Here is a 55788-nt window from a genome sequence, read left to right on the forward strand (position 1 = left end):
GGTGTTATTTATTTATCAAGAAAGCAAAAAAGGCGGGAAGCTGAGGCGTAATGCACAGTTTCCGCCTTTTTCTTGATACCTTTATTATGCAAATTCATGCGAGGATACAGCCCCTTGCCGGTGAAGGTAATGGTAGATTTTTCGATAAGCGAGGATGTCAATCTCGCCTGCAATGTATTTTTGCTGGTAAAAATCGAGTAAAGCATCAATCGATTCCGGCGGCCGTTCCCGGTCAGTTTCAAAGATCGTGATAAGTTCAAATATACTCACGTGACTCCCCCTTTAATATTCCCGTTATAGGCTGTCCTACCGAAAATATATGCTGAACACGCGAGCAACATGAACGCTGAGATTATTTTTTGATCAATTGTCGGTGCAGAAAAATTTATTGCAAGGCGATTATTCAACTGTCTATCAGAAAAAGATAATCATCGGACCGGTTTAAAGAAAGGCTGCGGTATGTAAGGTGTTCAGTTTCCCGGTGACAAGGTATAGATATCGTCAGAAGAGCGTGGATATCAGCAGAGAGCGTGGGTATCAACAGAAGAGCGTGGATATCAGCAGAAGATCGTGGATATCAGCAGAAGAGCGTGGATATCGTCAGAAGAGCGTGGATATCAACAGAAGAGCGTGGATATCGTCAGAAGAGCGTGGGTATCTGCAGAAGATCATGGATATCGTCAGAAGAGCGTGGATATCAGCAGAAGATCGTGGATATCAACAGAAGAGCGTGGATATCAGCAGAAGATCTGAAATATCAATAGAAGTTCAAGAGTATTGACGTTGGCAGTACAGGTCACGGTCAGGTTACAAACGAAACGGGATTTAACTTACACAGAAAAGGGTATCCAGCAAAAGAGGACACCCTTTTCATGTCATTTTCTTGAATTACTTGTAATCGTTATTTAAAAAGAATATGGCGATTGTGCCCGGGCCAGCGTGAGCACCGATTGTAGCGCCGACCATTTCGATCAGGATGTCATCTGGATTGAATTTCGCTTCGATGGCATCTGCTAATTTTTTTGCTGTGTCATAGTCATCGCCATGGCTGATGCCAATCGTCTGGTTAGAAAAATCCTTACCGCGTTCTTCCATAATTTCAAGCATACGGCTGTGTAATTTTTTTGTACCGCGGATTTTTTCGAGCGGTATAAGTTTGCCGTCTTCCACATGCAAAATCGGTTTAATTTTAAGAAATGATCCGACAAACGCGGCTGTTTTACTGACACGCCCGCCGCGGTACAGATATTCAAGGTCGTCGACGGTGAAAATATGTTCCATATGTTTGGCATGATAGGTTGCTGTTTCAATAATTTTTTCTACCCCGGCACCGTCGTTAGCGAGCTGCGCTGCACGAAGAACTGTAAGCCCGTAACCGATTGAAGCACATTTTGTGTCGATCACATGCAATTCAGCATCAGGGTAGGTTTCCTTGATTTCCTGTTCCATCATCTTGGCCGTTTGATATGTACCTGAAAGTTCTGATGAAAAGGCAAGGTATACTAATGGTTGCTTTGATTCAGCATAGGATGTAAAAATGGTTTTAAAGGACTCTGGGGATGCTTGAGATGTTTTAGGGCTTTTGCCTTCCCGCATGGCGTCATAAACTGTTTTCGGCTTAATATCGATAGCATCCTTGTATTCCTCATCGTCCATATGAACTGTTAAAGGTACCATTTCAATGTCATATGATTTATAATGGTTCTCTGACAGATCAGAAGCGGAGTCTGCGAGGATTTTTATGTTCATGTTTTCACCCTCATTCACTTGAATTAGTTATTGATTTTAGTTTAAAGCTATATTGAAGAATAGTCAAAAAATAGTAATATACGTAATGGAGATAAGGAGGGCACCGTTTGTTTTTAGTCGAAGCAAGACGAATTATCATTGTGTTTTTCGGAGCTGTGCTGAACGCCCTGTCACTGAACTTTTTCCTGATTTCCGCTAATGTGTATGCCAGCGGTTTTACAGGGGCTGCACAGTTGTTCTCAAGTATCTTTAATGATTTTCTAGGAATTGGTTTATCAACCGGTATCATTTTGTTCGTATTGAATATCCCGGTTGCCATTCTGGGGTGGTACAAAGTTGGAAAAGGGTTTACGATCTACAGTATCATATCCGTCATCGTGACAACTTTTTTCCTTGAAGCATTGCCTGTTATCGAGCTGTCTGAAGATATCATACTAAACGCGGTGTTTGGTGGTGTGCTCGGTGGTGCCGGTGTCGGTCTGACATTGCGTCACGGTGCTTCGACAGGTGGCATGGATATTGTGGCAATGGTGTTGTCCCGTATGAAAGACAGACCAATCGGTATTTATTTTTTAACGCTGAATTCAATTATTATCGCTATGGCTGGTCTCCTTTATGAACCGGAAAACGCATTATATACATTGTTGACACTTTATGTAACAACGCGCGTGATTGACGCGCTGCACACACGTCATGCAAAAGTAACAGCTATGATAATTACACATAAACCTGAAGAGCTGCAGAAAGCCATTCATGAAACAATGGTGCGCGGTATAACGATTATCCCGGCAAAAGGGGCTTATACGCGCGATGATAAAAGTATGATGTATCTCGTAGTGACGCGTTATGAATTGTACGACCTTGAGCGGATTATCGGGGAAGTTGACCCGAATGCGTTTACCAATATTGTGCAGACAACGAATGTCTTCGGATCATTCAGAAGGGATTAGTATAGTATTTGTAGAAGTTCAATTATGGTGTCGCGGACCATAATTGAACTGTTTTTTTATGGGGAGGAGAGTTCAAGTGGATAAAAAAAGATTAAGAAAAATGAGGATAAAGCAGGTATCTGTCATAAATACTTTAATTATAGTATTCATCATCATTTTCTTTACGTTTGTGGGTGGCCTTGAAATAACCCAATCACAATTTTTCTTAATATTAGGGATTATTATTTTAGCACAAACGCTGGTAAGATGGTTCAAACGAAAGTCAACGAAATCGATTATTCCTGTTTTTGAACAAGTCGCAACTTATGAAAAGCAAAAGATGGGGAAGGAGTGGAAAAAGCAGTATAACACAGGTACAATTTCGAACTTATTCCTGAGTGGAATCTTTTTGTTGCAGGCATATTTGTTCACCGGCGTAAATGATAGGGGTATTCATATAGATAAGGGTTTCATGCTCGTTACATTTCTGATTTCTGCGGTTATAATTAATGTGGCATTATATTTCCATATACGGAAAGTCGATCAATCACATACTGCATCGGAATTTAAAGGTTATACGCTGAAATCCTACCTTATAGGAGCGGCAGGGGGGGTGGCATTAACTTTCATATTTTTTACCGGGCTGATTTTTTACGTCCTGACTTTTCGTTAAACTGTTACTTTTAACATTTTTATGGCGAAATAATGCGCTTGAAACCATAAAAAACCATCAAAGCGCCTTGGCGATTTGATGGTTTTATTACCAATATGTATTTTTTAGTAGCCGTATGCTTCAATAACGTCGATGACTTTTGGCTGTAATTCGTCCCATTCGACATCAAATGCTTTGTTGACGGTAATAAAGTTCTGATAGCCAAAGACGTTGTCAACGCCGTTAACTTTCATTAAGTCATTCATAATGTCATGCTCACTGGTGTCGCCAGGCATAACAGAGATACTGCTTTCCCCTTCAAAAATCAGGCTGTCAGTCGTGAACTTCAGTGCATTTGGGTTTGGTGTCGCTTCAGCTCTTACGCCCATAGTTTATACCTCCACTTTTAAACATACTTTATTTAATTCTAACAGAAAAAAGGATAAAAGGGAAACACCCTTGCTTGTGTTCAGCAAGGGTGTTTTAAGCATGTTAGAATCCCGAGCTTCATCAACTCCGATGAATGGCAGATCGTTAACATGCCTTTGCTGAAGAACATCTTCAGCCTAACGGACTAACGGAGGTTACTGCAATTGATTTTTTTGTTTCAATTGCTGCTCAAGTTGTTGGAGCTGCTGCTGTTCTTCGGGTGAAGCCTGGTTTTTAGCGGCCTGGATTGCATTTTGTGCAGCCTGCTGCTCCTGCTGATTAGCATTGCCTTGAGCATTCGTCAATTGATTGACGGCATTTCTGGCGCGCTGCATAAAGTTGTTATTTTGCTGCTGTGCCATTTCTAAACCCCTCCTATCGTGTGAAGGTCAGCCTGGTCGTGTGTGTCTTTCGCATCAGCGTAACGCGTTCTATACGGAAAAACTTCATCGTGCTTTTTGACAGCATCAGCACTATGCTGACTGAAGCGTCGTGATTTACTTTGTTTTCCCATCGGCAATCCCCCCTGGAATACACCATGTTCCAGACACATGCTCAACATTCACCAAAATAAATAAGAAGTGAACGCTAACTTAGCGCTCACTCCTAGTTTGGTCGCGTAGGCCGTATTTATAACAGGAAAATATTAGAGGTTTTTAATCCCGGGTGAAGACTTAATGACATTGGATGAAAGGTTTAAATAATCATCCAGAAATGTGCCGATTCCATCGTTTTCGTTTTCCTCAGTCACGTGCTTTGCCACCGATTTAAGCTCACTAATAGCATTCCCCATGGCGACGCCGACACCGGCGTAATCAATCATTTCCAAATCATTGTCCTCATCACCGAATGCAATAATTCGTTCTTTTGGTATATGATAATAATGGGCAATTTTTTTCAATCCGACAGCTTTATTCAGCCCTTTTTTGACAATTTCAATGATGTTCCAAGGCGCGCCCCATTTCCGATGTTCAATCAGCTCTGCATGATAATCATTAAGATGACTTCTTATTTTGCTGATATTTTCTTCTTTTGGGTGGATCAGAATTGAAGTAGGATCTTCCTGGAGTTTATTCTTCAGGCTGCCGACTGTAAAAGGTGAGTCCTTACGGGAGGACTGAAAAATATCAATAATGTCTTCATCATATTGGTCGAGGTAAACGTTGTCCATTACTTCAGCCACGATATTATTAACGTCAAGGTCGTGGCATGCATCAACAATTCCATGGGCCGTTCTGACCGGCATCGGGTTATGAAGCACATCCCATTTTTTATCTGTCGGATGATGGACCAGTGCCCCGTTAAAGTTGACCATAGGGGTTTTCAGCCCAAGTGTATGATAATAATCGATGCTCGCACGATGCGGCCTTCCTGTTGCAATGACGACAATATGCCCTTCATCAAGCGCTCGTTTTATCGATTCTTGGTTACGCAGACTTATTTCTTTATTATCAGTCAGCAGTGTTCCATCAAGGTCCAAAGCGATTAAATGCTGTTTTTTCATATTATTTCACCTCATATGCTAATTAGTTTATAAGTGATCAATGGATATGTAAAGGCATTCGTTTGCATTTTACAAAAACTTCATATTATGATAAATGGTACAATTCATTTTTCAGGAGAGGAACCAATTTTATGATAGGCGTATATCGCGAAACAATTGCAGCGATTCCGTGTTTAATTGTTATAGATCATTCAAATGAAAACAAAACATTGCCGACGATTACATATTTTCACGGCTTTACCAGTGCGAAAGAACATAACCTGCCACTGGCTTATTTATTGGCGGAAGAAGGTTTTCGGGTTATATTGCCTGACAGTATGTTCCACGGAGAAAGGGAGCAGGAGGTGTCCAGCAAAAAGAAACAACTATCATTTTGGGATATTGTTATGCAGAATGTAGAGGAACTGGCTGCTATAAAAAATGATTTAGAGTCGAAAGAACTTATACTCGACGGCCGTTTTGGAACTGCTGGAACAAGTATGGGAGGCATTACAACTGCAGCAGCACTTTCCCGGTATTCATGGGTCACAACAGCAGGCATTCTAATGGGGTCACCAAAAATGACAACATATGCTAAAACACTGGTTGACAGCTTCAAAAAGATGGGGGCACTGCCGGTTACGGACGAGGTTATTGAGCAATTATATGTGCGGCTTGAGCAATATGATTTATCCCGGCATATCGACAAACTGAATGAACGTCCGATACTGTTCTGGCATGGTGAAAGCGATCCCGTCGTACCGTTTGATCATTCATATACATTCTATGAAGAAGCAAAAAACTATTATTCAACTCAGGAAAACATTCGTTTCATCAAGGAAGAAAACCACGGGCATAAAGTGAGCAGATATGCTATATTGGAAACAGTCAAATGGTTTAAACAGCATTTGTAACGACTTGTCTAAAGTGTGATTAAAATCATTTAAATACAATGCTGAATATGTTTAAATATAACTATGATGAGTGAAGGAGGGATTGGCATGGAAACAGCTCTCGAAGAAAATATTATGGGAGCACTTGAGAATGTTATCGACCCTGAACTGGGTATTGACATTGTCAACCTTGGGCTTGTGTATGGCGCTGATCTAAATGATGATGGCGTCTGCATCGTTACCATGACGCTGACAGCAATGGGCTGCCCGCTGGCAGGTCACATTGAACAGGATGTCAAGCGTGCGCTCTCAGATATTCCTGAAGTACAGGAAACAGAAGTGAATATCGTATGGGACCCACCGTGGGATAAGGATAAGATGTCGCGTTATGCCAAGATTGCGCTTGGTATACCGGACTAAGTTTAGGGCACGAACTTTAATAAGGTTGATTCATGACAGTGAATCGGCCTTTTTTTAATAGTGAGGCAGGCGCTCTAAAACGTCATTCGTGAAATTGGGGTTGAATGCATGCAAATTTGCCAGATTTCCGGTTATAAGGGGTCGGGGAAAACGGCCCTTATGACTCATTTGGTCCGGCATTTTTCTGAAGCAGGATTAAAAGTAGGGTCATTAAAACATCATGGACATGGCGGAGAGCCGGCTATGCAAACGGGAACAGACAGTCAGAAACATTTGGCGGCAGGATCAGTTATCAGCGGGGTACAAGGCGAAACCGTCTCACAGTTGACGTTCAATACGCCATTTGAACTGGATGATTTAATCCGCATGTATGCCAGTCTACCACTCGATTTAGTATTGCTTGAGGGTTATAAGCAATATCATTATCCTAAAATCGTGCTGATTCGAAATGCAATGGATCTGTCGCTATTGGATGAGCTTTCGAATATAATAGCCGCAGGTTCATGGGATATGACGTTGCTGGAAGAACGACAGTACCCTGTTTTTGAAATGAAAAATATGCAAAACAACATATCAGTTATTGCTGAATATATAAGAAGGGATGCTAATGGATAAAAAAGTCTGGTTGACAAAAGAACCGATTGATCCCAATGACTGTATCGAAAAAGTGGTCCGAAATGAGGCGGGGGCAGTCAACACGTTTATTGGTACGGTTCGGGAATTTACTAAAGGCAAGCGGACGTTATTTCTGGAGTATCAGTCATACGTTCCGATGGCTGAAAAGAAATTGGCGCAAATAGCCGATGAGATCAAAACGAAATGGGGTAATACCGACACTGCGATTGCTCATCGTATCGGCAGACTTGAGATTACAGACATAGCGGTCGTTATCGCCGTGTCGACCCCTCACCGGGCTGATGCGTTTGAGGCAAGCCGTTATGCGATAGAACGTATTAAAGAAATCGTGCCAATTTGGAAAAAAGAACATTGGGAAGATGGAACGAAATGGTTAGGCGATCAGAAGGAAAATAAGTCCTATGCGAAGAATATGCCATCAGAGGAGGATATGGACCATGATTAACGTTTTGTTGTTTGCTGACCTTCAGGAAGCTGTCGGGAGCGAAGAGGTTAATGTGGAAGCAGAGGGGTTATCTGTGAGTGAGCTAAGAACAAAGCTGAAGGCATCATACGATCTTACTAATTTGGATAATGCTATGACAGCGGTTAACGAAGAGTACTCGGATGAAGATACGATGTTAAAAAGTGGTGATACTGTCGCATTTATACCGCCGGTCAGTGGCGGATAAGGCTTCAATCGCACAAGGTATTGGTGTTCCGCAATACGCGGGTTTTTTAACAATTTTTTATGCCGCGGTTCTCGTTATGTTATGCTAAGAGAACAGCGGCATGCTTCAATGCAATAATTTTTTCAAAAGTATCATTTTCTTGTGAAATCACGCAATTGCTTATTGACGCGAAAGACTAAATTAGTGTAGGATATATCATAATCTTATAATACTTTAGTCATATTGTCATATATTGAACGTTAAGAAAGACTGGGAGGTGGATCAGCTAAGACGGTCATAACCACATCTGTTGAAATGTGATGGTGACAAACGTTATTGCCCACCGAATACAAGACAAGGGTGAGGCATTTGTTTAATTTCTGCACTTTAAGCATTTAAAGTGCAAAAGCAATTGTAATCATTTTTATTATAGAGGTATAGGGGGAATTGAGATGAAAAAATTAATTCAGGTTCTGATAGCTGGCATGGTTATCAGTTTATTAGCTGCTTGCGGATCCGATGATGCTTCATCGGAAGAAGGTTCATCAGAGGAAGGTTCTGAAACATATCAGGTAGGTGCCACACAAATTGTCGAACACCCTTCACTGGACCAGGCTTATAAAGGGTTCCAGGATGCATTGGAAGATGAAGGGTTAGATGTGGAATACGATTTCCAAAGTGCCCAAAACGATCAGAATAACGTACAGCCGATCTCCAATAACTTTGTTGCAGATGGCGTTGATTTGATATTTGCCAATTCTACTCCGAGCGCTCTTGGAGCACTTCAAGCGACAGAAGATATTCCGATTCTTTTCACATCTGTAACAGATGCAGCCGGGGCAGGATTAGTCGAGTCTATGGATGAGCCCGGGGAAAATATTACGGGTGTCCTCGACCTGCATCCGGATGCTATTAATCAAACGGTTGAATTTATTGCTGAGAATTTCCCTGAAGCGACAGTGGGTACCGTTTATAATGCAGGCGAACAAAACTCCGTTGCACAAATCGATGCTGCTAAGAAAGCGATGGAGGGGACTGATTTAAGTCTTGAAGAAAGAACCGTTGCCAACGCATCAGAAGTTAAAGATGCAGCAACAACATTGGTAGAGGATGTTGATGTTTTTTACATTATTACGGATAACACCGTTGTTTCCGCATTGGACAGTGTCGTAGGAGTTGCCAATGAACAGGATATTCCGCTAATGGTTGGCGAACCCGATTCATTGAAAGGTGGCGGATTTGCCACTTACGGCATCGACTATCATACAATCGGCTATCGAACCGGTGAAATGGCAGCCCAGATTTTAACAGGTGAGAAAACGCCAAAAGATATCCCTGTAGAGTATCCACCTGAACTTCAGCTCTTTATCAATGAACAAGCTGCTGAGGAGCAGGGTGTAGAATGGAATGACAGCTGGGACGAAGAAGCTGAGCTAGTTGAAGCTGAATAAGATAAATAATGCACAATCGATGTAAACTTCGAACCAGTGAAAATTCTTCCAACTGATTTCAGTAAGTGCTATGCCACCGCTCCGGCAATATACTTCGCTTTCCATGGGCACGGCCTCGGGCCAACACGATGTTGGTCACAAAGGCGTTGCCAAAGGACAAGGAAAGCTGCGGCAGCGATACATCGCACGAAGAAAAAGTGGTTTTCTTTTTCGAGGACGTGGCGTTCTTAGCCTTTGAACCTTACTGCTTTTCAAGGTGGCTTCGGACACGTGCGGATCCCTTGTAGTCTTCGTATATTGCCTGCGCTAAAAAGTGCTTACTGTAGTTTTATCTGTTTTACGAGTAACGCAACGTTATTTAAACACTTACGTAAGCAGCTGGAATATGCGAGACTCCTGTGGGACAGCGAGCCTAAGAGACCCCGCAGTGAGCGGTTTTTGCTCACGAGGAGGCTCGTGGGGAGCCCACGGAAAGCGAGTATATTCCAGCTGCGTCTCAAGAAAGTTATCCCAAACTATCCAACGAAACTTTTCGTCGCAGTTTATGGGTTTTGTGTCATTAACAACAATTATTTTGAAACAGTCAACTTAAGAGATTTTTTTGGCCGGGCAAGGCGGCGTTGATTGTTGTCTTGCCGTAAGGAGGCAACTATGATTATATCATTATTTGGTGCAATTGAATCAGGACTTATTTATGCCATTATGGCTCTCGGCGTCTATTTGTCTTTTCGCATCCTCGACTTTCCGGATTTAACGGTGGACGGCAGCTTTGTTACCGGTGCTGCAGTAGCAGCTATGCTGATCGTCAATGGCACATCGCCTGTTATCGCATCGTTAATGGCGGCACTCGCTGGGTTTGTTGCGGGGTGTTTAACCGGCGTTTTGCATACGAAAGGTAAAATTAATCCCTTATTAGCCGGGATCATTATGATGACAGCTCTTTATTCGATTAATTTACGGATACTCGGGCAGCCTACGCTATCCATGTTAAACGAAACAACGTTGTTTCAACAGATAGAATCCCTCTGGGCGGCAACAGGTATCGACGCCTTTTTTAACGGGATATTAACATCGATGGGATTGGATCAGACCCCTTCGACATGGATTATTGTCTTCAGTATGATTCTTGTTACCCTCATCATTAAACTTTTAACCGATTACTTTTTAAAAACCGACGTTGGTCTTGCGCTTAGAGCAACAGGCAATAACCAAAAAATGATCCGCAGCTTTTCAGCAAACACTGACACATTGATCGTGGCCGGCATTGGCTTGTCAAACGCTCTTGTGGCTCTGTCAGGTGGTTTGGTCGCTCAGCTTGGCGGTTTTGCGGATGTAAATATGGGTATCGGTATGATTATTATTGGTCTGGCATCGGTTATTATCGGTGAGTCAATTTTTGGTGTAAAATCCATCGCCCGGGCGACATTGGCTGTTATAGGCGGTGCCATTATTTACCGGATTTTTGTAACGATGGCGCTGCGTGCTGACTTTTTGGAAACCGGCGATATGAAACTTATCACGGCAATCCTTGTTGTTGCGGCACTAATCACACCGAAAATAATTCAAGCGCGCAATGAGCAAAAAAGACGTGCGCAAAAAAAGGCTGAATTGCTGCAGCAAAAAGCCAGGGAGGTGTAACGATGCTTCAATTACAGGATATAGCGATTACGTTCAACGAAAATACTCCGGATGAAAAGCGGGCATTACGATCAATTGACCTTGAACTGCAAAAAGGTGAATTTGTGACGGTTATCGGAAGTAATGGCGCGGGCAAGTCCACAATGATGAATGTTATCTCGGGAAACATGGAACCGGATGTCGGCAGCATCATTGTTAATGACAAAGAAGTCGTTAATCTCCCTGAATACAAACGATCACATTTCATTGGACGCGTATTTCAGGATCCCATGGCTGGAACCGCTCCTGCTATGACCATTGAAGAAAATTTGGCGATGGCTTTTACGAGAAATAAAAAAAGAAAGCTCAAACCGGGTGTTACAAAAAAACGGCGGGAATTGTTCAAAGAGTACTTGGCTACTCTTAATTTAGGACTGGAAAACCGTTTGACCGCAAAGGTAGGTCTGCTTTCGGGCGGTGAACGCCAAGCCCTTTCACTCTTGATGGCGACGTTTACCGAACCGGATATTTTGCTTTTGGATGAGCATACAGCAGCATTGGACCCTTCAAGGGCTCAATTAATCATTGATATTACCCGGGATGTCGTCAGCAAGTTTGATCTTACGACACTTATGGTGACGCACAATATGCAGCAGGCGCTGGATTTAGGCGACAGATTGCTCATGATGGACAAAGGCGAAGTTATCCTCGATATACCAAAGGATGAAAAAGATAAGCTCACAATTGAGGACTTGATGCAGGAATTTCAAAAGAAACAAGGAAGCGATTTTGAAAGTGACCGGGCAATACTGGGCTAAAGGATCAATTAAAAGCGTGATACAGCATTTTCGCTGTATCACGCTTTTTTGAATTGGTAATTCACGCAAATCCGAGCTGCTCTTTACCGCGATCGCTTATTTGGTCCGGTGTCCAAGCCGGATTCCATACAAGGTCTACTTCAATCTCTCCGACACCTTCAACTTTTTCGACACGTCGTTTTACGCCATTCATAATGCTGTCGTGCATTGGACAACCTGGTGTCGTAAGGGTCATGATAATTTTTACATTATTTTCAGCATCACCAGTGATGTCATAAACAAGTCCCAAATCCATAATATTAATGCCGAGTTCCGGATCGATTACTTCAAATAAAGCCGCACCGACTTTTTTCTTCAGTGACATATTTGCCACGCTCCTTTCTGACTATTACTTAATCCCGCATCTAAGAGTCAGTAATCCGGCAGAAAACGGCGGCTATCTGACTCTAAATGCCCGATTCTGTTCGGGCCTGCAGGATGCAGGTCACAAAGGCGTTGCCACAGGACGTGGCGGTTCTAGCCTTTGTTCCCCTTTATTCAGCGGCAAAAAAAGCATTCCAGTGAATCAAGTTTCACTTTACCCCGCATCTAAGAGTCAGTAATCCGGGAGAAAACGGCGGCTAACTGACTCTAAATGCCCGATTCTGTTCAACTAACATTCAGTGAAGAAAACCCGCTTCACTGAATGAAGTTTCACTTTACCAAAACGCGGATAATTGATAAGACGTATAATAAAGACGTGAATGCAAGCAATCCCTGGAAAGTAAATACCATGATATTGATATAAAGCAAGCCGCTTATGCTTAACCCGGCTATACTGATAATGAACAGGGTGAAAAGCAGGACACTTAACTTCTCATTAATCATATCTCTTAAAGTCGGCACGTCTTCTTGACCGATCTTATTCGAATATTTATGCGTCCACCATAGAAATGGTACAATTTTATACAGGTAGCCAAGAATGCTGAAAATAATCCAGCCCATGACATATAAAAAGATCAGCCAGCCCCAAACGGCTACTTCCTCAATGCCATAAAAACTGAAAACCGCAGCAAGCATATGGACGCCAAGCCCGTTCATAATAGCGACCAGCGAGAATGTAAATGGTTTATCGAGGTTTTTCTTCAGCCGTTTAGCAAGTATTTCGCGAATATCCAGGACGAAAAAGAAGAAACCAGCGAGCATTATAAACCAGCCGATTGTTTCCACGAACGATGCTTTCAGCCAAAACGATCCAATTAATATAATTAGGCCAGCGGTATATGCGCCAAATGCCGGTTTTGCCCATTTCATCGAAAATCCATGGGAAAGACTAAACATCGGGACCAGTTTATAGGAAAAACCAAAAATCAGCAGCGTGAACCAGCCCGAAACACCTAGTGCTATATGTGATGACAAGATTGTACCATGATTAGCTATGCTGCCATCGGCGAGATTCCATGCGAGCAGGAACCCGGCAACAATCGTCAGAAACAAACTTATAATGGCACCGAGTATAAATGCTGTCATCATATTCTTGTTTTTTTGCCTCGAAATGGTTAAGACCATCTGTATAATGAACATAACAATGCCGGCAATTGCGATTATTCCACCGTACATAGCGTATTCAGGGGCGATTCCTAATAATATGGAAAGCGCTGTAACACCAACGGCGGTGACGATAAATTGAATAAAGCCAAATGTTTGGTTCCAGGTGGGCGCAAGAAGGGCGACCGGGACAAGCTGATACATGGCGCCCATTGCAATCATGGCGGCATAGCCCACTATAAGAAAGTGAGCGCCCATCCAGATGTCCGGTATCCGAAACTGTCCCATAGCCATCACATCATTATTTAAGAAAAGGATGATTTGTGATATGACGAAGGCCACCAGAGCATAAAGGATAAACGACAGCGGCAGCTTAATATTCGTGCTCGATTGCATGCTTCCGCCAGTTATCATGTTAATCACCAGATTTCGTTATTGTAATTTTGAAGCTGCTATCTTCTTGCGCTTCGGTTTCATGCGCATATCCAAGATCATCGAGTTCTTCATATAAAAACAACGGGCGGCGGTCATTAATAATTGACAGCGAGTCGCCGTCGTTTAGCTTATCCAACGCTTTTAAAGTGCGCATCATCGGCTGTGGCGGTTCAAGACCGCGATTATCAATTATCATTTTTCATCACCTTCTTCCTTCGTGTAGATAACTTTCCAATGTTTCTTCTCAATTTTCTCGGCTTCGTATGTAAAGCCGCGCCGTTTCAATATTTTATGCAATGGAAGCGGATTGAATGGTGCATGCAGGAGAAATGATTCCCCGTCTTTTAAACCCTTGACGGTCCCCATGATTTTATCGAAAGGTTCTTTTTTCATAGCCAAATCTTCACGAACGTCCAGCTCAACCAAATTTTCCGGCTGCTGCATGTCATCACCTCGTTTTAAATTGTGAATCTAACTTTATGATAATAATTTTCAATTTGGAAAGTAGTGACGTGTGTCACATTTTTCAACGCATCACGGTTTTTCGCGTTCAAAAAAATATTAAAAAAACCGTCGCGTTTTCTCATAGGAAAATGCGGCGGTTCAGGTTAAAGGTCTGGCTGAATCATTTTGTCAAAATAATTCCTCTTCCAGTGCATCAATATCCAACATAATGGCACCGGACTTATCAGTTGTAAGTAGATGCTGTTTTTTCAATTGTGTAAGCGTCCGGCTCACTGTTTCGCGGCTTGAGCCTATCATATTGGCAAGTTCACGGTTGGTGAAATTGGTGCTTAATTTCGTCATGCCATCGCTTGTTTCTTTGCCGTATCCTTTGGAAAGGCGGATCAGCAGCATAATAATTTGTTCATACGTGTTATGCAGCAGTTTTTCTTCGAGACGTGCCTGCAAATCAACAATGATATCACCGAGTACACGAAAGAGTTTTACACAAATTTCCGGATGGTTAACGAGGAAGCTTTCAAAAGATGAAATCGGGATATAAATTAACGTCGCATCTTCAATAACTTCAGCATGAGCCGGATAATCGTCCTGCCTGAAAAAACCCTGGTGCGGAAACATATCACCGGTCTGGAGGACGTTTACAATCTGTTCTTTTCCGTGAAAATCGGTTTTATATATTTTCACTTTTCCCTGGTGTATAAAGTAAACATTCGTTAATGGGTCGCCTTGCATAAATATATGAGTGCGATGTCGATACGTACGATTTTTGGCTAAATCGACAATCGGCTCTATTTCGGAGTCAGTCAATCCTTTAAATAAAGGAAACTTCTGGAGCAGGTCTTTCACTGCTTCTGATTTCATAAGGCCAGTCCCCCCCTTAAAATCTTGCATATCCAGAATGCCATAGTATACCTATTCTACCATACCATAAATTGCTATTCCTTCAATTTGTATAAACTCTGTAAGTGTGGGCGTGATGAATATCATACGCATATGGTGCGTCGGGTCACATCTGATGATGCGATCATCCACTATGATGAAGCTATGAACAAGAAAAAGACCAATATTTATGGAGGGATTTAATATGAATGATACACAGTTTACTGTACAAATACATGCACCTGCAATCGACCCGCGTCACAGACACCCGAAAATATTTGAAACGTTTGACGGCTTGAATTCCGGGGAGTTTATGGAGCTATCCAATGATCATGATCCTAAACCGCTTCATTATCAATTTATGATCGAAAGAGAAGGGACGTTTTTATGGGAGTACCTTGAAGAGGGCCCGGCAATGTGGCGGGTGGCGATTGGGAAAAAATGAAATGGCAGGCGGCATGCTGTTTTGTTGATTACAGAAGGTAGACCGCTATTCCATTAGCGGGGATCACGCGAAATTCAGCTGGACCAACCGAAATGAGGGTGGAACTAACCGAAATCGGGACGGGACTACTCGAAATTGGACGATGACCAACCGAATTCCGGCTGACATCACGCGAAATCCGGTCCGTGCCACGCGAATTGATAGAATATCACGCGAATTGGCGGTACTTTTGTCTATTTTATGACAGATCAACATTAAGTGAAAGAAATCACATCTCGTCCTGCCCCTGAACGGCTATAGTGAAGGCAGTACTTATTTCAGGAGGGGTAATATGTTTCCAAGGGACTACAATGAAAATCCGTTCATCGTTATTTGGGAGCTGACACGTGCATGTGAACTGAAGTGTCTGCATTGCCGGGCAGAAGCGCAGTATCACCGGCACCCATTGGAATTAAATTTTGAAGAAGGAAAAAAACTGATTGATGATATATATGAAATGGCTAATCCAATGCTTGTTTTTACAGGCGGCGACCCATTAATGCGTCCGGATGTGTTTGATATTGCCGAATATGCGGTGCAAAAAGGGGTGCGTGTCTCGATGACGCCATCTGCCACACCGAATGTTACGAAAGAAGCGATGGAAAAAGCGAAAGATGTCGGGCTTTCACGGTGGGCTTTTTCAATCGATGGACACTGTGCCGAAGTTCATGACCACTTTCGCGGGACGTCAGGGTCATTTAATTTAACGATGAACGCGATCAACTATCTGCATGAATTGGAAATGCCCCTGCAAATTAACACCGTTATATCCCGGTATAACGTGGATTATCTTGAGGAAATGGCTCAAATGGTGGAGGATTTAGAGTGTGTTCTTTGGAGTGTCTTCTTCCTGGTGCCGACAGGGCGGGGGAAAGAAAGTGACATGATTTCACCTGCAGAACACGAACGGGTCCTGCGCTGGCTGTATAAGCTTTCAAAACGTGTGCCATTTGATATAAAAACAACAGCTGCACAGCACTACCGGCGTGTGGTCATCCAAGGCAAAATCCGTGAAAATAAAAGCGCCGATGACACGATTCGTTATGAAGATGCCTTGATGAACGGCAAAACAGGCCAGATCGACGGTCTTGGGCGGGCACCGAAAGGCGTGAATGACGGCAATGGGTTTGTATTTATTTCACATACGGGAGACGTTTACCCGAGTGGTCTTTTGCCGGTTAAAGCCGGGAATGTCCGTCAAACACCGCTTCCGACGATCTATCGTGAATCGGAAGTTTTCCGGAATCTCAGAGATCCGGATAAATATAAAGGTAAATGTGGCGTGTGTGAATTCCGGCACGTCTGCGGCGGTTCGAGATCACGTGCATATAACGTGACGGGCGATTATATGGAAAGTGAACCGTACTGTGTATATGTGCCGAAAGCTTGGCGCGAGGAACATAGACGTCAGACACGTGAAAAAGCTTCTAACCAATAATTGGTTAGAAGCTTTTTCACGACCTATTTCTCCTAGTGAAATAAATTGCGTGGAAAATTTTGAGAATCGGTCGGGCGAGTAGTTGGGCACTGCCGATAATAAATAAAACAGCTCCAGCGGTTTTCAATGGCTCAAAAAGAAAAAACACACTGCCCACCAAGAAAAAAATCCCTAATACAATGTCATTTGATAATGCAATAAAACGATATTTTTTATTAAAGGAGAATTCGAATGTGCCGACTTGAACATCCAAATAATTTTTTTCATCGTTAATTGAGGCCATTATAAATCCCTCCACGGATAAACTACCCCGTGGAGGAACATTGTAAACCATAAGATATATGCATACTTTTTCGTAAATCTTAGGTCTGCTGATGTGAAAAGTGTCTGTTATTTATACGTGTTGCTGCAATCTATAAAAACAGAATCACGAGCAGGCCGACAGCAAAACAGTAATATGCAAAATATTTCAGGTTGCCGCGGGCCATAATGTTCATGAACCAGCGCAATGAGTAATAGGTGGCAACAATTGAAGCCGCAAATGCGAGGATTGCAGGAATCGCCACAACACTTAAATTACTGTCACCACTAATCAAATCACCCGCTGATAGGACGGATATCCCAAGACTGACAGGGATATACAACAGAAATGAAAATCTCAGTGCCGTTTCCGTCTTCATGCCCACCAGCATTGCTGCAACAATAGTGGCACCGGAACGGCTGATGCCCGGGACAAGAGCAACTGACTGGGCAAAACCGACGATAATCGCATCCTTAATTGTTATGCCGCCGTCATTTTTGCGTCCTCTCAGGTTTCGGATAATCCATAACGCAGCTCCAGTTATTAAAAGCGTGAATCCAACAACTGCAACACCGCTAAGCTGACTTTCAATATAGTCTTCAAACAACAAGCCGATAATACCGGTTGGAATCGTTGCAATAACGAGAAAAAGGATAAATTGAAAATCGCTTTTTGAGTCTTCCGCCCGGGTTGTGATGTAGCGGATTCCATTTTCGACCAACCGGTATATATCATGCCGGTAAATAATCAGAACGGCAAGGAGCGAGCCGAAATTAACCATGATTTCAAATGAAAGACCGTCTATACTGACATTAAACAGTTCCCTTACAATAACCAGGTGGCCGCTTGATGAAATGGGTATTGGTTCTGTGAAGCCTTGGAGAAGACCAAGGACAATATATTTTATAAGCAGCCAAAATGCTTCGATTGTTTCCATAAAATGTCCTCCCGGTGAGACCACATTCTCAACGTCCAAGTGTCACCAACCCAGTTGCTTATGAATAGGCTGATTGGTGAGGAGGTTGAAAATATGAACTATAATCATCAACATATGTATGACCTGTGTAAAAAGCATATGCATTCTTATGTCCTTGCTGAAGTGAATGACGGTAGTCAAATCGACGGTATTATTACTGGACTCGATAATGAATACGTCTATATGGCTGTGCCAATTGAGCCCGAAGAACAGATGCAGATGTCTGAGAACCATCATCATTGGGGTCACCGTCAGTTCGGATTTGGCTACGGCTATCCAGGCTACGGTGGTTACGGTGGCTATGGCGGCTACCCGGGTTATGGCCGTCCGAGAAGAAGACGGTTTAACCGGATTATTCTGCCATTGGCGGCATTAACCGCATTAAGCGTTCTTCCGTGGTATTAGTCTTTCGTTAACGAATCAATGCAAGAAGCTTCGTAAAACACAAAACCCTTGCCATTATTACCTTGAAGGCAAGGGTTTAATCATATAACTTGATTCATTTTGAATTGCTTTCCACGGTAAATGTTATTGTTCTTCCCCGTTTTTTAAGACGCCTTCGCCAAGTAGAAAAACAGCCAGTGACATCAGAATTGCCACAACGAACATACTTGTCACATCAAATGCATTGCCTGCCATGCTTGTTAATACATATGAAATAACAGCACTAATCAGGATTGCCCAGAAAAATGTCCAAAAGAATCGCATCGTTAAGTCCACCTCGATTTGTAAAAAAGTCAGTTGTTTCTTATTTAAGCGTTAGTATATAAATAGTTTATCAAATCGATTTAAAAAATAAAAGCATTTGTTTGAGGAGCTGAGCAAAATGGGATATTATGTTGAAAATTGTTTTCACTGGATTGGCTTCCATATTGTAAATCATTTGCTTGAAGACGGTTTTTCTGTGGATGGGTTCAGTGAATTAGATACAGATAAAAAAGAAGCGTTGTCGATGTTTGTGGGACGCAATGAATTATTCAGGCTGCTTGGAACTGATGAGTCAAAGAGCGAATACGATGCCGTTATACGTGTTAATAATGGTGTCGTTACAATGGAGACACAGCGGTCGGTAACCATTAACTTGCCGCTCGTATTCGGGGAGTGGGCCCCGATGAATTCTGAAGGTATTTATTATGAGGGAAAATTAATTCGATTTGATTCGCAGCAGTTTAAGCTTGAAGCTATTTATATAGAAGAATTCCTGAAAAGTTTTTGGCATTGGATGAGTGTTTCTGAGACCCCCTCCATAATTAATGTCAGATCGTATAGCAATCGCCGGGCGGGGGGTGCAGACGAAGCGAATGCTGTTTATATCAGGAGAATCCGCCCGCTGGAGGAATATGTGGAATCAGTCAAAAAGCATTACCAAAAATATAAGAAACTTTACCCCGCATGTAATGGACAGTAACCCGCCCAGTAACGCCGGCAAACTGTCCCTAAATGCCCGATTCTGTTCGGGCCTGCGGATGCAGGTCACAAAGGCGTTGCCACAGGACGTGGCGGTTTTAGCCTTTGTTCCCCTCCAATCAGTGGGAAAAACCACCCCACTGATTGGAGATTCACTTTACTTAATGTCATGAAAATGTAATGACACTGAACGTTTACGGGGAAGGCCTTAACCGCTACAATAACAGATAACGAGGAATTAATTTTTAAAATGGAGTGGACATGTTGAAAAGGCTATCAATCGTTGTATTGGCTACATTTATATTGATTTTTATAGCGGGATGCAGCAATTATTTTAACTCGGGTAATTTGCAAAATGCCGGGATGCTTGTCGAAACAACTGTACATGACCAGCCTTGGGATAAAAAAGGGTATGAAGGTTTGCTTCAAATAGAGGAAACGTTTAATGTTGATGTCTTTTATAAAGAAGGCGTGAAGACGCAGGAAGATGTAAGAAAAGCGGTTGACGAGCTGGTCAGTGATGGTGTGAACTTAATATTTGGGCACAGCAGTGCTTATGGCCAATTTTTTGAGGACATTTCGCAAACCTATCCAGAAGTGCATTTCGTTTATTTTAATGGCGGGCAATTTGGTGAAGACGTAACTAGTCTGAATTTTAACGCACATGCGATGGGTTTTTTTGCAGGAATGATGGCCGGCGAAATGACCGAAACTGATCATGTTAGTGTCATTGGTGCATTTGAATGGCAGCCTGAAATCGAAGGCTTTTTTGAAGGTGTTACATACCAGAACTCGGAGGCAGAAGTGGATTTCAATTATGTCAATGACTGGAATAGCAATAAATTGGCAATGGAAATGTACGAAACAATGCGGGATGACGGGGCGGACGTTATTTATCCCGCCGGCAATGCTTACAGTCATGCAGTCATTGAACAGGCAAATGAGGACGGCATATATGCGATCGGTTATGTGGCTGATCAATCGGAAATAGCTGAAGAAACCGTTCTGACAAGCACCGTGCAGCATGTTTCAGAGTTATATACACTGGCGGCAAAGGAATTCAATGAAGGGGACTTGCGTGGGGGCGTTATGACTTATGATTTTCAGGATGATATGATATCGCTTGGAAAATTCAGTCCGGATGTCCCTGAGGAATTTAAAAACATGATACAGGAAGAAATAGAGGTGTATAAAGAGTCAGGACTACTCCCGCACGAAGCCGATTACGAATAGAATATACTTGCACAAGAGTGATTTATGCATTAAAATTAGTACCAAGTCATAAGAATTGATATTAAAGTTAGTTCAAAAATAGACTGCCGTAATTAGCTGTGAAACACCTGTTTCAAACAGGCTTATTTAATCATAATACACAATAAGGAGATGGGCGTATGGGCGTCGGACTGTTGGGCACCGGGCATTATGTTCCCCCTAAAGTGCTTACGAATAAAGACATGGAGAAGATCGTCGATACCAGCGATGAATGGATCAGAACACGAACAGGTATTGAGGAAAGACGGCTTGCAGAAGATGACGTTGACACGTCGGATATGGCTTACTATGCTGCACAAAACGCTTTAGATGAAGCTGGTATGACGGCTGAGGAGCTTGATATGATTCTTGTTGCCACTGTCACACCGGACACACCATTTCCATCCGTATCGTGTATGCTGCAAGAACGTTTGGGAGCCCGGAAAGTGCCTGCAATGGATATCAGTGCTGCATGTGCTGGCTTTATGTATGGTATCATTACAGCTAAGCAATTTGTTGAAACAAATGCTTATAAAAACATTTTGGTTATCGGAACTGAGAAACTGTCCAAAATAACCGACTGGTCTGACCGAAACACATGTGTCCTGTTTGGTGATGGGGCAGGCGCTGCAATTGTCGGGGAGGTATCAGCCGAGAGAGGTATTCTGTCATTTGAGCTTGGTTCCGACGGCTCAGGCGGTAAATATCTTAAACAAGAGCGAGAAACCGAAACACTGTTTATGAACGGCCGGGAAGTGTTTAAGTTTGCGGTAAGACAAATGCCTGATTCAAGTGAGAAAGTTGTTGAGGAAGCTGGGTACAATAAAGAAGATGTTGACTATTTAATCCCACACCAGGCAAATATCCGAATTATGGAAGCAGCCCGTGAACGATTGGGAATAGCCCCTGATAAGATGGCTGATTCCATTAAGAAATACGGAAACAATTCATCTGCCTCCATTCCAATTGCTTTATCGGAAGCCGTGAAAAGTGGTAAAATAAAAGATGATGATTTACTCGTTCTTGTTGGTTTCGGCGGAGGATTGACATGGGGAGCTGTTGCTCTGCGCTGGGGCCTATAATGATATACACTCAATAGGAGGAGCGAATATGGCAGAAAGAAGAGTCGTCATTACCGGTCTGGGAACCATTTCACCGAACGGTAACGATGTTGAAACAATGTGGCATAACGTTGTTTCGGGAAATAGCGGCATCGATTATATCAGCCGGATAGAAGAAAATGAGCTATCGGCGTCGGCAGCTGCTGAAGTAAAGGGTTTTGATCCGACAAAGTTTATAGAAAAAAAAGATGCCAGAAAGATGGACTTATTTACACAATACGCTGTCGCAGCGGCCCGAATGGCAGTTGATGATGCCGGTCTCACCGTAGATGAAACCAATGCAGACCGGGTTGGCGTTTGGGTCGGCTCAGGCATTGGCGGAATGGGCACACTGGAAGACCAGCATACAAAACTGATGGAAAAAGGCCCGCGCCGGATAAGCCCGTTCTTCGTGCCGATGATGATACCGGACATGGCAGCAGGACAGGTTTCGATTCAGCTCGGCGCCAAAGGGATTAACTCGTGTACCACAACAGCCTGTGCGTCAGGCGCCAATTCAATCGGTGATGCGTACCGAGCCATTGAGCACGGCGATGCGGATTATATGATTGCCGGCGGGACTGAAGCACCGATTACAAGTCTTGCCTTCGCAGGTTTTTCATCCATGAAGGCCTTGTCAACCAATGATAATCCCAAAAAGGCAAGCCGTCCATTCGATAAAGACCGTGATGGTTTCGTGATGGGAGAAGGTGCCGGCATTTTAGTACTGGAAACACTTGAATCAGCGCTTGAGCGCGGAGCCCGTATTTATGGTGAAATTACCGGCTATGCAGCAACCGGTGATGCATACCATATCACAGCTCCGGCTGAAAATGGCGAAGGTGCTGCCCGTGCAATGAAACAGGCCGTTCAAGACGCTGGTATATCGTTTGAACAGGTTGATTATATTAATGCTCACGGTACGAGCACAGCCTTGAACGATAAATATGAAACCCAGGCGATTAAAGACGTTTTCGGTGATCATGCCAATAAATTAGCGGTATCATCCACAAAGGGTGTAACCGGTCATTTACTTGGTGCAGCAGGTGGTCTTGAATCGGTTATTTCAGTAAAAGCGATTGATGAAGGCATCATTCCGCCGACCATGAATTACGAAACGCCGGATCCGGATTGTGATCTTGATTATGTTCCAAACGAGTCAAGAAAGCAGGATGTCAACGTCGTCATGAGCAATTCACTCGGGTTTGGCGGTCACAACGCCACGCTGATTTTTAAAAAATATCAATAATTGAACGGGTTGCAAGCGATTTTCGTCCTTTGTCCCGGCCTCTTTTTTCTTACGAGGAAAAAAATGTCACATTACATTTAGCGTGCTGAATCACACAATATTCAGTGCGCTATTTTTAATTTGGATGGCAATAGGGGCAATGGAAGTATTCATTTTCTCTAAGGTTTTATAAGAGGAGGCAAAGGGAAAAAGAAAGTAGACCACATAAATGATGAAAGGACGATATTCTCCATGCCCCTAAAAGCATTATACTTAAATACGTCGTTAAAAAAGGGTGGAGAGACTTCTAACACCCGAGCTCTTATAGGAAAGTCCATAGAATGGATGAAGCAGGAAAACGTTGATACAGAAGTCCTCCGGGTTGCCGATTTTCACATAATACCTGGAATGAGCCCTGACATGGGAAATGGTGATGAATGGCCACGAATAATGGATAAAGTTATGCAATCGGACATAATTATTATGGGTACGCCAATCTGGAACGGAGAAAAAAGCAGCCTGGCATCAGTTGTGATGGAACGGTTATACGCGCAAAGCGGCGAAACAAACGAAAAAGGCCAGGCTATTTACTACAATAAAGTATTTGGATCACTGGTAACAGGGAATGAAGATGGAGCGAAAGCGGCAGGAAGGTCCATTCTTTTTGGCATGATAAACATCGGATTTACGGTTCCGCCTAACGTGAATGCTTATTGGGTCGGAGAGGCAGGACCAGGGCCATCATACATTGAAGCAGGACAGGAAAGTGAGTTCACGAAAACAAATACAAAAATGATGACGTATAATGTCATTCACTTTGCCCGTATGCTTAGAAAAAATCCAATCCCGGCAGAAGGTAACTTGATGTAGAAGATGTCAACAGACATTATCTTTTTTGTGTTTAGCTTTAAGCTATACACGAGTCTGCCTTGAACTGAAAATCAATATTCATGAATAACCTTTCCCTGCATAAAAATGAGCTGGCGAGCGTCCAGGCTTTCAATTTTCCCTTAGACCGGGTTATTTAGACCATAGGCTAAAGGTTTACAAGAACGAAACGGATTAGTTATATTATACATTAATACTGAAATTAAAAATAACAGGGGAAAGGGGATTTAAAATGGAGGTAAGATACCCGATCGGTGAGTTACAAGTTCCGGAAAAGGTAACATTTGAACATGTACAAGAGTGGTTAAAACAAATTGAAACATATACAACGCGTTTACGAGAAACAGTCGACTCATTAAGTGATGAAGAATTAAACAAAACATATCGTGACGGCAGCTGGACAGTTCGCGGGCTCGTTCATCATATTGCTGACTCTCAGTTGAACATGTATCAACGTTTGAAGCTGGCTTTAACAGACGAGAGTCCAACAGTGCCCGCTTTTGATCAGGATGAATGGGCTGTTCAACCGGATACAAAGCTCCCAGTAGAAAGTTCGATAAAAATGTTGGAAGGTATAAATGAACGCATTGTATCTCTGGGTAATAACTTAACTGCAGAGCAATTAGATCGATTTTTTGTTCATCAAATTAATGGTGAAATAACCGTTGCCACAAAGGTCGCAAAATTAGCTTGGCATGAAGAGCATCACTTAGCCCATATAAAGATTGCATTATCAAAATAGTGGATAAAAAGTTCTCAATAAGTTCAATCAGGGGCACAGTTCTGCAAAAGGAATTGTGCTCATTTTTTTGGTTTAATAACATTCATTTCAACGAACGAACACTTTCTTATTCATGAATGAATTTTTCAAGCATAAAATGAATTAAATGAATCGGACAAGCAAATCTGACAACTGTTCTAATAAGGCGGGTGGGCGTGTTGGTGTTTATATTTATTTTTCTGGTTGGATTTGGACTGGCAGTCTCAGGCGGCGTAACAATTATTGCGTATATGAATTTTTTGCCTGTTGGTGTGTCGTGGGGAGACTATTTCGTTTTCATTGCCGGCCGTCCCGAATGTTATTTATTTCCGATTGGGGTTTTTTTAATGGCCATAGCCCTGTTTCAATATCCAAACAACCTTTAATTTCCCTTGATTCGAATAAAATTTTTCATGATGGTCATAATGTATTTTAAATACATTTTCTCTAAATGAGTCATTCAAAGTGAGGGTTGTTTATGCTGTATTTACACGATGTGTGGGTGAACTGGTTTGAAGGAGAAGAAAACGGTTATAGTGTCTGCTATTTTCACGAGTGGCGAAAGAGTGACGGAATCGAACTGCTGGATCAAGTTCCGTTATTATACATAACTGAGGATCTCTATGACCATATTGAAAATGACATGCACGATTTGCCGGAAGACATGATGGATCAAATTTATAAGCGCGCTTATATGCGTAAAGGGCAAGAGCGATCCAGCCTTGAGTTTGCAGCTGTGGTGACAGATGGCCGGGATGTTCTCGCGTTTGATACAATCGGCTATCAGATTCCTGTGCGGAAAAGCCGGCTGATTCCGCGGCAGGAACAGCTTGTGTTTGACATGATTAAAACAACGAAACCGGATACCTTTAATTTTGAAGGAAAGCGTGTGGAAAAAGAATATCATATGCTTTCGATGGAACCGAAACTTGTCCATGGTCTGACGCGGCGTGAACGTCAATTGAAGCAGCTCTTGATGATTTCACTTGATCAGCTGCATACGGTCAATAATTTGGAAGAACTGCGGTATTGGCTGACAGAATGGGACCCGAAGCAGTATCCTTATATACGCTATATGGATAATGAAACGGTATGGCATGCATTGTATGAGGGTGTTAAATACGGTTGGAGTCAGTCACACGAAGATTTATGCGTTAAAATGATAAAAGGGCAGCCTTTCCTTGAAAAAATGTGGGAAGCAGAACAGGCCCCCGCGCAAAATACATCGAAATAAAGGTAAATGATAAATGGCGGGTACTGCGTAAAGCAGCCCCGTCATTTTCGCTTACCGTTTTTTCTTGACGCGTCCGAGGCCCATGGCTTTTTTGGCTTTGCGAAGCATCTTATTAGCTTCATAAGCAGCTTTATCGGCACCGTTGTCCAGGATATCATCCAGCTTTTCGGAATCAATCAAATCATAATAGCGATCCTGAATTGGTTTAAGAATATCCACTACTGCTTTGGCAACATCCGCTTTGAACTCACCATAACCTTTGCCTTCATATTTTGCTTCGAGTGTTTCAATCGTTTCACCTGAGCAGCTGGCATAAATCGTCAGCAGATTTGAAACACCGGGTTTGTTTTCCTTATCAAATTTTACAATGCCTTCAGAATCGGTAACCGCACTTTTAATTTTCTTTTCGATACGTTTTGGTTCATCGAGCATTGAAATAAAGGCTTTTTCATTTTCGTCGGACTTGCTCATCTTTTTGGTCGGCTCCTGCAGAGACATGATTCGGGCGCCAACTTTCGGGATGCTTACTTCAGGAATCGTAAAAATATCGTTGTAGCGGTTGTTAAACCGTTCTGCCAAATTTCGCGTCAGCTCAAGATGTTGTTTCTGATCTTCACCGACAGGGACAACATCTGTTTTGTACAATAGAATATCCGAGGCCATTAGAGGCGGATAGGTTAATAGTGCTGATGATACAGCTTCTTTGCCGGCGGACTTGTCTTTGAATTGGGTCATTCGTTCGAGCTCGCCGATATAGCTGATCGACTGCAGCATCCAGCCCAATTGTGTATGTGCCGGAACTTCCGACTGAATAAATAAAGTCGACTTATCAGGATTGATGCCTGAAGCAAGATACAGCGAGGCCAGTGATCGGATATTCTTTCTCAATTCCAGTCTGTCCTGTGGCACGGTGATCGCATGCTCGTCAACGATACAAAAAAAGCAGTCATTACTCTCCTGCAGTTCGATAAAATGCTGAATTGCTCCTAAATAATTGCCTATTGTTAAGGTGCCGCTTGGCTGAATTCCTGAAAAGATTGTTTGCATACTGCGTCACTCCTTCATTTACAATAAAAAAGATTCATTTATCCCCCTGACAAAAGGGACGAATGAACCGCGGTGCCACCCTGGTTATCTTACAAATTGCAAGATCACTTTTTTACAACATAGCTCAAAAGTCCAATTCCAATCTGCCTTGATGCTTGTTTCCACCAGCCACAAGCTCTCTATAAATCAGCGGACAGTTGTACTGCGCCTTTATCGTTGCCTATTATATCGATTTTTTACTATTATATAAACCCTAGTAGACAAATGCAAGTGTTTAACCTCCCTCAGTATAAATTCTCCCACTTTTTTATCTTGAATTTTTATTTCATTAAATAGTACACCAATCAGAAGTAACACGGAGAATTTGAAAGGAAACGAGCAATGTTTACGTTTTCATGCCGTTTTGACATTAAAAGTGTATATGTTATGATTCGTTTTATTGAAGACGGACGTTGCTTTTGCCCTTTAAAACAATGCATCAGCACGATTAAGGGATTAGAAAAATAAAGCTTGCCGCCATTCATATATGGCAGCAAGCTCATTTTTTTCTAATGGAAAGGCGAAAGTGACTGCAATTAAACAATACACATTAAAGGGGTGCTACATTGAAACTGCAAGAAATGAAACAGAGTTGGTTTGGCAATGTGCGGGGTGACGTACTTGCCGGGATAGTTGTGGCCTTAGCTCTAATACCTGAGGCGATAGCTTTTTCTATTATAGCAGGTGTTGATCCGATGGTTGGCCTTTATGCATCGTTTTGTATCGCGGTGGTCATAGCAATTGTTGGGGGCCGTCCGGGAATGATTTCCGGTGCAACGGGAGCGATGGCGCTGCTGATGGCTGATTTAGTTGCTGATCACGGGCTCCAGTATCTATTGGCAGCTACAATTTTAACAGGCATCATTCAAATTATATTTGGTATTCTTAAACTGTCGAGAGTCATGAAATTTGTTCCGCGATCCGTTATGGTCGGCTTTGTTAATGCACTTGCCATCATGATATTGACGTCGCAATTTCAGCACTTTGTCGGTGAAACATGGGTCATGTATACACTCGTTGGTTTAACATTGGCTATCATTTATCTTCTTCCGCGTGTTACTAAAGCTGTTCCATCGACACTCGTGGCAATTATTGTTGTAACAGCAATTGCCATTTATGGTAATCTGAATGTCGGAACTGTAGGGGACATGGGAGCATTAACGCAGCAGCTTCCTGTATTTTTAATACCCTCCATTCCACTAACCATGGAGACATTGATGATTATCTTCCCATATGCGCTATCTTTGGCAATTGTGGGTCTGCTGGAATCGCTGTTAACCGCTAATATTATTGATGATGCAACAGATACAGAAAGCAATAAAAATACTGAAAGCAGCGGACAGGGAATTGCGAACGTCGTAACAGGGTTTTTCGGTGGTATGGCTGGCTGTGCCATGATCGGCCAATCGGTTATCAACGTTAAATCCGGAGGCAGAGGAAGATTGTCCTCGCTAGTGGCAGGCGTATTTCTCATGTTTCTGATTATTGTTCTTGGCGGCTTGGTTGTTCAGATTCCTATGGCAGCTCTCGCCGGTGTTATGATTATGGTCTCAATCAGTACGTTTGACTGGTCATCGGTTCGCCATTTAAACAAATTGCCGAAAACCGATGCAACGGTCATGATTGTTACAGTAGCCATCGTTTTAGTTACGCACAACTTGTCTATTGGTGTGCTGGCAGGCGTACTATTAAGTGCAATATTCTTTGCTGCAAAAATTTCTAAAATAAATGTAACTGAAGAAATGGATATACGGGGACAGAAGAAAGTGTATCGTGTCGAAGGGCAATTGTTCTTCGCTTCGGTCAGTGAATTTCCGGCTAAGTTTGATTTTGCGGATTCTGTCAGTGAGGTTGTCATTGACTTGACACATGCCCATCTCTGGGATGATTCAGCGATAGGCGCGCTGGATAAAATCGAAATGAAATTTGAAGAAAATAATATAAACGTCACTTACTTGGGGCTGAACGACGAAAGTAAACAATTGAAAAAACGTGCCGGTGGGCTATCGAAAGCATCGGGACATTAATGGTAAACTGTATAAGGGGTGAACGATATGTTTAAACGGATACTGTTAGCCACGGATGGATCGGAGCATTCGGTACGCTCGGCTGAGCATGCGATTCAGCTTGCGAAACAGTTTAATGGCACGATTGACGTTGTCTATGTAGTGAATGAGGAGACATCCAAGCACGATGTCCTGCATAATGGCAGCAAATATGAAATTGAGCGTAAACGTAAGGAAAAGGTTCAGTTGGCGCTGGACCAGCTCGACGGAACAGCTATCGATTATAATGTGCAAATACTGCACGGCGAACCAGGACCTTCGATTGTGGAATATGCGAATAAAAATGATGTTGATTGTGTTGTGATTGGAAGCAGGGGCTTGAATAATTTGCAAACAATGATTTTAGGCAGTGTCAGTCATAAAGTCGCTAAACGGGCGCACTGTCCCGTCCTGATTGTGAAATAACGATGCTTCTGCAACCTTTAAAAAATGACTGCAAATCAATTAAATAATGGAATAGTTACAAATTGGCTGAATATATATAGTCTTACGGAAATACTTCCACAAGGCAATGTTCAGCCAATTATTATTGTCAAATTTTGAAATTTGTTGTTCTATTATGTATTAATTTCCTTTATAATAGATTTAGTAGAATTATAGAGTATAGGAGATTGATGGATAATGAAGAAAAAGCACCTCATGATGACTGCTGCAGCAATTATTCTCCTTTTCATCGTTGTGGTTTTGCCACTCACCTCTCAAAAAACGAGTGGTGAAGAGACACTGCGGGCAAGTTCACATAAACAAAGCAAAACGAGTGTAGCCCCGATTAACAATGATCAAAAAATGCAGCGTTTTACATATGATTCCGGGCTCGATTTTGAATACCCGGATGCTGTCAGAGGGCTTTATGTTACGGGGCCATCAGCCGGCGGCGAGCGATTTAATGAGCTGGTCAATATGATTGATTCATCTGATCTGAATTCAATGGTTATTGATATCAAAGAAGATCATGGCAACCTGACAATCTCGGTACCGGAAGACTCGCCATACTCAGACGCGGCTGTTAATTATATTGATGAACCAAGAAAAATGCTGGAGTATATGGAAGAAAAAGGTATCTATCCGATTGCACGTATTGTTGTATTCAAAGATTCGGTTCTAGCTGAGAAGCGTCCTGAACTGTCATTCAGAAAAAATGGCGACGTATGGACGAATAATAAAGGAGAAGCATTCGTTAATCCATTTCAAAAGGAAGTATGGGAATACAACTTGGAGATTGCAAAAAAGGCGGCTGAACTTGGTTTTGAGGAAATTCAATTCGATTACGTGCGTTTCCCTGAAGGTTTTGAGCACAGAGATAAAGAACTTGACTACAGCCAAGGGGATTATAAAGATGAGGATATAAGCAATGTGAAACGCCGTGTCAAAGCAGTCACTGAGTTTGTGGGATATGCAAGAGAAGAACTTGAGTATTATGATATTGATGTTTCGGTTGATATATTCGGCTATACAGCGACGATAGAAGAAGCACCCGGCATCGGGCAGAACTTCCCGCAAATTGCGAGCAACGTGGATGTTATTTCGTCAATGATTTATCCAAGTCACTGGACATCGTATTTCGACATCGATTTTCCTGATAAAGAACCATACAAGACGATCAACGAATACGCGAAAGTTGAAAATGAAATTCTTGGTCAATTGGATAACCGGCCTGTATCACGGCCGTGGCTTCAGGATTTTGAAGCCCCTTGGCTCTATAGCGGAGCGACAAAACAGTACGGCAAGGCAGAGGTTGAAGCACAAATTAAAGCGTTGAACGAAAACGGTATTGATGAATTCCTGTTATGGAACGCCGGCAATTCATATACGAAAAATGTGGATTATACGCCGATGGATTAGAAAAACATGAATGTAGAAATGGCGTGTAAGCGACTTTCCAAAAGTATCAGTTATATTAAACCCGGGCTTTTTTGAATAAAACCCGGGTTTTTTCATTATAATAAGTCTATACACCGTTAAATGAGGCTAAATAAGGAAAGGCAGTGTTATAAGCGATTTAACAATGCACGCCGTTACCGTTATAATGGAAAAGACTACTAAACGAAGGAGTAGATCTATGAACTGGTATGAGAAACTGAACAAATACTTCCCCATTGAAGAAATGAAGTCCAAAAAGCATATGGAAATGCTGCTGAAAGAAAAAGGGGATGTTTACCATAAAGATGAAGGCCCATACCATGTATTAATGTACGCTGAATTCGAATCATTTATCTTTATCGATTACGTTTGGGTTTCCTCACAGGCAAGAGGACAGGGAATCGGCCATAAATTGATTGAGAAAATGAAAGAACGGAAAAAGCCTATCCTGCTTGAAGTGGAACCTGTGGATTACGATGATACTGATTCGGCTAAACGGCTGCACTTTTATAAGCGAGAAGGTTTCAGCCACGCACAGTATATCGATTATAACAGGCGTTCACTTGCTACAGACGAAGAGACACCGATGGAGATATTATACTGGTCTCCAAATGACGATCCGGAAGAAAAAATTTATGAAAAAATGAAGAAAATGTATGAAAAGATTCACACGTATAAAGACGAAGAAATTTATGGCAAGGCGTATCAGCCCGTCGATGAGGTCCTGACCTACGATGAAGAGCGTGATTCAAATGATATTCTTGAAAGCTTGACTGAAAAAGTATAAGAACAATGTGGTTAGTTATCAGTTAGCCTCTTGTTTTTCTCAAGAAACAAGAGGCTGAAATTTTTGAATGAAAAGGTTTAATTAAAAAGGAAGTAGGGTATGTTACAACTAAATGAAAACATTTTGTGACACCATACATTTTATTGTCAATTTTTTTCGGAATCCTCTACCTTTCGATTGACAAATATAGTATAATTGTACATAGTAAGTTATTTAAACTTATTTTAATTTAATAATTAAGTAATGTTCATAAAATGTTTGTATATTCTATATTGAGGAGTGATTGTTACGTGGTAACACTTTATACCTCACCAAGTTGTACATCTTGCAGAAAAGCAAAGGCATGGCTGGAAGAGCATGATATTCCGTTTACAGAGCGCAACATATTTTCTGAGCCGCTGACACTTGATGAGATCAAGGAAGTATTGCGAATGACGGAAGACGGCACTGATGAAATTATATCAACGCGATCCAAAGTATTTCAAAAGTTGGACGTTGACATTGACCAGCTGCCGATGAAAGACTTGTTCAATTTAATCCAGCAGAATCCTGGCTTGCTCCGCAGGCCAATTATTCTTGATGAAAAACGGCTGCAAGTAGGGTATAACGAAGATGAAATTCGCCGGTTTCTGCCAAGAACAGTGCGCACGTTCCAACTGCGTGAAGCACAGCGGATGGTTAACTAGTATAAGCGATACGTCATTCAGCGGAAAAGGTTTTTTCGCTGAATGTTAGCTAAACAGACATTTACGGACAGCAATCCGCCGCATGTTGGCGGTTACTGGCCGTTACAATCAAAAACGCAGGTCCTTCCAAATTAGGGCTGCGTTTTTTCGTTACAGAACCGCTGTGTAATCACCGATAGGCGTGTTTTCCGGCGGGTGATTGGTAATTCCAGCCATTCATTTTGTGTTCAGACTTTGCTGTGAGCGTCTTTAATGCATCACGTATTGTATCACTCGAATAATCAGAAATAATAATTTTTCACAAATAGTGACAAGGGAAAGAAAATCGGTTAAAATATAAAATTAATCATCGGATTAGGCATATAAATTTTCAAATCCGATGAAGGTATCATACAATATAGATAAGAACAATGAGTGGTTATAGATGTTAACAAAAAGGGAAAACGTATAATAAATGATTATGTATTAACTCTTCCACCATTTGGCTTTAACCTGGATGTCTTGATTCTTAAACGAAGGGAGAGAAATGAAATGGAAATAGAGCGCATAAATGAAAATACCGTAAAGTTTTATATTACGTATGTTGATATTGAAGATCGCGGTTTCCAACGTGAAGAAATTTGGTATAACCGTGAACGGGGAGAACAATTATTCTGGCAAATGATGGAAGAACTTAACTATAAAGAAGACTTTAATGTTGATGGGCCGCTTTGGATTCAAGTGCAGGCCATGGACAAAGGATTGGAAATTGTGGTGACAAAAGCACAAATCTCCAAAGACGGGGAAAACATCGAATTGCCGGATGAAAATGGAAAAACGGTTGATGTTTCTGTTGATAACAAAATAGAAGATGTGCTGGACGATAAGTTTGGTAAAGATAATGATGAGAACGAAGAGGAAGAAGACGGCAATCTTGCTTTGATTGTGCGTTTCAGTGACTTTGAAGATGTCATCCAGCTAAGTCATTACTTCCAGGGTAACGAAGAAGAAATTGATAACATGCTTTACCATTACGATGGCAGCTATTACTTGTTTATTGAATTTCCGGAAGAAGATGATGACAGACAGGAAGATCTGCTTAGCCAAATATTTGAATTTGCTTACGATACAGACGTAACCATTCATTTTCTTGAAGAATATGGGAAACAAATCTTTGAAAATGACACATTCAAACAAATACGAACACATTTCCCTGCAAATATCCGACGCTCTGAATAAAACGGAGTGTCTTTTTTTTGAATCTTTTTGCAGGGTTTTAGCATTATTTGTCGAATATAAGTAGCAGGAGGTGAATGATTATATGCTTCAGGCAAAAACTGAATATGGCAAACGGGTAGTATTGGCGCTTTTCACCAAACGAGAGATTAAGGCGTTAAAACAGCACACCCGATTTTTCTGTCCGGCATGCAATGAACCTGTCGTGGCGAAAGCAGGATCAAAAATCACGCCCCACTTCGCACATAATGCACGAAGCAATTGTCCTGCCCGTGACGGCGGAGAAGGTCCATATCACGAGAAGGGAAAGCTATTATTGTACAATTGGCTTAAACATCAGCAGTTAAATGTCAGTCTGGAGGAATATTTGCCGCAGAGTGGTCAGCGTCCCGACGTACTTATCAGGCTGCAAACTAAAACCATTGCCGTGGAATATCAATGTGCCAGAATTACCCCTGACGAAATAATTGAACGCACACGCGGCTATGAAAAGGCAGGCATCATTCCAATCTGGATTCTGGGGGCCAACCAATTTAAGCGTTGTAATCAAAATGAAATTAAAGTAGACACATTTCTTCTTCACTTCATTCATCAGTTTTCTGCAGATTTTCCACTTACTTTATACTTCTTCTGTCCCGACACACTCAGCTTTATAACATTTCAGGATTTATACTTGTCAACACAACGGCAGGGGATAGGCAACGTCACCATAAAAAAATTAAACACGATAAACTTTACCAATCTGTTTAATAAGACATTTTTGTCACAGAAAGAACTGCTTCAAAATTGGTTGATAAAGAAACGTTTAATGCGGACACGCCCCTCCAGACGTGCATTTGGACAGGAACTGGTATGGCAGCAATGGCTGTATATCAACGCATTAAATCGCGATAGTCTTCCAGCGCCGATCTATCTCCCCGTAACCGGACAATATCGAATGAAAACCCATCCTTGGGACTGGCAAAGCCGGCTATGTATTGAGGTCATTGACCGTATGAGGCCTCATGAACCGTTTAGTGTCAAGCGATGTATGCACCTATTGCGTCCTCATATCCGACCTTCCCATTCATTTCCTCTTATCAAGTCATCATTAAATCCTGTTTATCAATACCTCAAGCTTCTGGAAGAACTGCAGGTAGTTCAAGAAATTTCCCCACACCAATTCATCAAAAAAGAATCGTTTGTGTTTTACGAACATATTGAAGATGCGCTTGACGGAGATAACATGCTGATAGCTGAACTGATGAAGCAAAACACGGGCATGTTTCCCGGGTAATTCGTTATACTAACAGTGAGGCAGGATTTTTTTAACAGAAAGTAGAATTAAAAGGGATAGCAGGAATATAAGGAGGATTTTAATATGTCAAAAGCAGCGAAAGAGCTTCCGAAACGAGAGGAAATACCTGAAGAACGCAAATGGAAGCTTGAAGATATTTTTGCAACCGATGATGAATGGGAAGAGGAACTCGAAGCGCTCAAAAAAGAGTTCCCGTCTATTGAGAAATTTCAAGGGAAAATTGGTGATTCGGCACAAAATCTGTATGATGTCCTGAAACTGCAGGATGCGTTGTCAGAACGGCTGGGCAAATTGTTTACATACGCTCATATGCGGAGTGACCAGGATACGACCAATTCAACCTATCAGGCGATGGAGTCTAAAGCTGAAAATCTGCTGACCATGGCTTCAAGTTCAATGAGCTATATCGTACCGGAGATTTTGGGAATTGATGAAAACCGGCTGCGTGAATTTATGGCTGAACATGACGACTTGAAGTTTTATGAACATGTGCTGGATGAAATTAACCGCCAGCGTCCGCACGTTTTAAATGAGCGGGAGGAAGCCTTGCTTGCCGAAGCTTCCGAACCAATGTCGACGGCATCCAATACATTCGGTATGCTGAATAACGCCGATTTAACATTCCCGACGATTCAAAATGAAGACGGGGAAGACGTCGATCTGACACATGGCCGGTATATCGGGTTTATGGAATCGAGTGACCGTGAAGTCCGGAAATCGGCTTTTAAAGCGATGTATGAGACATATGATAAATTTATTAACACATTTGCATCAACACTGACAGGAGCAGTAAAAACTGACAATTTCAATGCCAAAGTGCGAAACTATGATTCAGCACGTCAGGCAGCACTCGACAGCAACAATATCCCTGAGACGGTCTATGACAACCTTGTTGAAGCTGTCAATGAACGATTGCCGCTTCTGCACCGTTATATGCGCTTGCGTAAAAAGGTTCTCGGATTGGATGAACTGCATATGTACGATATTTATACACCGCTTGTGAAAGATGCTGATATGGATGTTTCGTACGAAGAAGCACAGCAATATATACTGAATGGACTGAAACCGCTTGGCGATGATTATGTCAGTGTGCTGAAGAAAGGGTTTGAAAGCCGCTGGATTGATGTTGATGAGAATAAAGGAAAGCGCAGCGGCGCCTATTCTTCCGGTGCATATGGCACCCATCCATACATTTTGCTGAATTGGCAGGATAAATTGAATGATCTCTTCACATTGGCGCATGAGCTCGGTCATTCGTTGCATAGCTATTATACGCATAAGACGCAGCCATTCCGCTATGGCAACTATTCTATTTTTGTAGCCGAAGTAGCCTCAACAACCAACGAAGCCTTGTTAAATGACTATCTGTTAAAAAATGTGGACGATGAGAAACAAAAATTATATTTATTAAATCATTACCTTGAAGGCTTCCGCGGCACTGTTTTCCGTCAGACAATGTTCGCTGAATTCGAGCATGAAATTCATAAGCGGATGCAGGATGGTGAAGCGATGACAGCGGAATCCTTAACGGCTATTTATCATGATCTTAATAAAAAATACTATGGTGAAGATGTTGTGTCTGATGAAGAAATTGGCAAGGAGTGGGCACGTATCCCGCATTTCTATATGGATTATTATGTGTATCAATATGCCACCGGTTTTTCCGCAGCAACGACGCTTGCAAATAATATTTTAAATGGGGAAGAAGGGGCTGTTGACCGCTATCTTGATTTTCTGAAAGCCGGCAGCAGTGATTACCCGATTGAAGTGTTGAAAAAAGCCGGTGTGGATATGACGCAAAAACAACCGATTCTTTCAGCACTCGATGTATTCGAGGAAAAACTGAATGAAATGGAAGAGTTGCTGTTGAAATAAATACAGCATAAAAGGCTGTCACCCAATAGACGGTGGCAGTCTTTTTTTGTTCTTTCATATGATATACTCGATGAAAGATACTTGGATTAAAGCAGCTTGGAAAACAACAGGGATGGGATTACATTGCGTTTGAAAAAAGTACTGCCAATTCTATTTATTATCATGTTTCTGGTGATGGCCGGTTTCGGAATTATTATCCCGGTTCTGCCGTTTTATGCTGAAGAATTGGGAGCATCACCAACTGAGCTTGGGCTATTAATGGCGGTTTATTCATTAATGCAGTTTATATTTGCGCCGATGTGGGGCCGAATATCGGATAAGGTCGGTCGTAAACCGGTCATTATGGCTGGTATTTTTGGACTTTCGCTGTCATTTTTTATGCTGGCACTCGCTGAAACACTGTTGATGTTGTTTATTGCCCGGGTTATCGGCGGTTTTTTATCGGCAGCAAACATGCCGACTGTCATGGCTTACATCGCGGATATTACAACAGATGAAGACCGCGGGAAAGGGATGGGGATAGTAGGGGCTGCCACAGGTCTCGGTTTTATATTTGGCCCGGCAGTTGGCGGCGTTTTTACAAACATTAACCTGGAAGCACCATTTTATATAGCGGGTACTTTATCATTTATGACGCTGATTCTCGTATTTGTTATCCTGAAAGAATCAATTCACCTCTCTGAACATAAAGCAGGTGCAAAGAAAGCATCGACATGGGGCGCTTTATTGCGGGACCCGCTGGCTATGCTGTATTTTTTGCAATTTTTTATTTCATTATCACTATCAGGGCTGGAAGCGACATTTGCTTATTTTGCAGCGGAAAAAGCCGGATTGGACGCCGTCACGCTCGGCTATATTTTTATGATTATGGGGCTGGCAAGTGCAGCCGTTCAGGGGTCGATGGGAACGTTGACAAAGAAATTCGGGGAACCGCTTGTCATACAAGGAGGTATCGCTGTTTCAGCTATTGGTTTCGGACTGATTCTATTTATCCAAAACTTTGCCACTGCGGCTGTTTTCCTGGCTGTGTTCGGTGTCGGAAATGGTGTTATCAGGCCAAGTGTCTCCTCGTTGTTGACGAAAATATCCAAAATGGGGTATGGCGCAGCGACCGGTTATTTGTCGTCGTTTGACTCGCTCGGTCGCATTATCGGACCGGTGCTGGGCGGATTGCTTTATTCAATTGCTGTCGGGCTGCCTTATATTTCCGGTGTGTTTTTGTCAGTGTTTGCTCTCGTGCTTTTCAGAGTTTATGCATCAACGTTACAAAAGGGAACAGGGCCGGTTAGCCACGCATCCGGCCGCGGTACACATGACGATGCGTAAATGAGTAAATCGTTAAATAAATCGAGATGAAAAGCATCGGAAGCGTGATATACAGTGGAATCAGCTGCATCAGACCCAGCAAGTTTGCAAAAGCGGCAAACAAGGTCATGATCAAAAAAACAAAGGACAGGAATCCATTCATGTCATCAGCTCCTCATTGTGTGTTGTGGGCTTTTGAAACAAAGCCCCCGGCGCACTTTCCCCCGGATTGGGACGCTAGTAAATCGTATGTATCAAACATGTGAAATAGAACTGTGACATTTTTGTGAAAAGGTGATCACACTTATTGATAAAATCATGGCGCACTGATAATATATATAATGTGAGATGAATCACAAACAAAACCCCTTTGTTTTTGATCATGAAACTTTCTCCCATCCCCCTTTGTTTATACAGAGACGGAGAACGACAGGATGTACGCTGCCCCGTACATCCTGTCTTTTTTTAGGCTGTTTTTGCATAGATTGCTGTTCTCTGCTTCGTACTAGATGGAAACTGCGACGTAATGAAAATTTCATAAGCCTCTCTAGCGACGCAGCTGGAATATACTCGCTTTCCGTGGGCTCACCACGAGCCTCCTCGCTCGCAAAGACCGCTCACTGCGGGGTCTCTTTGGCTCGCTGTCCCACAGGAGTCTCGCATATTCCAGCTGCTGGTGTGAGTGTATAAATATCATATCTGATTAAACCTGTAAAACTTCAATGAGCAATTGTCAGCGGAGGAAACACATGCCGACTCCTGCGGGAGCATAGGCATAGGTGAGACCCCGCAGGGCGTAGCCCGAGGAGGCTCACCAGCCGCCCGCGGAAAGCGGCATGTATTTCCGAAGCGGTGGACGACGCACCAACTTAAATTTTAAAGTTAGTTCGCAGTTTATGAAAACTGTGAAGGTTATAAAGCACAAAAAAACTCAAAGCCGTTTGTCTGCTTTGAGTTTAATGCTGAATATATTCCCAGAATGTGCCATATTTTACCGGGATCTTTTTCACCGTTTGACGTAATTGCATTTTTTTCATTTCGCGTTCTGTTTTAGCGATGGACCAATCGTACACAACTGCTATTTCCTTGCTGCCGACAACCTGATAGTATTGCACAAAGCTTTCGAGCGGCGGTTTGCTTGATGGAAGCGGATCTTTCTGCAGGATTTGCTTTAATATCTGAACATAAATGTCATACGGATAAAGCCCTGATATTTTGATCCCCTGTCCGTCTGTACGCTGATTGAAAAAGACTATTGAGGGGATGTAGTCAACTTCCATTTCCTGCGTCAGTTTCAAATCAGACTGAAAAGCTTTTTTTGCTGTCGATGAAAATAAATCATATTCAAATTCTTCGACGTCCAGCCTGGAATCCTCGGCACATTTCATTAAAACCGGCACCTCAGAAATATTCTGCTTTCCCAAAAATGCACTTTCCTGCACCTTGCGTAAGAATGTTTTGCCGGCTTTTTTGCCTTGCAATTCAGCAGCTTTGATGGCAAGTGAAGCAAGCCAGGGTGAAGATATATCATTTTCTGTCCACAAATCGCCATCACACGACATGCCTGTTCTCGAGGCTGTCTTTTCCCATATTTGTTTCAGCTGTTTCGGTTTATCAAATATATCCTTGTTTAACGAATTCAATTGGCCGCTTAAAATGGGCCGTAATGTGAAAAAACGGCCATATTCAACGGCCAGTTTTTTCAAGTATGGTTCCAATGACCAGCACTCCGGACAAAGCGGGTCTATAAATACGTATATTTCTACCGGTTTCTGAACAAAATCGATATAGCTATATTTTGACGATGTGTTAGTGCTATTGGAACTTGATAGTTCTTGTTGCTTCCAATTCACACCGATTCTCCTTTCCGGTGGATCCTTATAAGTGAGCGAATTATTAAAACCATTATATAACTTCGGGATCCATTTGCTGCCTTATATCAGCTTGATAATTCCAGTCTTATTTGTCAGGCGTATTCATCATATGGTTGGCTGTCATGGTCAATTTTTCAAATATAGCTGCACGGTAGGGTTCTTCAATTTCTGCTTCGGTCAGAGCGGCGTCCATACATTCGAGCCATGCATCACGACGTTCAGGTGTGATTTCAAATGGCAGGTGACGTCGGCGCATCATGGGATGTCCGCGGTCTTCGGTATACCACTTGGGTCCGCCAAAAAATTGGGTTAAGAACAGCCGCTGTTTTCGGGCTGTTTCGGTCAGGTCAGCCGGAAAAATAGGAATTAATTTTGGATGGCTGCCGACGCGTTTATAAAAAGCGGTTACCAGATTGTTAATTGTTGGAAATCCGCCGATTGCTTCATATATTGTGCCATGTTTAACCATTAGTCAGTGCTCCTCATATGTTTGTATATATTTTAGCAACGACGGTGTTTGAGGGCAACTAATCTGTTTAAGTGTGTGCATTAATGACGCGGGATTGAATCGAAAAAACGCTGAATTTTGTTAGGCGTATGGCGTTTTTCGATTCCAAATTCTGTAAGAAACTTGCGCATTGTTTCCTGTCCTGCCGTTTCAGAAGCTGCTTCTATTTCAAGTTCATAATCCGCATGACCATGGTAAGTGCTGTAATCAAGTACAAGCACCGTCTGGTTATATGTTAATTCCCGACGTTTTGTTTGCAAGCTGCCTAAGTAAACAAGATTTTCGACGGTGATACCTTTTTCAGCAATCCGTTTTGCGGTATTATTTTCATTGGACGGTTTTCCGTTAATCCAGGCATCAGCTTCCTCTGCTGTGAGTTTATCGTGCGTTTCAAGCAGACCGGTGGCGTTCGGCTCTTTGAGTGTCAATGTGTATGTGCCGTTTTTTTCTCGTATTCTCAACGCGCAGCCCAGTTTTTTCAGGCTGAAATCTTCCGTTTCAAAATAGTGGTTTGTTTGGGTTTGTCCTTTTTCCGGAAAAGGCAGTTGTTCAAGGAGCCGGTTAAATTCGTCTTTTATTAATAAATTTTTATATTCAATTTCTATTTCCTGCGCCAACGCTATTTCCTCCATTTCAATGACCATTTTCCAGAGATATTCATTCTGGTGTTTAGTATGGCGAATGATGGCCAAATATGCAAAGAATAGCTGTTTGTTATGTTATGATAATTGAAGGGAAGAGATGATAGACAGGTGGTGTAACTCATGAATTGGGAAGCAATGCTTGCTCCATATGCACAAGCGGTCGAAGAATTGAAGATTAAATTGAAAGGTATTCGTAAACAGTTTGAATATGAGGCTAAAGATTCACCAATCGAATTTATAACAGGACGCGTTAAGCCAGTCCCGAGCATTCTTGAAAAAGCCGAGTTAAAGCGGATACCGCTGGACCGGATAGAGGAACTTCAGGATATTGCCGGTGTCCGGGTAGTTTGTCCGTTTGTCGATGATATCTACACCATTGTTCATATGATCCGTTCACGGGAAGACTTGGAGATTGCCGAAGAGAAAGATTACGTCTCACATAAAAAAGAAAGCGGCTACCGTTCTTATCATATTATTATTCGTTATCCAGTGGAAACGATTAATGGTGTTAAGATTGTCATTGCAGAGATTCAAGTCCGGACGCTTGCCATGAACTTCTGGGCGACAAATGAGCATTCGCTGAACTATAAATACAAAGGCAATATTCCGGCAGATATTAAATCAAGACTGCAGCGGGCGGCTGAAGCGGCATTTAAACTTGACGAAGAAATGTCAATCATTAAAAATGAAGTACAAGAAGCAAAACGGATATTCCACCGAAAGTAAGGAGGCTGTACTGTGAAATTTGCAATCGTGTCCAAAGGTGACGACCGATCCAACTCAATTCAGGCAACAATGAAGCAATATCTGACAGACTTTGATATGGAATATGATGAAAAAGAACCGGACCTTGTTATATCAGTCGGTGGTGACGGGACGTTCCTTGAAGCATTTCATCAATATATCCATTGTCTCGATTCAACTTCCTTTATTGGCGTACATACGGGTCATTTGGGTTTTTATGCCGACTGGACCCCGGAAGAGGTTGAAAAACTGATTATTGAAATTGCGAAAACCCCTTTTCAGGTAGTCGAGTACCCGCTGCTTGAGGTGACGATTCGTGATATAGACGGTGCTGAAGAGAGCCGGTATCTGGCCTTGAATGAAGCGACCATTAAGACAGCAGAAGGGTCTGTCGTTTTTGACGTGGAGATTAAAGGAAACCATTTTGAAACATTCCGCGGGGATGGGTTATGCATTTCGACGCCATCGGGCAGCACTGCCTATAATAAGGCACTGGGCGGCGGAATTATCCACCCGTCACTTGAAGCAATTCAGCTAACAGAGATAGCGTCGATTAACAATCGTGTTTTTCGGACGATTGGCTCGCCTTTAATTCTTCCGCAGCATCATACGTGCATGCTGAAACCGATCGGTCGCAAGAAAACGTTTTTGATAGCAGTTGATCATTTCACGAAAAATTACTCGAACGTTAAATCAATTCAGTGCCGTGTTGCTAAAGAGCGCGTGCGATTTGCCCGCTTCAGACCTTTTCCGTTCTGGGATCGGGTCCGCGATTCGTTTGTTGCGGATGAAGAAATTTAGCAAGGAGGAAGCAGCAGCATGAAATGGACGATAACCGAACAGCAGGAAGGCTTCATGATACGAAGCTTTCTGCAACGGGAGCAGAAGTTCTCCAAACGGCTGATTAAGCATATCGTTCACGGTGGTGGCGCCATAAAGGTGAACGGCATGCTTAAGACGGTGCGGCATGTATTGGAGGCTGGTGATGTGGTGACTGTTACATTACCCGAGGAGAAAAAGGGTGCTATGATGGTGCCCGAGAAAATACCACTCAATATCCTCTATGAAGATGATGCTGTTCTGGTTATCAATAAATCACCCGGACGGGCGGTCATTCCGTCCTATCAGCACACGAGTGGAACAATTGCCAACGGGGTGTTAGCGCATTACGAAGCACAGGGCCTTCCATATACTTTTCACGTCGTAACGCGGCTTGACCGTAATACATCAGGTGTCATGCTGATTGCCAAGCATCGGTGGAGCCATTCAATTTTATCAAATTCTCAAAAGGCCGGACAGATTAACCGCAGTTACTATGCAATCATTGAAGGCCATTTACAGCAAAAAAATGGAACCATCGATGCACCAATTGGGCGCAAAGAAGGATCCATTATCGAGCGGACGGTTACCGCAAGCGGTAAACATGCGCTTACCCATTATAACGTTATAACTGAATATGCCAATTATACGCTTGTTCAAGTAAAACTCGAAACAGGCCGTACACATCAAATACGTGTGCATTTTTCCCATATCGGACATCCGCTTGCCGGTGATGATCTGTATGGGGGAGAGACGGGCCACTTTTCCCGCCAGGCGCTGCATTGTCACCAGTTAGCCTTTGAGCACCCGATTACAGGCGAATGGAAAGAATTCACCGCTGAACTGCCCGATGATATGAAGCATTAAAGATGAACTATTTTGAGGTAGCGTAGCATTTTTCCGCAGCGGAGCACCCCAAATCCCTTCCTAACTATAGTTCGTTTTAGCTTAATCATCTAAATAGCTGCACGTTACATGTCCGACTGCTTTTGCTGCTGTGAGAATCGCATCTTCATCAATATCAAATTTAGGATGATGATTAAAATACGGTTCTTCGACGCCTTTTGGTGTGCAGCCAATATAGAAATAAGAACCGGGTATTTTCTCCAGGTAATAGGCAAAGTCATCCGAAGGGGCCAATTTTGGAAATTCTTTCACGGCCTTGATGCTTTCATCGTTAGTATTTTCCAATGTTTCGGCAACAAAGTCGGTCAGTTCCGGATCGTTGTATAATGGTGGATAGTCCGGTGTGTAGGTAAGCTCGCACGTAACCCCGAACATTTCTTCCAGCCCGTTCACAATCCGATGAAATTCTTTGTCAATGACGTGTTGAACTTCGTCATCGGAATAGCGAATATCACCTTCAATTTCGATACTGTCCTTGATAACGTTAAAACTGCCTTTACCATCAAACGAACCGATTGTCACAACCCCGGCAGCCATCGGATCGACTCGCCGGCTGACAATCGTTTGCACGGCATTTACAAATTGAGCACCCGCGACAATGGCGTCATTGGCTTTATGCGGGCTTGATCCATGACCGCCGCTTGCCTGTATCTGCAATTTAAAGTACGTTCGGCCGTTAAACGAATATCCGCTATGATAGCCAACCGTGCCAGCCGGAGCAAGAGGCAGCACATGAATGCCGAATATCGCCTCCAAATCGTCCAGCTTGCCCGTTTCAACGATACTTTTTGCCCCGCCGGGCGGCTGTTCCTCGGCATGCTGGTGAATAATTTTAATGGTTCCTTTGATATTTTCTTTTAATTGGATAAGACAGTCAGCCAAAATCAGCAAATACGCTGTGTGGGCATCGTGACCACACGCATGCATGACGCCTTCATTTTTGGATTTAAAGGGCACATCTGTTTCTTCCGGTATGGGGAGTGCGTCAAAATCTGCACGAAGCCCGATCGTTTTTCCTTCCTGGCCGCCTTTAATTGTGACGATGATACCATGGCCGTTCCCGACATTTGTTTCAATGTCAACGTCTTTATCGTGATAAAAATCCTCTATATACTTAGCCGTTTCATCCTCTTTGAATGAAAGCTCCGGATTTTCATGTAAATAACGGCGGATTTCAATCATTTCGTCTTTCTGGGACTCGAGCATCTCCATTAATTTCGCTTTCATACGTTAATATCCTTTCATAAATGGTTTTGTCCTGCATGGTTCACGAAAATCAAAACTCAGTTACTCCTCCAGTCACGCTGTTGGGACCGCTTTGCCAAACTGCCGGCTGCAACGCTGAACAGACAGAAGATAAGGGAATGAGGCTCTATGAGGTTAAAAGAGAGGACGCACTGGGCAGTCCCTGTGCATCCTCAATCAAAATACTGAAATTTTTCGTTTATAAATGGCTGTGCTGATGGGACGGAAATGGTCTTCTTTTCCGGCAGCCGGAATGCGGTCAATTCGTTGCCAAAAACACAGCCCGTATCGATGTTAATCGTGTTATTAACCATGCGCGGCTTCATAACGGGTGTGTGGCCATAGATTATCCACTGATCGCCATGGTAATTCTGCGCCCAGTCACGTCGTACCGGCCGCCCGTCTTGATGAAACGCACCAGTCACATCACCATATAAAACAAAGCTTTTTACTTTTTTATCATGACGCCCGATGTATGTTTCCTTAATGCCGGCATGGGCAACAATTGCATTTACTTCAGGCAGTTCAAGATAAAGCGGAGCCTGCTCGTATAATGTCATGAACTGGGCTCTGACCGTTTGCTACTCAGTCTCCGGCAACGTGTTGTATTCCTCCACAGTTGTTTCAAGACCATGCTTTAATTGAACGTTATTACCGAGAAAATAGCGGTACAGTTTATTGCAATGATTGCCGGGGACGTAATAGGCTTTGTTAGATTTGACGACCATGTTATAAACAAGCCGTATCGTTTCAATTGAAGCAGGACCACGATCGGTAATATCTCCCAGAAACACCGGGATGCGTCCGTCAGGATTGACATACACATGATTTTTCAGCTTGTAATTCATCACCGAAAAAAGCGTGTGCAGTTCATCCAGGCATCCATGTACATCGCCAATAACATCATAGTGCATTCGTTTCTCACCTTGTTTCAAACATATATTCTTTTGTTCTTGAGTGAACATTGAGCACAATACCGATGGCCAGCATATACGTCAGTGTCGAACTTCCCCCATAACTTAAAAATGGCAGGGGCAGCCCGGTAATCGGCAGCAGCTGAATCGACATGCCGATATTTTGGAAAATTTGATAGGCGAACATGCCGATTATTCCTGTAATGAGGTAACTGCCGTAAGCATCATTACTTTGAATGGCAATGTGGATCAGCCGATAAATTAACAAGAAAAAAAGTGTCACGACGATACTGGTGCCGATAAACCCAAACTGTTCGGCGATTGCTGTGAAAATCATATCGGTGTGCCTCTCCGGGATATACACTTCCATGTTGCTCGTACCTTTGCCAAACAATTGGCCTGATCCAACTGCAAGCATGGCTGTCATCAGCTGATAGCCGGCATCAGGATTTTCGTCCGGGTTCAGCCAGCCGGTGAATCGGCTCGCGACGTGACCGAGACCGGTGTTTTCTAAGTATGCCCCAACTTGTACGGGATAAAAAATCCAAATGGCAGCAACCAGTGAAGCCGTGGCAGCTCCCAAAAAGAAAAGTACGAACAAAATTCGCCATCTGATTCCTGATACAAGAATCATACAGCCTGTAATGGCAGCGATAACCAAAAATCCGCCCAAATCCGGCTGCTCGACCAGAAAGAACATGATTGGTGCAGCAAGTGCAATAATTTTAGAAAGCAGGCCAATGTCACTTTTAAGCGTTTTATTTACGTATTTTGCATTATGCCGCACAATTACGTGGGCATGCGTCAGGACTAAAATAACTTTAATGAACTCACCCGGCTGAATCGTGCCGATAACCGGAAAGTTAAACCAGCTGACTGCACCATTTGCTTCGTGTACGATTCCTGCAGGGAACCCGAGAAAAAGCATAAGCAATGACAGGACCCCAATTCCGTATAGAAACCAGGTAATCTGATGGAAACGGTCATAGTCAATCAGCATGACAGCACCAATAATAATACCGCCGCCTATATACCACATAGCCTGCCGGATCCAGAAGTTGGACCCTTCATATTTAGCCGGCAAGGATGGCTCGATAATATTTAATGTAAAAATACTGACCAGACCCAGTAATATGAGAATGGATAGCAATGTATAATCTATATTTAAAGTTGATCGATTTTGCATTATTTAACCTTACTTTCCATAAATTCATGTTGATTTTGAATTGTTTTTTAAAAGTACATTTATGTTGACGTTTTTGAACACGCGATAATAGGGAATAGTAATCCACTATATCCTTAGTTTACACGAAAACAATCGATAAATTAAGTATTCTAGTGAAAAAAACGACGTAAATGCTATAATACTAATATTGTGAAGGGGTGTGGTGATATGGAAAAGAGCAATACTGAGCAATTATATGAAGAAGAAATGCAAATGTTTGCTGATGATGAACAAATCGATTCATTCCGCGAACAGTTTTTAGATATGCATCCGTACGATCAAGCCTCGTTTTTCATTGAGATGCCGAAAGAAACCCGTTTAAAAATCTATACATATTTATCACCGGAAGAGCTGGCCGATGTCATGGAGCATATTGAACTTGATGACATCAGACCGCTGTTTACTGAAATGGATCCGCGTCTGGCGGCAATGGTTTTAGCCAAAATGGCGACGGATGATGCGGTGGATATTTTAAATGAGCTGGAGAAAGATGTTGTTGTCAGTCTCTTAACGATAATGGATGATAAAAATGCTTCAGAGATAAAAGAGCTGCTGCATTATGAGGAAAAAACTGCCGGCAGTATTATGACGACCGAATTCATTTCGGTATATGAAAATAAAATGGTCAAAGAGGTCATGGAATTTTTAAAAGCAGAGGCGCCTGAAGCCGAGACGATTTATTATTTATATGTCGTTGATGAAGATAAGCATCTTGTCGGGGTAACATCACTGCGGGATTTAATCATTGCTGATCCTGATACACAGGTTTCAGAGCTGATGAGTGAAAATGTGCTGTCAGTCTCTGTGGCAAAAGACCAAGAGGAAGTTGCCCAAATGATTCGCGATTATGATTTTCTCGCGATGCCTGTTGTCGACTTTCAGAATCATTTGCTTGGTATTATAACGGTCGATGACATTCTGGACGTCATGGAAGAAGAGGCAAGTGAGGATTACTCCTTGCTTGCCGGTGTATCAGACATGGACCGGCCGAAAGACAGTGCCTTCATCTCGGCTAAAAAACGTTTGCCCTGGCTCGTTATTCTGCTGTTTTTGGGGATATTAACCGCAAGTCTTATCGGACAGTTTGAACAGACACTCGAACAAGTGGCAGTGCTGGCGATATTCATACCGCTGATTGCCGGGATGGCCGGCAACACAGGGACACAGGCGCTCGCTGTTGCGGTCCGCGGTATCACAACCGGTGATTACGGTAAACAGGGCAAGATGAAATTGATTGCCCGCGAAGCAGGAACCGGCTTAATTAACGGCATTGTGTGCGGGGTACTGATTACGGGGATCGTCTATTTTTGGCAGGACGATTTCTTTCTCGGCGTGCTCGTCGGGTTATCGATTATGGCGACGCTAGTTATTGCAACTTTGGCAGGGGCTCTCGTGCCGTTGCTGATGGACAGACTGAATATCGACCCCGCCGTGGCATCAGGTCCATTTATTACAACGATCAATGACCTGATCTCGATTTTAATTTACTTTGGGCTTGCCACGACATTTATGCAATATTTGGTATAAGCAAAAGGACCATATCATCCATCATAAGGGAGGTTTGGTCCTTTTTATAGTTAACCAAAACTGGCAGAAAACAACGAATTGTTGAAATTTAGATTAATTCGCTATATACTTTGTTCAACAATGTTGAATTTAATGAAACTTGTTGTCAACAAATGAAATCGATTTCACTTAATGGAGGTATTATATATGACATCACGTATTTCAAAGTTTTATCAAAAGTCGCCGGAGGAGCGTTTAAATACGGTCAGTGAATTTGCGGGTTTGTCCGAAGAAGATAAAAAAACCTTGTCAGGGGAAACGCCATTTAGTATAAATCAAGCGGATCGGATGATTGAAAATGTTATCGGGACATTCCCGGTTCCATTAGGGCTTGCGACGAATTTCAAGGTGGATGGCAAAGATGTCTTTATTCCGATGGCAACAGAGGAGCCTTCCGTCGTAGCGGCTGTCAGTCATGCAGCAAAATTCGCATATTCTGCAGGCGGCTTTCATACATCCTATTCAGGCTCGATTATGCGAGCTCAAGTTCAAGTGACGGGCTTGACTAACCCTTATTTTGCTCTGGCTAAGATTTACGAAGCAAAAGAAGAATTATTGGTCTTTTGTAATGAACAAGATCCGACGCTTGTTTCATTTGGTGGCGGAGCAATTGATATAGAAGTTAAAATGGCTAAGGGCGCGTACGAAAATATGCTCGTGGTCCACCTTATTGTTGATACAAAAGATGCCATGGGTGCCAATACAGTTAATACGATGGCAGAGGCAAGTGCACCGTTAATTGAAAAAATAACCGGCGGACAAGTGGTGCTGAGAATTTTATCGAACCTGGCTGATCGTCGTGTTGTCCGTGCAAGAGCGGTATTCGAGAACCCGTTTGGAGATGATCATGAGGCCATTTCCCGTTTTTTTGCTGCATATGATCTGGCTGTTCACGACCCGTACAGAGCGACGACCCATAATAAAGGAATTATGAATGGCATCACTGCAGCGGTTATGGCTACCGGGAATGATACCCGGGCGATTGAAGCAGGGGCGCATGCCTATGCGGCAAGGTCCGGGAAATATCAGTCCTTGACGCACTATGAACGGGCTGAAAACGGTGATATCCACGGCACCATTGAACTGCCGCTTTCCGTCGGTTTAGTAGGCGGTGCGACACAGTCCCATCCGGTTGCCAAAACGGTTACGAAACTATTAAACGTCAAAACAGCTGAGGAACTTTCAGGAATCATCGGATCGGTAGGGCTTGCGCAAAATTTTGCGGGATTGAAAGCTTTGGCGACGGAAGGAATACAGAAAGGTCACATGAAGCTGCACGCCAGAAATATGGCTGCCATGGCAGGCGCCAAGGAAAACCAGATTGACAAAGTATTAACAATTGCCAGCGAAGAAGCGGGAGCCTACACATTTGATAAGATAAAAGAGATTGTTGAACGGCTTCAGGCCGAAGTTAACTAAAAAAACCGGTCTGGACGACTGTACTCAATAAAGGGGAGTGAGGAGATTGTCTGAAGAAAATAAATCATTGTTTGATATTTGGGGAGATAATGTAAACCTTAAAGATTTACTAATCGCGATGCTTATCTGTATAGGGATGACGCTGGGCGGCTATGTGATAGCGCCCGGTGAAGACCCACAGCCGTTAATCGCTGGGCTTGTTGGCGGCGTAATCGGTTTTATTATCAGTTCAATCATTATTAAACCGAAACGAGAGATCAACGACATTGAGGAGGAATCATGATGGACCCGGTCATAATCGTGCAAATTATTATAGCATCCATACTGGGTGCCGGTCTCTATACACTGATAGGCATTGCGCCGGGAACTGATGAAACCGCAGTCCTCGCTCCGGTCACCATCGCTTTGGTGCTGTTGGGGTTTTCCCCATACGTTATTCTGGCATTTTTTATATCGGCTATTGTGGCCAAAAAACTGACGGACTCAATTCCTGTGGCTGTAGCAGGTATACCGGGCGGCGTGATGTCGGCGCCAATGGTTGAGCATGCGATGACGCTGAAAGAACACGGGCTGCCTGATCACTCGATTAAAAAAATGTCATCCGGTTCAGTCATCGGAACATTGGTCGCCATACCACTCAGCTTTATTGTAGGAAGCTTAATTATTCCATATGCGGATACAATCAGTGAACATTCGGGGTTGATTTTTACACTGGGAGCTGTATTATTGGCGCTGCTAGCTAAAAATAAATTACTATCTTTATTGATTATTATCCCGTTTGGCATCCTTCTGCAGGGGCTGCAGCACTTATATTGGGGACTGGATGTTATACCTGAGGATACTTCAATCTTTGTTTCTTTTTTCCTCGGCATCACGATTGGCCCGATCGTGATTTCATTAATCGAGCTGATTGATAAAAACCATCGTGACAGTCTGCCGTTTTTAGGTAAAAAAGAAATTCAAATTAAGAACACGAAAAAAGAAAAGGGACTTCCGAATCCTATTAAAATACTGGATAAACACGAAACGGGGAGTTCCGCATTTGGGAGTATCATCGGAACGTTCACTTTTTTTCTGACACCGGTCGGTATGACGGTGTTTATTGGCGAATTTATGACACGCCATGTGAAGGACCCGGTCAAAAGGGCCTCAAGGGCTTTAGCGACAATGGACGGTGTCACAAACGCGTCATACATCTCAGGAACGTTGATACCGCTTATCGCAATCGGTTTGCCAATGTCACCGATGGCAATAGGTCCGGCGGCAGGGTTGTTTAATGCGCCACCGGAATTCACCCCGGAACATAATATTCATCATTTGCTGACACCGGTGGAGATGTTGACTGTTTCCGTAATAGGTGCTGGAGTCGCTTTACTAATTACGTATTATATTATAATCCGGTACGCGCAAAATATCGTCCGGTTTGTTTTTAAACATATACCACATGAGGCACTGATCGGTTTATTCTCCGGTCTGGTTGTCATGCTGGCCTTCATGGATGCAGGTTTGCTCAATATTTTTGGTACACTTCTGGTCGCATTGGTAGCCGGCTTGCTATATAAAAATGGTGTTAACTATGGCGTTATGTTTATGGTCCTATACGCAGCGCCATGGCTGCTTGGGCTTTTTTAACAGACCTCTTTAGGCATACACACATTTATAAACCGCTTCATATAATAGGCTGACGAATGGATTATAAAGGAGCGTATGACAAATGGGAAATCGCAAACAAGCTAAAAGCCCATTACTGTACATTCAGCAGCCGCAAATTAAAACGCCTGAAGCCTCGATGCAGAGTCACTATATGACCTCAAAGAAACAACGTGATACGAAGGTGCAGAACAGTATTAAGCGCCCTGGAAGCCGGCAAAAATTTACTAAATTGAAGGATGATGATCAAGAAGAAACATTCGAACTTTCTGGAGAGAACGAGAAAGAGCAATCTGAGGACCATCGCCCCCGGGAAAAGAAAAAATTTAAGGATATGACATTAGATGAACGTGTTGAGTATTTTCTGGATACGCCGGATCATGCGCCTATCATGAAATGTGAGGTGAAGACAGAAGGGCGAAATTATCGTGGGATTATTGTTGATTATCAAGATGATAATGTTTACATGCGTGTTGGCAGGCGCACGACACCAACATCAATTCCCTTTGAGACGATTAAAGAAATTAATTTAATAGGGTTTTAAATTAAACAGAAAAAGGTGCTCCACCAGTAGATGGAGCACCTTGTTTTGAATCATTAGTGTGTTTAGTTCAACGCGTTTACAGCTGGCAGGCACGTCACATGGCAGAAGCAGTTCAAGTCAACCGTTATGCAGATACCTGTGGCACTTAGTGATTTTGTCTTCTGATCAACAGGGTCTTTTGGACAATCGTCGTCATCGTAAGGGTCTCTTAACAGTTCAACAACTGCACAGCAATCATCGTCTACCCGCTTAACACGGAAGAAAAAGCTGGATGTCATCTCGCCGATATCATCCGGATTAGCACCGAAGCCTTTGAATGGTTTGCAGCCATCTTTGCAGTAAAGAATTAGTGGTACAGTATCCAGTCCGTTGCCTGCATCTGTTTCACCGAGTAAATCACTGATGGACTGTTCGCAGCTGGTTGAGCAGCAATTTTCAACGACATCATTTTGTGCTTCTACAATTTCCTTGAGTATATCACAGACACAGTTGCCTGTATGATGTTCTTTTCCACAACCCATGAATTAATCCCCTTTCTTTGTTTTATTGACCTGATGTCCCTAATAGAGTATGTATGAATAGGTGGATGGTGTGGGCACACGTCAGTAGTACCGGAAGAATTTCAATGACAAATCCCCATACGGCAGTTTGACGGGGCACAGTGGAAATGAAATACAGTCGAAATAGGCGTTCGCCTATACTTTATGAACCTGACTGCATAGGCTAATAACGTGACGATTCCATTTGTTAGGAGTGTTGATGGCGTGTCTGATAATAAAAAAATTATTCATGTAAAAGATTTAGTGATCAAAGCGGATAATGTTCATATACAGCCAAGCCGGCCGCGTTGGGACCCGTTTTTCGGCCCGCGTCCGAACCGACGGGAAGAAGCGGGGGAGAGAGCGAAGCACCAGGACAGAAGCGATTATTCAGAAGACAAGCGGGACAGCAAACCATTTTACAGGTTTTAAAAAATGAAGACAGCTGTTCCTCACGGCTGTCTTTTTCTTAGGATGTAAAAGGCAATGGTTTCAGAAATGCCAGTAATTTTTTATAAAGAGGGCATATTTTTTATGTAAAGGGGTATAGATGACTAAGAGCATATGCATGAAAAGCGGAAAGAGGTGTCAGTGTATGGGTTATATTCTGCCGATAAACCATTATCAGTATTATGATTATCAACGCCGGACCATAAAGGAGAAACAGGATCCTATTCATATCGAAAAACCGTACAAAACGATCCTGAGGACGGAATATAATAATCAGCTTCGAAATCAAACCGCCACTGGTCAAAACAATAATACGGATTTAAAACTGACCAAACCTAAATCCCCCGCCGCTGAAAAAATGTATGCTGAACTGACAGGAAAAGGTCAACACTTCAGCACAACCGTATAAATTGCCAAGAAGGTCTTATGGCCTTTTAAGATAGATGAAGGGAACTGTCGCATGATCGAACAGTTCCCTTTAATTTATGATCGATTTAAGTTGTCGGTCCGTCCGGCTGCCAATTGTCAGTCTTTTTGCTCCGGTTTATAATGATAAAGCGCTATGAATAATTTTTGCTGATTTTCCTGCCATTCAGCATAAAACACATCTCGAACTGACTGGATGTTCTGGCGATGGAGTTCTTCTTCCAGCCACGTCTGACTAAGGTTCGCTTCTTTCAGGTTGTCCCATACAATTTCCCCGTCACTGATTACCACTCTGCCAATTTTGACAGGCTTCGGTGACACGTTTAGATCAGCGTTCGTTGGTGTTTGATATTCCGGTTTTCTAAGGACAGAGACGGTTCCATCCGCTTCAAGAATGGCATATTCAACCTCTTCTACTGAAAAGACGTCTTTGGAACGGAGCATATGCTGCAATTCATCAATATCAAGCCGGTTTTGTTTCAGTTCATCGTAAACAATATGGCCCTTATGAATAACCATTGATGGCCGGCCTTCCAATATATGGCGTGACCCTTTATATTTTTGGGTAATTAATTCAGTAATATAGAGCATTGTACCCCAGAGTGTAATCAGAAAAGCAATTTCCGGAATACCGGATTCTTTTTCAAATAATGCATTGCCGACAAGCTCACCTATAATGACTGCGGATATAAAGTCAAACGGGGTTAAAGACGAGATCTGGGTTTTGCCAAGAACCTTAACGAGCACGAATAAAGCAACAAAGCCAAAGACAGCATCCGCAAACATCAGCAAGTACTCATTCAAGTCAATTGCCTCCCTTTCCATACTTTTCATAGCATAACCGCATGCGACATTTATCATGCAGAGGAAAAACAGGAGACAAAATTCCATAAAAAAAGGTATCCATTGTCAGCAGGGACAGGATACCTTTTCATCAATTCAGTTGTTTTGTCATGGTAACGTGCGGAATGCCCGCATCGATAAACTCATCCGATATAACCTTATAGCCGAGTTTTTCATAAAAGTTAATTGCCGGTGTTTGGGCATTTAACTTGGCTTGATGATAGCCCTCATTCGTTATAATCTCTTCCATCGTTTTAATCATATCAGCGCCATACGACCTACCGCGCTGATCTTTCAACACACAAATTCGCTCAAGCTTGCCGTAACTGTCGACGAACCTGATCCGGGAAGCAGCAATTGGCTCACTCGCGTCATAGCCAATTAAATGAATAGCCTCATCATCAAATTCGTCAAGTTCGACTTCCGGTGGAACCTTTTGTTCATCAACAAACACAGTTGTTCGCACATCAAATGCCTGCTGTTTTTCTTCGGGTGTATTGACGAGACGAACAATCATACGAGTTCCTTCCCGAAAACAAAGGATTCATATACAGTCCAAACCTCATTATCGAGCTGATAGACGAGATGGAAACGGTCAATTTTGTCTTCCAGTTGAATATCTTTCATGCTGAGGCTGCCATAGACATCCGAGTATTCATCTTGTGATAGTTTTTGTGCAATGGTGATGTGTGGTACAAACGAATACGTTTGATTTTTCGGGAATTTGCCTGATTGCATCGCATCAGCTAAATCGTGCAATTCCTGAATCGGTTCAACTTTTAAATAAATGGTATTGGTTACAGGTGCGAATGTGCGGACTTTGTTCACGTTTAGTGTGAAGGGGTCCGTGTCATTCGCAATATGTTTCAATTCTGTAATCAGTTCATAAATCGTTTCATCATCTGCTTCAAATGCTTCCTTCAGGGTCACATGTGGCGGGATCAGGTCGTAATGCGGGTCATAGCGCATTCTGTAGGAATTAATTTCATCCTGAACCGGCTTTGACGGAAAAATCACGATTCCGTATTTCATCATACAACCTCCTTTTTTTAGTGGTGCTATAACTGTTGGATTTCATGTATACCCTCAATTATAACAAAAAATGGATTGAATAGTGAAATAAAAAGTTAAAAGATTTTAAATTGGGTCGAATATACTGGTGAATGCTCTGGTTAAATCTTTCTGCCAATATTTC

The 55788-nt window shown here is 42.6% G+C and carries 68 protein-coding genes, 1 pseudogene and 1 other annotated feature (2 of these 70 running past the window's edge); of the genes and pseudogenes, 42 read left to right on the top strand and 27 right to left on the bottom strand.

Translation table 11 applies throughout. The features are described 5' to 3' along the window. Positions 1-51, top strand: the end of a protein-coding gene (locus BMZ22_RS00285) for an alpha-amylase family glycosyl hydrolase (protein ID WP_090079843.1). The gene continues 1452 nt to the left of window position 1, outside the view; the window shows 51 of its 1503 coding nt (coding positions 1453-1503); its start codon lies off the left edge, out of view; its stop codon occupies positions 49-51. 33 nt (positions 52-84) lie between these two features. Here the strand turns inward: BMZ22_RS00285 and yppF are convergent, their stop codons facing one another. Next, positions 85-270: a YppF family protein gene (yppF, locus tag BMZ22_RS00290; RefSeq protein WP_090079845.1), complete on the bottom strand. Its 186-nt coding sequence runs from the start codon at positions 268-270 to the stop codon at positions 85-87. Between the two features lie 241 nt (positions 271-511). Between yppF and BMZ22_RS17055 the strand changes: the two genes are divergently transcribed. Then, a complete protein-coding gene (locus tag BMZ22_RS17055; protein ID WP_218144009.1) occupies positions 512-781 on the top strand; it encodes a hypothetical protein in 270 nt (89 codons plus the stop codon). A gap of 107 nt (positions 782-888) precedes the next feature. Here BMZ22_RS17055 and BMZ22_RS00300 read toward each other — a convergent pair whose 3' ends face one another. Continuing rightward, positions 889-1749 carry a DegV family protein gene (locus BMZ22_RS00300; protein WP_090079851.1) on the bottom strand — a complete coding sequence of 287 codons (861 nt, stop codon included), beginning with the start codon at positions 1747-1749 and terminating at the stop codon, positions 889-891. Between the two features lie 107 nt (positions 1750-1856). On the opposite strand from BMZ22_RS00300, the gene BMZ22_RS00305 reads away from it, so the two are divergent. Together BMZ22_RS00305 and BMZ22_RS00310 are read left to right on the top strand one after the other, a co-directional pair. Then, a complete protein-coding gene (locus BMZ22_RS00305) occupies positions 1857-2699 on the top strand; it encodes a YitT family protein (protein WP_090079853.1) in 843 nt (280 codons plus the stop codon). A 76-nt stretch (positions 2700-2775) separates the two neighbouring features. Next, the gene (locus BMZ22_RS00310; protein ID WP_090079854.1) at positions 2776-3351 is read left to right on the top strand and encodes a hypothetical protein; all 576 of its coding nucleotides are present in this window, start codon (positions 2776-2778) and stop codon (positions 3349-3351) included. A gap of 104 nt (positions 3352-3455) precedes the next feature. On the opposite strand, the gene BMZ22_RS00315 is transcribed toward BMZ22_RS00310, so the two are convergent. From BMZ22_RS00315 to BMZ22_RS00325, 4 genes are all read right to left on the bottom strand, one after another. Continuing rightward, positions 3456-3719 carry a NifU N-terminal domain-containing protein gene (locus BMZ22_RS00315; protein WP_090079856.1) on the bottom strand — a complete coding sequence of 88 codons (264 nt, stop codon included), beginning with the start codon at positions 3717-3719 and terminating at the stop codon, positions 3456-3458. A gap of 195 nt (positions 3720-3914) precedes the next feature. Beyond that, the gene (locus BMZ22_RS00320) at positions 3915-4121 is read right to left on the bottom strand and encodes a DUF3813 family protein (protein WP_090079858.1); all 207 of its coding nucleotides are present in this window, start codon (positions 4119-4121) and stop codon (positions 3915-3917) included. 2 nt (positions 4122-4123) lie between these two features. Next, positions 4124-4273 (bottom strand): hypothetical protein, encoded by a 150-nt coding sequence (locus BMZ22_RS16840; RefSeq protein WP_177183308.1) that lies wholly within the window; start codon positions 4271-4273, stop codon positions 4124-4126. Between the two features lie 132 nt (positions 4274-4405). Then, a complete protein-coding gene (locus BMZ22_RS00325; RefSeq protein WP_090079860.1) occupies positions 4406-5263 on the bottom strand; it encodes a Cof-type HAD-IIB family hydrolase in 858 nt (285 codons plus the stop codon). Between the two features lie 131 nt (positions 5264-5394). On the opposite strand from BMZ22_RS00325, the gene BMZ22_RS00330 reads away from it, so the two are divergent. The 8 genes from BMZ22_RS00330 to BMZ22_RS00365 all read left to right on the top strand — a co-directional run bounded on the left by BMZ22_RS00330 (position 5395) and on the right by BMZ22_RS00365 (position 11727). Continuing rightward, positions 5395-6156 (top strand): alpha/beta fold hydrolase, encoded by a 762-nt coding sequence (locus BMZ22_RS00330; protein WP_090079862.1) that lies wholly within the window; start codon positions 5395-5397, stop codon positions 6154-6156. A gap of 87 nt (positions 6157-6243) precedes the next feature. Then, a complete protein-coding gene (locus tag BMZ22_RS00335) occupies positions 6244-6555 on the top strand; it encodes a metal-sulfur cluster assembly factor (protein WP_090079863.1) in 312 nt (103 codons plus the stop codon). A gap of 108 nt (positions 6556-6663) precedes the next feature. After that, positions 6664-7170: a molybdopterin-guanine dinucleotide biosynthesis protein B gene (mobB, locus tag BMZ22_RS00340; RefSeq protein ID WP_090079865.1), complete on the top strand. Its 507-nt coding sequence runs from the start codon at positions 6664-6666 to the stop codon at positions 7168-7170. Next, positions 7163-7636: a molybdenum cofactor biosynthesis protein MoaE gene (locus tag BMZ22_RS00345; RefSeq protein ID WP_090079867.1), complete on the top strand. Its 474-nt coding sequence runs from the start codon at positions 7163-7165 to the stop codon at positions 7634-7636. The genes mobB and BMZ22_RS00345 overlap by 8 nt, the downstream gene beginning before the upstream one ends. Then, entirely contained in the window at positions 7629-7862 is a 234-nt protein-coding gene (gene moaD / locus BMZ22_RS00350; protein ID WP_090079869.1) for a molybdopterin converting factor subunit 1, read from the top strand. Before BMZ22_RS00345 ends, moaD begins: the two co-directional genes overlap by 8 nt. Positions 7863-8293: 431 nt before the next feature. Next, on the top strand, positions 8294-9292 hold the full coding sequence (locus tag BMZ22_RS00355; RefSeq protein WP_090079872.1) for an ABC transporter substrate-binding protein: 999 nt from the start codon (positions 8294-8296) through the stop codon (positions 9290-9292). Positions 9293-9943: 651 nt separating this feature from the next. Further along, positions 9944-10930: an ABC transporter permease gene (locus tag BMZ22_RS00360; protein WP_090079875.1), complete on the top strand. Its 987-nt coding sequence runs from the start codon at positions 9944-9946 to the stop codon at positions 10928-10930. A 2-nt stretch (positions 10931-10932) separates the two neighbouring features. Continuing rightward, positions 10933-11727 (top strand): ABC transporter ATP-binding protein, encoded by a 795-nt coding sequence (locus tag BMZ22_RS00365; RefSeq protein WP_090079878.1) that lies wholly within the window; start codon positions 10933-10935, stop codon positions 11725-11727. Between the two features lie 61 nt (positions 11728-11788). Here the strand turns inward: BMZ22_RS00365 and BMZ22_RS00370 are convergent, their stop codons facing one another. The 5 genes from BMZ22_RS00370 to BMZ22_RS00390 form a co-directional block, all read right to left on the bottom strand. Further along, positions 11789-12091, bottom strand: a complete 303-nt coding sequence (locus BMZ22_RS00370) for a metal-sulfur cluster assembly factor (protein ID WP_090079880.1) — start codon at positions 12089-12091, stop codon at positions 11789-11791. A gap of 329 nt (positions 12092-12420) precedes the next feature. Further along, a complete protein-coding gene (locus BMZ22_RS00375; RefSeq protein WP_090079883.1) occupies positions 12421-13668 on the bottom strand; it encodes a hypothetical protein in 1248 nt (415 codons plus the stop codon). Between the two features lies 1 nt (position 13669). Beyond that, a complete protein-coding gene (locus BMZ22_RS00380) occupies positions 13670-13885 on the bottom strand; it encodes a DUF2249 domain-containing protein (protein WP_090079884.1) in 216 nt (71 codons plus the stop codon). Further along, entirely contained in the window at positions 13882-14133 is a 252-nt protein-coding gene (locus BMZ22_RS00385; RefSeq protein WP_090079886.1) for a DUF2249 domain-containing protein, read from the bottom strand. Before BMZ22_RS00385 ends, BMZ22_RS00380 begins: the two co-directional genes overlap by 4 nt. 189 nt (positions 14134-14322) lie before the next feature. Next, positions 14323-15015 (bottom strand): Crp/Fnr family transcriptional regulator, encoded by a 693-nt coding sequence (locus tag BMZ22_RS00390; RefSeq protein WP_090079888.1) that lies wholly within the window; start codon positions 15013-15015, stop codon positions 14323-14325. Between the two features lie 223 nt (positions 15016-15238). Between BMZ22_RS00390 and BMZ22_RS00395 the strand changes: the two genes are divergently transcribed. Both BMZ22_RS00395 and BMZ22_RS00400 read left to right on the top strand, forming a co-directional pair. Then, positions 15239-15478 (top strand): DUF2249 domain-containing protein, encoded by a 240-nt coding sequence (locus BMZ22_RS00395; protein WP_090079890.1) that lies wholly within the window; start codon positions 15239-15241, stop codon positions 15476-15478. Positions 15479-15809: 331 nt separating this feature from the next. Further along, a complete protein-coding gene (locus tag BMZ22_RS00400) occupies positions 15810-16955 on the top strand; it encodes a TIGR04053 family radical SAM/SPASM domain-containing protein (RefSeq protein ID WP_090079892.1) in 1146 nt (381 codons plus the stop codon). Between the two features lie 16 nt (positions 16956-16971). On the opposite strand, the gene BMZ22_RS00405 is transcribed toward BMZ22_RS00400, so the two are convergent. Next, positions 16972-17238, bottom strand: coding sequence for a YrhK family protein (locus BMZ22_RS00405; RefSeq protein WP_177183309.1), 267 nt, complete (start codon positions 17236-17238; stop codon positions 16972-16974). Between the two features lie 130 nt (positions 17239-17368). After that, a complete protein-coding gene (locus tag BMZ22_RS00410; RefSeq protein WP_143069953.1) occupies positions 17369-18184 on the bottom strand; it encodes an undecaprenyl-diphosphate phosphatase in 816 nt (271 codons plus the stop codon). A gap of 102 nt (positions 18185-18286) precedes the next feature. Between BMZ22_RS00410 and BMZ22_RS00415 the strand changes: the two genes are divergently transcribed. After that, entirely contained in the window at positions 18287-18637 is a 351-nt protein-coding gene (locus tag BMZ22_RS00415; protein WP_090079897.1) for a hypothetical protein, read from the top strand. A gap of 123 nt (positions 18638-18760) precedes the next feature. Here BMZ22_RS00415 and BMZ22_RS00420 read toward each other — a convergent pair whose 3' ends face one another. Continuing rightward, positions 18761-18940 (bottom strand): DUF2929 family protein, encoded by a 180-nt coding sequence (locus BMZ22_RS00420; RefSeq protein ID WP_090079899.1) that lies wholly within the window; start codon positions 18938-18940, stop codon positions 18761-18763. A gap of 118 nt (positions 18941-19058) precedes the next feature. Between BMZ22_RS00420 and BMZ22_RS00425 the strand changes: the two genes are divergently transcribed. The 8 genes from BMZ22_RS00425 to BMZ22_RS00460 all read left to right on the top strand — a co-directional run bounded on the left by BMZ22_RS00425 (position 19059) and on the right by BMZ22_RS00460 (position 26100). Further along, a complete protein-coding gene (locus BMZ22_RS00425) occupies positions 19059-19640 on the top strand; it encodes a hypothetical protein (RefSeq protein ID WP_090079902.1) in 582 nt (193 codons plus the stop codon). A gap of 260 nt (positions 19641-19900) precedes the next feature. After that, positions 19901-20872, top strand: a complete 972-nt coding sequence (locus tag BMZ22_RS00430) for a BMP family ABC transporter substrate-binding protein (protein WP_245745102.1) — start codon at positions 19901-19903, stop codon at positions 20870-20872. A 158-nt stretch (positions 20873-21030) separates the two neighbouring features. Further along, positions 21031-21972: a beta-ketoacyl-ACP synthase III gene (locus tag BMZ22_RS00435; RefSeq protein WP_090079907.1), complete on the top strand. Its 942-nt coding sequence runs from the start codon at positions 21031-21033 to the stop codon at positions 21970-21972. Positions 21973-22000: 28 nt separating this feature from the next. Then, a complete protein-coding gene (fabF, locus tag BMZ22_RS00440) occupies positions 22001-23239 on the top strand; it encodes a beta-ketoacyl-ACP synthase II (RefSeq protein WP_090079909.1) in 1239 nt (412 codons plus the stop codon). A gap of 231 nt (positions 23240-23470) precedes the next feature. Further along, positions 23471-24088: a flavodoxin family protein gene (locus tag BMZ22_RS00445; RefSeq protein WP_090079911.1), complete on the top strand. Its 618-nt coding sequence runs from the start codon at positions 23471-23473 to the stop codon at positions 24086-24088. Between the two features lie 250 nt (positions 24089-24338). Beyond that, complete coding sequence (locus BMZ22_RS00450; RefSeq protein WP_090079912.1) at positions 24339-24848, top strand: YfiT family bacillithiol transferase; 510 nt, start codon at positions 24339-24341, stop codon at positions 24846-24848. Positions 24849-25045: 197 nt separating this feature from the next. Then, positions 25046-25252, top strand: a complete 207-nt coding sequence (locus BMZ22_RS00455; protein WP_090080598.1) for a YuzI family membrane protein — start codon at positions 25046-25048, stop codon at positions 25250-25252. Between the two features lie 92 nt (positions 25253-25344). Next, entirely contained in the window at positions 25345-26100 is a 756-nt protein-coding gene (locus BMZ22_RS00460; protein WP_090079914.1) for a YjbA family protein, read from the top strand. 51 nt (positions 26101-26151) lie between these two features. Here BMZ22_RS00460 and trpS read toward each other — a convergent pair whose 3' ends face one another. Next, a complete protein-coding gene (trpS, locus tag BMZ22_RS00465; RefSeq protein WP_090079916.1) occupies positions 26152-27147 on the bottom strand; it encodes a tryptophan--tRNA ligase in 996 nt (331 codons plus the stop codon). Positions 27148-27198: 51 nt separating this feature from the next. Further along, positions 27199-27373, bottom strand: a binding site (T-box leader). A 394-nt stretch (positions 27374-27767) separates the two neighbouring features. On the opposite strand from trpS, the gene BMZ22_RS00470 reads away from it, so the two are divergent. The 9 genes from BMZ22_RS00470 (at position 27768) to BMZ22_RS00510 (ending at position 38298) form a co-directional block, all read left to right on the top strand. Then, complete coding sequence (locus BMZ22_RS00470) at positions 27768-29213, top strand: SulP family inorganic anion transporter (protein WP_425434261.1); 1446 nt, start codon at positions 27768-27770, stop codon at positions 29211-29213. Positions 29214-29240: 27 nt separating this feature from the next. Next, on the top strand, positions 29241-29657 hold the full coding sequence (locus tag BMZ22_RS00475) for a universal stress protein (protein ID WP_090079920.1): 417 nt from the start codon (positions 29241-29243) through the stop codon (positions 29655-29657). 216 nt (positions 29658-29873) lie between these two features. Beyond that, positions 29874-31094, top strand: coding sequence for a putative glycoside hydrolase (locus tag BMZ22_RS00480; protein ID WP_090079923.1), 1221 nt, complete (start codon positions 29874-29876; stop codon positions 31092-31094). 217 nt (positions 31095-31311) lie between these two features. Then, on the top strand, positions 31312-31899 hold the full coding sequence (locus BMZ22_RS00485; protein ID WP_090079924.1) for a GNAT family N-acetyltransferase: 588 nt from the start codon (positions 31312-31314) through the stop codon (positions 31897-31899). Between the two features lie 290 nt (positions 31900-32189). Then, entirely contained in the window at positions 32190-32585 is a 396-nt protein-coding gene (spxA, locus tag BMZ22_RS00490) for a transcriptional regulator SpxA (protein WP_090079926.1), read from the top strand. 531 nt (positions 32586-33116) lie between these two features. After that, positions 33117-33803, top strand: coding sequence for an adaptor protein MecA (mecA, locus tag BMZ22_RS00495; protein WP_090079927.1), 687 nt, complete (start codon positions 33117-33119; stop codon positions 33801-33803). A gap of 82 nt (positions 33804-33885) precedes the next feature. Then, positions 33886-35076: a competence protein CoiA gene (locus BMZ22_RS00500; RefSeq protein WP_090079929.1), complete on the top strand. Its 1191-nt coding sequence runs from the start codon at positions 33886-33888 to the stop codon at positions 35074-35076. A gap of 84 nt (positions 35077-35160) precedes the next feature. Further along, a complete protein-coding gene (gene pepF, locus BMZ22_RS00505; RefSeq protein ID WP_090079931.1) occupies positions 35161-36972 on the top strand; it encodes an oligoendopeptidase F in 1812 nt (603 codons plus the stop codon). 123 nt (positions 36973-37095) lie between these two features. Beyond that, on the top strand, positions 37096-38298 hold the full coding sequence (locus tag BMZ22_RS00510) for an MFS transporter (RefSeq protein WP_090080600.1): 1203 nt from the start codon (positions 37096-37098) through the stop codon (positions 38296-38298). On the opposite strand, the gene BMZ22_RS00515 is transcribed toward BMZ22_RS00510, so the two are convergent. From BMZ22_RS00515 to BMZ22_RS00530, 4 genes are all read right to left on the bottom strand, one after another. Then, positions 38258-38440: a hypothetical protein gene (locus BMZ22_RS00515; protein WP_090079932.1), complete on the bottom strand. Its 183-nt coding sequence runs from the start codon at positions 38438-38440 to the stop codon at positions 38258-38260. The genes BMZ22_RS00510 and BMZ22_RS00515 overlap by 41 nt on opposite strands. 793 nt (positions 38441-39233) lie before the next feature. Continuing rightward, positions 39234-40130, bottom strand: a complete 897-nt coding sequence (locus tag BMZ22_RS00520; protein WP_090079934.1) for a ClpXP adapter SpxH family protein — start codon at positions 40128-40130, stop codon at positions 39234-39236. A 106-nt stretch (positions 40131-40236) separates the two neighbouring features. Further along, on the bottom strand, positions 40237-40620 hold the full coding sequence (locus BMZ22_RS00525) for a globin domain-containing protein (protein WP_090079936.1): 384 nt from the start codon (positions 40618-40620) through the stop codon (positions 40237-40239). Between the two features lie 80 nt (positions 40621-40700). Next, complete coding sequence (locus BMZ22_RS00530; protein ID WP_245745103.1) at positions 40701-41303, bottom strand: CYTH domain-containing protein; 603 nt, start codon at positions 41301-41303, stop codon at positions 40701-40703. 120 nt (positions 41304-41423) lie between these two features. On the opposite strand from BMZ22_RS00530, the gene yjbM reads away from it, so the two are divergent. From yjbM to BMZ22_RS00545, 3 genes are read left to right on the top strand one after another with little or no spacing between them, the layout of a single operon-like run. Next, positions 41424-42029 carry a GTP diphosphokinase gene (gene yjbM, locus BMZ22_RS00535; RefSeq protein ID WP_090079941.1) on the top strand — a complete coding sequence of 202 codons (606 nt, stop codon included), beginning with the start codon at positions 41424-41426 and terminating at the stop codon, positions 42027-42029. 12 nt (positions 42030-42041) lie between these two features. Next, positions 42042-42848, top strand: a complete 807-nt coding sequence (locus tag BMZ22_RS00540) for an NAD kinase (protein ID WP_090079942.1) — start codon at positions 42042-42044, stop codon at positions 42846-42848. 18 nt (positions 42849-42866) lie between these two features. After that, positions 42867-43733, top strand: a complete 867-nt coding sequence (locus tag BMZ22_RS00545) for an RluA family pseudouridine synthase (RefSeq protein ID WP_090079944.1) — start codon at positions 42867-42869, stop codon at positions 43731-43733. Positions 43734-43814: 81 nt separating this feature from the next. Here BMZ22_RS00545 and BMZ22_RS00550 read toward each other — a convergent pair whose 3' ends face one another. From BMZ22_RS00550 to BMZ22_RS00560, 3 genes and pseudogenes are all read right to left on the bottom strand, one after another. Continuing rightward, positions 43815-44999: an amidohydrolase gene (locus BMZ22_RS00550; protein ID WP_090079946.1), complete on the bottom strand. Its 1185-nt coding sequence runs from the start codon at positions 44997-44999 to the stop codon at positions 43815-43817. 191 nt (positions 45000-45190) lie between these two features. Further along, positions 45191-45931: pseudogene (prpE, locus tag BMZ22_RS00555) on the bottom strand (bis(5'-nucleosyl)-tetraphosphatase PrpE). A 7-nt stretch (positions 45932-45938) separates the two neighbouring features. Further along, entirely contained in the window at positions 45939-47117 is a 1179-nt protein-coding gene (locus BMZ22_RS00560) for an FtsW/RodA/SpoVE family cell cycle protein (protein ID WP_090079948.1), read from the bottom strand. A gap of 207 nt (positions 47118-47324) precedes the next feature. On the opposite strand from BMZ22_RS00560, the gene mgtE reads away from it, so the two are divergent. The 5 genes from mgtE to BMZ22_RS00585 all read left to right on the top strand — a co-directional run bounded on the left by mgtE (position 47325) and on the right by BMZ22_RS00585 (position 52335). Next, on the top strand, positions 47325-48683 hold the full coding sequence (gene mgtE / locus BMZ22_RS00565) for a magnesium transporter (RefSeq protein ID WP_090079950.1): 1359 nt from the start codon (positions 47325-47327) through the stop codon (positions 48681-48683). A 186-nt stretch (positions 48684-48869) separates the two neighbouring features. Further along, the gene (locus BMZ22_RS00570) at positions 48870-50141 is read left to right on the top strand and encodes a hydroxymethylglutaryl-CoA reductase, degradative (protein WP_090079952.1); all 1272 of its coding nucleotides are present in this window, start codon (positions 48870-48872) and stop codon (positions 50139-50141) included. A 37-nt stretch (positions 50142-50178) separates the two neighbouring features. Further along, positions 50179-50424 (top strand): hypothetical protein, encoded by a 246-nt coding sequence (locus BMZ22_RS00575; protein ID WP_090079954.1) that lies wholly within the window; start codon positions 50179-50181, stop codon positions 50422-50424. After that, the gene (locus BMZ22_RS00580) at positions 50424-51773 is read left to right on the top strand and encodes a tripartite tricarboxylate transporter permease (protein WP_090079957.1); all 1350 of its coding nucleotides are present in this window, start codon (positions 50424-50426) and stop codon (positions 51771-51773) included. The genes BMZ22_RS00575 and BMZ22_RS00580 overlap by 1 nt, the downstream gene beginning before the upstream one ends. Before the next feature lie 82 nt (positions 51774-51855). Continuing rightward, entirely contained in the window at positions 51856-52335 is a 480-nt protein-coding gene (locus tag BMZ22_RS00585) for a CotO family spore coat protein (RefSeq protein WP_090079959.1), read from the top strand. A gap of 62 nt (positions 52336-52397) precedes the next feature. Here BMZ22_RS00585 and BMZ22_RS00590 read toward each other — a convergent pair whose 3' ends face one another. Next, the gene (locus tag BMZ22_RS00590; protein ID WP_090079960.1) at positions 52398-52856 is read right to left on the bottom strand and encodes a CotY/CotZ family spore coat protein; all 459 of its coding nucleotides are present in this window, start codon (positions 52854-52856) and stop codon (positions 52398-52400) included. A gap of 243 nt (positions 52857-53099) precedes the next feature. On the opposite strand from BMZ22_RS00590, the gene BMZ22_RS00595 reads away from it, so the two are divergent. Both BMZ22_RS00595 and BMZ22_RS00600 read left to right on the top strand, forming a co-directional pair. After that, the gene (locus BMZ22_RS00595; protein ID WP_090079962.1) at positions 53100-53306 is read left to right on the top strand and encodes a hypothetical protein; all 207 of its coding nucleotides are present in this window, start codon (positions 53100-53102) and stop codon (positions 53304-53306) included. 163 nt (positions 53307-53469) lie between these two features. Then, a complete protein-coding gene (locus BMZ22_RS00600; protein WP_090079964.1) occupies positions 53470-53733 on the top strand; it encodes a hypothetical protein in 264 nt (87 codons plus the stop codon). A 116-nt stretch (positions 53734-53849) separates the two neighbouring features. Here BMZ22_RS00600 and BMZ22_RS00605 read toward each other — a convergent pair whose 3' ends face one another. From BMZ22_RS00605 to BMZ22_RS00620, 4 genes are all read right to left on the bottom strand, one after another. After that, positions 53850-54554 (bottom strand): DUF421 domain-containing protein, encoded by a 705-nt coding sequence (locus BMZ22_RS00605; protein ID WP_090079966.1) that lies wholly within the window; start codon positions 54552-54554, stop codon positions 53850-53852. A 130-nt stretch (positions 54555-54684) separates the two neighbouring features. Next, complete coding sequence (locus BMZ22_RS00610; RefSeq protein WP_090079969.1) at positions 54685-55110, bottom strand: GNAT family N-acetyltransferase; 426 nt, start codon at positions 55108-55110, stop codon at positions 54685-54687. After that, positions 55107-55625 carry a YjcG family protein gene (locus BMZ22_RS00615; RefSeq protein ID WP_090079971.1) on the bottom strand — a complete coding sequence of 173 codons (519 nt, stop codon included), beginning with the start codon at positions 55623-55625 and terminating at the stop codon, positions 55107-55109. The genes BMZ22_RS00610 and BMZ22_RS00615 overlap by 4 nt, the downstream gene beginning before the upstream one ends. Positions 55626-55730: 105 nt before the next feature. After that, a protein-coding gene (locus BMZ22_RS00620; protein ID WP_090079973.1) for an alpha/beta hydrolase crosses the window boundary here: on the bottom strand, positions 55731-55788 show its end. The gene runs 674 nt beyond the window's last position; only the last 58 of its 732 coding nucleotides appear in the window; its start codon lies off the right edge, out of view — the gene reads right to left on this strand; the stop codon is at positions 55731-55733.

This window comes from Lentibacillus persicus (assembly GCF_900112705.1).
Taxonomy (GTDB): Bacteria; Bacillota; Bacilli; order Bacillales; family Amphibacillaceae; genus Lentibacillus; species Lentibacillus persicus.

What these genes read in the sequence shown, in the direction of transcription:
- BMZ22_RS00300 (WP_090079851.1), bottom strand. Translation starts at nt 1,749, where the DNA reads ATGAACATAAAAATCCTCGCAGACTCCGCTTCTGATCTGTCAGAGAAC.
- BMZ22_RS00315 (WP_090079856.1), bottom strand. Translation starts at nt 3,719, where the DNA reads ATGGGCGTAAGAGCTGAAGCGACACCAAACCCAAATGCACTGAAGTTC.
- BMZ22_RS00320 (WP_090079858.1), bottom strand. Translation starts at nt 4,121, where the DNA reads ATGGCACAGCAGCAAAATAACAACTTTATGCAGCGCGCCAGAAATGCC.
- BMZ22_RS16840 (WP_177183308.1), bottom strand. Translation starts at nt 4,273, where the DNA reads ATGGGAAAACAAAGTAAATCACGACGCTTCAGTCAGCATAGTGCTGAT.
- BMZ22_RS00325 (WP_090079860.1), bottom strand. Translation starts at nt 5,263, where the DNA reads ATGAAAAAACAGCATTTAATCGCTTTGGACCTTGATGGAACACTGCTG.
- BMZ22_RS00330 (WP_090079862.1), top strand. Translation starts at nt 5,395, where the DNA reads ATGATAGGCGTATATCGCGAAACAATTGCAGCGATTCCGTGTTTAATT.
- BMZ22_RS00335 (WP_090079863.1), top strand. Translation starts at nt 6,244, where the DNA reads ATGGAAACAGCTCTCGAAGAAAATATTATGGGAGCACTTGAGAATGTT.
- mobB (WP_090079865.1), top strand. Translation starts at nt 6,664, where the DNA reads ATGCAAATTTGCCAGATTTCCGGTTATAAGGGGTCGGGGAAAACGGCC.
- BMZ22_RS00345 (WP_090079867.1), top strand. Translation starts at nt 7,163, where the DNA reads ATGGATAAAAAAGTCTGGTTGACAAAAGAACCGATTGATCCCAATGAC.
- moaD (WP_090079869.1), top strand. Translation starts at nt 7,629, where the DNA reads ATGATTAACGTTTTGTTGTTTGCTGACCTTCAGGAAGCTGTCGGGAGC.
- BMZ22_RS00355 (WP_090079872.1), top strand. Translation starts at nt 8,294, where the DNA reads ATGAAAAAATTAATTCAGGTTCTGATAGCTGGCATGGTTATCAGTTTA.
- BMZ22_RS00360 (WP_090079875.1), top strand. Translation starts at nt 9,944, where the DNA reads ATGATTATATCATTATTTGGTGCAATTGAATCAGGACTTATTTATGCC.
- BMZ22_RS00365 (WP_090079878.1), top strand. Translation starts at nt 10,933, where the DNA reads ATGCTTCAATTACAGGATATAGCGATTACGTTCAACGAAAATACTCCG.
- BMZ22_RS00370 (WP_090079880.1), bottom strand. Translation starts at nt 12,091, where the DNA reads ATGTCACTGAAGAAAAAAGTCGGTGCGGCTTTATTTGAAGTAATCGAT.
- BMZ22_RS00375 (WP_090079883.1), bottom strand. Translation starts at nt 13,668, where the DNA reads ATGATAACTGGCGGAAGCATGCAATCGAGCACGAATATTAAGCTGCCG.
- BMZ22_RS00380 (WP_090079884.1), bottom strand. Translation starts at nt 13,885, where the DNA reads ATGATAATTGATAATCGCGGTCTTGAACCGCCACAGCCGATGATGCGC.
- BMZ22_RS00385 (WP_090079886.1), bottom strand. Translation starts at nt 14,133, where the DNA reads ATGCAGCAGCCGGAAAATTTGGTTGAGCTGGACGTTCGTGAAGATTTG.
- BMZ22_RS00390 (WP_090079888.1), bottom strand. Translation starts at nt 15,015, where the DNA reads ATGAAATCAGAAGCAGTGAAAGACCTGCTCCAGAAGTTTCCTTTATTT.
- BMZ22_RS00395 (WP_090079890.1), top strand. Translation starts at nt 15,239, where the DNA reads ATGAATGATACACAGTTTACTGTACAAATACATGCACCTGCAATCGAC.
- BMZ22_RS00400 (WP_090079892.1), top strand. Translation starts at nt 15,810, where the DNA reads ATGTTTCCAAGGGACTACAATGAAAATCCGTTCATCGTTATTTGGGAG.
- BMZ22_RS00405 (WP_177183309.1), bottom strand. Translation starts at nt 17,238, where the DNA reads ATGGCCTCAATTAACGATGAAAAAAATTATTTGGATGTTCAAGTCGGC.
- BMZ22_RS00415 (WP_090079897.1), top strand. Translation starts at nt 18,287, where the DNA reads ATGAACTATAATCATCAACATATGTATGACCTGTGTAAAAAGCATATG.
- BMZ22_RS00420 (WP_090079899.1), bottom strand. Translation starts at nt 18,940, where the DNA reads ATGCGATTCTTTTGGACATTTTTCTGGGCAATCCTGATTAGTGCTGTT.
- BMZ22_RS00425 (WP_090079902.1), top strand. Translation starts at nt 19,059, where the DNA reads ATGGGATATTATGTTGAAAATTGTTTTCACTGGATTGGCTTCCATATT.
- BMZ22_RS00430 (WP_245745102.1), top strand. Translation starts at nt 19,901, where the DNA reads ATGTTGAAAAGGCTATCAATCGTTGTATTGGCTACATTTATATTGATT.
- BMZ22_RS00435 (WP_090079907.1), top strand. Translation starts at nt 21,031, where the DNA reads ATGGGCGTCGGACTGTTGGGCACCGGGCATTATGTTCCCCCTAAAGTG.
- fabF (WP_090079909.1), top strand. Translation starts at nt 22,001, where the DNA reads ATGGCAGAAAGAAGAGTCGTCATTACCGGTCTGGGAACCATTTCACCG.
- BMZ22_RS00445 (WP_090079911.1), top strand. Translation starts at nt 23,471, where the DNA reads ATGCCCCTAAAAGCATTATACTTAAATACGTCGTTAAAAAAGGGTGGA.
- BMZ22_RS00450 (WP_090079912.1), top strand. Translation starts at nt 24,339, where the DNA reads ATGGAGGTAAGATACCCGATCGGTGAGTTACAAGTTCCGGAAAAGGTA.
- BMZ22_RS00460 (WP_090079914.1), top strand. Translation starts at nt 25,345, where the DNA reads ATGCTGTATTTACACGATGTGTGGGTGAACTGGTTTGAAGGAGAAGAA.
- trpS (WP_090079916.1), bottom strand. Translation starts at nt 27,147, where the DNA reads ATGCAAACAATCTTTTCAGGAATTCAGCCAAGCGGCACCTTAACAATA.
- BMZ22_RS00470 (WP_425434261.1), top strand. Translation starts at nt 27,768, where the DNA reads ATGAAACAGAGTTGGTTTGGCAATGTGCGGGGTGACGTACTTGCCGGG.
- BMZ22_RS00475 (WP_090079920.1), top strand. Translation starts at nt 29,241, where the DNA reads ATGTTTAAACGGATACTGTTAGCCACGGATGGATCGGAGCATTCGGTA.
- BMZ22_RS00480 (WP_090079923.1), top strand. Translation starts at nt 29,874, where the DNA reads ATGAAGAAAAAGCACCTCATGATGACTGCTGCAGCAATTATTCTCCTT.
- BMZ22_RS00485 (WP_090079924.1), top strand. Translation starts at nt 31,312, where the DNA reads ATGAACTGGTATGAGAAACTGAACAAATACTTCCCCATTGAAGAAATG.
- mecA (WP_090079927.1), top strand. Translation starts at nt 33,117, where the DNA reads ATGGAAATAGAGCGCATAAATGAAAATACCGTAAAGTTTTATATTACG.
- BMZ22_RS00500 (WP_090079929.1), top strand. Translation starts at nt 33,886, where the DNA reads ATGCTTCAGGCAAAAACTGAATATGGCAAACGGGTAGTATTGGCGCTT.
- pepF (WP_090079931.1), top strand. Translation starts at nt 35,161, where the DNA reads ATGTCAAAAGCAGCGAAAGAGCTTCCGAAACGAGAGGAAATACCTGAA.
- BMZ22_RS00515 (WP_090079932.1), bottom strand. Translation starts at nt 38,440, where the DNA reads ATGAATGGATTCCTGTCCTTTGTTTTTTTGATCATGACCTTGTTTGCC.
- BMZ22_RS00525 (WP_090079936.1), bottom strand. Translation starts at nt 40,620, where the DNA reads ATGGTTAAACATGGCACAATATATGAAGCAATCGGCGGATTTCCAACA.
- BMZ22_RS00530 (WP_245745103.1), bottom strand. Translation starts at nt 41,303, where the DNA reads ATGGTCATTGAAATGGAGGAAATAGCGTTGGCGCAGGAAATAGAAATT.
- yjbM (WP_090079941.1), top strand. Translation starts at nt 41,424, where the DNA reads ATGAATTGGGAAGCAATGCTTGCTCCATATGCACAAGCGGTCGAAGAA.
- BMZ22_RS00545 (WP_090079944.1), top strand. Translation starts at nt 42,867, where the DNA reads ATGAAATGGACGATAACCGAACAGCAGGAAGGCTTCATGATACGAAGC.
- BMZ22_RS00550 (WP_090079946.1), bottom strand. Translation starts at nt 44,999, where the DNA reads ATGAAAGCGAAATTAATGGAGATGCTCGAGTCCCAGAAAGACGAAATG.
- BMZ22_RS00560 (WP_090079948.1), bottom strand. Translation starts at nt 47,117, where the DNA reads ATGCAAAATCGATCAACTTTAAATATAGATTATACATTGCTATCCATT.
- mgtE (WP_090079950.1), top strand. Translation starts at nt 47,325, where the DNA reads ATGGAAAAGAGCAATACTGAGCAATTATATGAAGAAGAAATGCAAATG.
- BMZ22_RS00570 (WP_090079952.1), top strand. Translation starts at nt 48,870, where the DNA reads ATGACATCACGTATTTCAAAGTTTTATCAAAAGTCGCCGGAGGAGCGT.
- BMZ22_RS00580 (WP_090079957.1), top strand. Translation starts at nt 50,424, where the DNA reads ATGGACCCGGTCATAATCGTGCAAATTATTATAGCATCCATACTGGGT.
- BMZ22_RS00585 (WP_090079959.1), top strand. Translation starts at nt 51,856, where the DNA reads ATGGGAAATCGCAAACAAGCTAAAAGCCCATTACTGTACATTCAGCAG.
- BMZ22_RS00590 (WP_090079960.1), bottom strand. Translation starts at nt 52,856, where the DNA reads ATGGGTTGTGGAAAAGAACATCATACAGGCAACTGTGTCTGTGATATA.
- BMZ22_RS00600 (WP_090079964.1), top strand. Translation starts at nt 53,470, where the DNA reads ATGGGTTATATTCTGCCGATAAACCATTATCAGTATTATGATTATCAA.
- BMZ22_RS00610 (WP_090079969.1), bottom strand. Translation starts at nt 55,110, where the DNA reads ATGATTGTTCGTCTCGTCAATACACCCGAAGAAAAACAGCAGGCATTT.
- BMZ22_RS00615 (WP_090079971.1), bottom strand. Translation starts at nt 55,625, where the DNA reads ATGAAATACGGAATCGTGATTTTTCCGTCAAAGCCGGTTCAGGATGAA.